The sequence below is a fragment of the Sphingobium sp. 15-1 genome (assembly GCF_013375535.1).
Taxonomy (GTDB): Bacteria; Pseudomonadota; Alphaproteobacteria; order Sphingomonadales; family Sphingomonadaceae; genus Sphingobium; species Sphingobium aromaticivastans.
Genome location: NZ_JABXJG010000001.1, coordinates 2382160 through 2437110 on the forward strand (window position 1 = coordinate 2382160; position 54951 = coordinate 2437110).

A 54951-nucleotide genomic window follows, 5' to 3' on the forward strand; every position below is an offset into this window, starting at 1 on the left:
TTGCCGTCTCGGCACTCGCCACAGTCTATTCGCTCGACGCGGACGAGGATGAGGCGAAGCTGGAACGCAGCCTGGGCGACCGGCTGAAGGACAATTGGCCGCTGCCGACCGCGCTCGCCTTCCTCGCCTGGTTCGTCTTCGCCCCGCAGTGCATCTCCACCATCGCCGTGACAAGGCGCGAAACCAACGGCTGGAAATGGCCGCTGTTCATGATCGGCTATCTGTTCGTGCTGGCCTATGTCGCGGCGGGGCTGACCTATTGGACGGCGACGGCGCTCGGCCTGGGGTAGAGCGCGGGGCGCTGAAATTTGGGGGAACGGACGGTCTGCTTGCGCCGTTTCCAAGAAACGCAACATGCTCCTGCGCAGGCAGGAGCCCAATTCCTACGGTGCAATGATCCACTGAGGGCGGGACTGGGTTCCTGCCTGCGCAGGAACACGTTGCGCTTAATGGCGGCGGGACATGGGCAATTCCCCTCATCGCAGTCTCGCAGGGCAAATTGCGCCCCGTCAAAGCGCAAGCGGGCGGGACCGGCTAGCGAGAGCATATGGCCGACCCCTTCCTCTTCACTTTCGCGATCGCCGCGCTGCTCCTGACTCCGGGGCCCAGCAACACGCTCATGGCGCTGTCCGGCGCGCAGGCGGGCCTGCGCCGGACCGTTCCGCTGATCCCGGTGGAGCTGATCGCCTATCTGATCGTCGTCGCGCCGCTGGCGATCTGGGGCCGGGAAAGCCTCGCCGGCTGGCCGCTGCTGGCCCAGGCGATCAGGATCGGCGCGGCGCTCTGGATATTCCGCCTCGCGCTCAAGCTGTGGCGCATCCCCGATTCCGGAAGCGCGCAGACCGGCGTCACCACGCAGCGCCTGTTCGTCACCACCCTGCTCAATCCCAAGGCGCTGATCGTCGGGCTGCTCCTGCTCCCGTCCGGCGCCGATCCGGCATTCCCGCTGCATATGTTGCTGTTCGCCGCCTCGGTCGCCATGGTCGCGCTGCTCTGGGCCGGACTGGGCGCCAGCATGGGCGCGGCGACCGGCCCCCGCGCGCCCTGGCTGCGGCGGATCGCGGCCTCCTGGCTCGCTTTGCTGTCGGGCGGATTGTTGCTCGGCGCCATCGCCCACTGACAGTAGCATTCCGGAAACAGCCCGCTATAAGGGCCTGCTAACGCTTCGGAGGAAACATGGCGGGTTCGGTCAACAAGGTCATTCTGGTGGGCAATCTGGGCGCGGACCCGGAAGTGAAGAGCTTTCAGAATGGCGGCAAGGTGTGCAACCTGCGGATCGCGACCTCCGAAAGCTGGAAGGACCGCATGTCGGGCGAGCGCAAGGAGCGCACCGAATGGCACAGCGTCGCGATCTTCTCCGAAGGTCTGGCCGGGGTTGCCGAACGCTTCCTGCGCAAAGGGTCGAAAGTCTATCTGGAGGGCCAGCTCCGCACCCGCAAATGGCAGGACCAGTCGGGCAATGACCGTTACACCACCGAAGTCGTGCTGCAAGGGCCGGGCGCAGTGCTGACCATGCTGGACGGCGCGCCGGGTGGTGGCGGCCAGGGTGGCGGCTTCGGCGGCGGCGGTGGCCGCTCGCAGCAGGGCGGCGGCGACTGGAGCGGCGGGTCGAGCGGCTTTGGCGGCGGCGATTATGACGATTTCGGCGGTGGCGGCAGTGGCGGCGGCTTTAGCGGCGGCAGCTCCGGCCGCTCATCCGGCGGCGGTCGCGGCAGCGCGGGCGGACCCAATTTCGACAATGATCTGGACGACGAAGTCCCGTTCTGAGGGCTTTGCCCCGGTCAAAGGAAAAAACGCCCCGCCCTTCCGGCCGGGGCGTTTTTCTTTGGCCGTCCGCTCAACTCCCCCGCATCGAACAAGGGTGACTTCCCACCCCATTTTGCCCTAGGCGCAAGCGATGGCAAAATCCCCCCGACCCGAAGACGTCCCCGGCCTTCCCGCCCGCCGCGCCGCGCTCCGCCTGCTCGATGCGGTGCTGCGCCGGGGCGATCCGCTCGAACTCGCGCTGCACGGCGCGGCCCAGGGCCTGCCCTCTGCCGACCGCGCGCTGGTCCACGCCATCGCCGCCGAAACGCTGCGCCATCTGCCCGATCTCGACGCCCTGATCGACAGCGCCACCCGCCAGCCCCTGCCCCATGACGCCAAGGCGCGCATGGTCCTGCGCATCGCGCTGATCCAGACCATCGCGCTCGGCACCGCCCCCCACGCCGCCATCGCCACCGCCCTGCCGCTGGTCGACGGCGGCCCGCGCAAGCTGGTGCACGGCGTCTTCGGCACGCTGACCCGCGCCAATCCGGCGCTGCCTTCCCCGCCGACCCTCCCGCCGGAGGTCGCCGCCCGATGGGCCGGACAATGGGGCGACGCCATGCCCCAAGCCGCGGCGCAGGCCTATGCCCAGCGCCCGCCCATCGACCTCAGCCTGCGCGACGCCAGCGAAACCGCTCGCTGGACCGAAACACTGGGCGGTCAAAGCTTCGCGCCCGGCCATGTACGCCTACCCGAAGGCGCCAATATCCCCGACCTCCCCGGCTTCAGCGAGGGCGCCTGGTGGGTGCAGGATCTCGCCGCCTCCACCCCCGCCCGCCTGCTGGGGCCGGGGGAAGGCCGCCACATGCTCGACCTGTGCGCCGCGCCCGGCGGCAAGACGATGCAGCTCGCCGCCGCCGGCTGGCGCGTCACCGCCGTCGACCAGTCGAAAAAACGCCTCGAACGGCTCAGCGAAAATCTCGCCCGCACCAGCCTCTCCGCCCAAATCGTCCAGGCCGACCTCCGCGCCTGGACGCCGGCGGAACCCGTCGACGCCATCCTGCTGGACGCCCCCTGCACCGCCACCGGCATCTACCGCCGCCACCCCGACGTGCTCCACCGCATCGGCCCGCGCCAGATCGCGGAACTGGCCGAACTCCAGGCCGAACTGCTCGCCCGCGCCGCGCAATGGCTGAAACCCGGCGGCACGCTGATCTACGCCACCTGCTCGCTCGAACAGGCCGAGGGGGAGGAACGGATCGCCCAGTTTCTGAGCGCCCATCCCGATTTCGCGCCGCGCCCCGCCGATCCCGCCGAACTGCCCGAAGCCATTGCCCCCACGCCGCAGGGCTGGGTCCGCACCTTGCCGGACACGCTCGCGGAACAGGGCGGCGCCGACGGCTTTTTCGTTGCGCGGCTCGCGCGATCCACTAAGCCTTAACCACAGCGCCCTATGGTGCGAATGTCGTCTGCACGAAAGGCCCGCCTTGCGCCCGACCGAGCCTCTTCCGCTGAACCATAGCTGGCCGCTCTACGCCCTGCGCGAGCATCTGGCGCCGGTCATGCTGGACGACCGGCTCGCCCGCGACGATGAGGCGCTGGCGGAGCGCGGCCTTGGCCTGTGGCATTGCGACCTGAGCGACAACAGCCTGAACTGGACCGACGGGGTTTACGACATTTTCGGGCTGGAACGGGGCATGCCCGTCCCCCGCCCACTCGCGGTCTCACTCTATGCGCCGGAAAGCTGTGCCGCAATGGAGCAGCTCCGCGCCTATGCCATCCGCCACCGGCGCGGCTTCACCCTGGATGTCGACATCCGTCCGGCGGACGGCGGGGAATGCGTCATGCGCCTGATCGCCGCCCCCATAGTGCAGCAAAATCAAGTGGTTGCTTTACACGGCGTTAAGCAGTTCCTGCCCAAAGGCGCAGGCCCGTCCAAGGGGCTGGACCCCACGCTGTTCGTCCTGTCCTGAAGGCCGCCTCCACGGCCGCCGGAATCCCCGTCTGCAAAAGCCTGTGGATAGCGCGAATCGGGCGTTGCCCTGGGCTTCGGCCAAGGCTAAGGCCGAAGGTCAAATGACCAGCCCGATCCTGATCTCGCCCTCCATCCTGTCCGCCGATTTCGCCCGTCTGGGCGAAGAGGTTCGCGCCATCGACGAAGCGGGCGCCGACTGGATTCACATCGACGTGATGGACGGCCATTTCGTGCCCAACATCACCATCGGCCCCGGCGTGGTGAAGGCGCTGCGCCCACACACGAAGAAGCCGTTCGACGTGCATCTGATGATCTCGCCGGTAGACCAGTATCTGAACGCCTTTGCCGAGGCGGGCGCCGACATTCTCACCGTCCATCCGGAGGCCGGGCCGCACATCCACCGCTCAGTCCAGCATATCAAGTCGCTGGGCGTGCAGGCGGGCGTGGTGCTGAACCCCGGCACCCCGGCCAAGATGCTGGATTACCTCATCGACGACGTCGACCTGATCCTGGTGATGAGCGTCAACCCCGGTTTCGGAGGCCAGAGCTTCATTTCGAACCAGCTCCGCAAGATCGAAGCCATTCGCAAGATGATCGAGAAGAGCGGCCGCGACATCCGCCTGCAAGTCGACGGCGGCATCGATTTCAAGACCGCCCCGCTCGCCATCGAGGCGGGTGCCGACGTGCTGGTGGCGGGCACCGCGACCTTCCGCGGCGGCGCGTCCGCCTATGCCGACAATATCCGGACGCTGCGCGGCGGGTGAGCGACCGCCGCCGCCTTGCCCCCCAATCCATCCCGCCTCATCCTTCCGGGAATGAGGCCGAAACCGACCGGCCGGAAGACGGAATCGAACAGGGCAAGCGGCTCATCCGCATCGCGGACGACAAGGGGCTGTCGCTGGCCCAGCGCATCGCCAACCGCTTCTATCTGCTGAGCTGGAAGACGCCGATCCACGGCCGCCGGCTGAAGGGCAAATATCCGCTCAAGCTGCTCGCCGTTCCCGACGACGAGATTCCCGGCAACGCCCATGCGGGTCAGGCGATCCGCGCCGGTTATTTCCTGTTCCGGGGGCTGAAGCAGCCGCTGGGCAAGCTGGATTTCGCCAATCCTGGCCTTACGCCCGGCTTCACCGACTATCTCCACGGCTTCCACTGGCTGCGCGACCTTGCCACCGTCGCCACCCGCGAGCAGGCCGCGCCGCTGGCCGAAGGCGTCATGCGCAAATGGCTGGACGCCCATGCCGACACGCCCAGCGAACCCGCCTGGCGCGCCGACAATGCGGGCTGGCGGCTGCTCTTCTGGTCGGCCCATGCGCCGCTGATCCTGTCGTCGAGTGACCTCGTCTACCGCTCGCTGGTGCTGAACTGCATCGCCCGCACCGCCCGCCATCTCGATCGCGGCGCGGACAAGGCGCATATCGGCCTGCCCCGGCTCGTCGCCTGGGGCGGGATCGTCGCGGCCTCCATGCTGCTGCCCGGCGGCGCGACGCGCAAGCTGTTCGGGGAAGCGGGCCTGAAACGCGCGCTCGACAGCGGTCTTCATGCCGATGGCGGCATCATCTCCCGCTCGCCGCTCGACCAGTTGGAGGCGATCATGCTGCTGACCATGGTCGCCGCCGTCTATGAGGTGCGCCGTGAACAGACGCCGCCCTTCCTGAAGGACGCGCTGGGCAAGGCGGTTCCGGCCTTGCTCGGCCTCACCCATGGCGATGGGGGCCTGGGCAACTGGCAGGGCGCGGGCGCGATCGATCCCGCGACGATCGAAGCGGTGATCCGCGCCAGCCGCGTGCGCGCGCGCCCGCTGCGCCAGGCCAATGGCTGGGGCTATCAGCGGCTGGCCGCCGGGGGCACGGTGGTCCAGGTCGACGCCGCCCCGCCGCCGGTCGCGCAACTGGCCGATGCCGGCTGTGCCTCCACGGGCGCGATCGAGATCAGCGACGGCCAGCAGCGGCTGATCATCAATTGCGGCGGCGCCGCGCTGGAGGGCGCATGGATCGGCCGCGATCTGGCGCAGGGGCTGCGCACCACCGCCGCCCACAGCACGCTGGTGCTGGACGACAGCAACTCCACTGCCCTGTTGCCCGACGGCACGCTGGGCAAGGGCGTGACGGAGGTCGAGATCAACCGTCAGGAAAGCGAAAGCGGCAGCCGCCTCGATCTTTCCCATGACGGCTATGTCCGCCGCATGGGCTATGTCCACCGCCGCTTGCTGATGATGAGCAGCGACGGCAAGGAGGTCCGGGGCGAGGACATGCTGACCCCCGCCGCCCGCAGGCGGAAGCCGGTGAAGCTGCCGGTCCAGCTCCGTTTCCATCTGGCGCCGGGCGTCGAACCCACTCCCACCGCCGACGGTATGGGCGCGCTGCTGCGCATCGACACGGGCGCCACCTGGCAATTCCGCGCCAATGCGGGGAAGCTGGCGATCGAGGAAAGCCTCTGGACCGACCCCGACGGCCGCCCCCACGCCACGCGGCAACTGGCCGTCACCACCGAAGCCCTCCCCGGCGGCTCCACCATAGGCTGGCTGTTCAAGAAAGTGGGTTGATGGCGGTTTGGGGTGGAAAGCGGACCGCCTGCTTTCCTTGAAATACACCGTGCTCCTGCGCAGGCAGGAGCCCAGTCCCGCCGTCTGTGGATCATCGCACCGTTTGAACTGGGCTCCTGCCTTCGCAGGAGCACGATGCGCTTAACGGCTGAGAATGTCCGCAACTGGCCAATTCCAGCCATCCATTTCCTGCAAGCCGCGGCCATCTCCCCATCCACCGTCGCACGAATGGGAAAACCCCGCCTTTCCGCGCTTTAGTCGTGCAGCCCATGCCACCCTAATCCCGCAGGCCCGCCGCCATGGCCCGGCGTGGCCGCTTTACGCCCTCCCGGCCGTGATTTCCGAGCCGTCGAATGTTCCATTTCACTCGAAATCGCTCTAGAGGGCCACGGCAAGCCTGAGCGGCACCCGAACAGCAGGAAGCACCTTCATGTCAGACGTCACCATCAAACGCGCCCTTCTTTCCGTGTCGGACAAGTCCGGCCTTATCGAACTGGGCCAGGCGCTGGGCAAGCATGGCGTAGAGCTGGTGTCGACCGGCGGCACGGCCAAGGCGCTGCGCGAGGCGGGCCTCGACGTGAAGGATATTTCCGACCTCACCGGCTTCCCGGAAATGATGGACGGCCGCGTCAAGACGCTGCATCCGAAGGTCCATGGCGGCCTGCTCGCCGTGCGGAACAATCCCGATCATGTCGCCTCCATGCAGTCGCACGACATCGGCGCGATCGATCTGGTGGTCGTCAACCTCTACCCCTTCGCCGCCACCGTCGCCAAGGGCGCGGAGCGCGAGGAGATCATCGAGAATATCGACATTGGCGGCCCCTCCATGGTCCGTTCCGCCGCGAAGAATCATGAGAGCGTGGCCATCGTCACCGACCCCGCCGACTATGCCCGCCTGATCGCGGAAATGGAGGAGAAGGGCGGCGCGACCAGCTACGACTTCCGCCGCATGCTCGCGGCCAAGGCCTATGCCGCCACCGCCGCTTACGACTCGATGATCGCAAGCTGGTTCGCCTTTGCCGATCAGGGCGTGCAATTCCCCGAAAGCCTCTCTGTGTCGAGCAAGCTAGGCTCCACCCTGCGCTATGGCGAAAATCCGCACCAGTCGGCGGCGCTCTACCTACCCGTCGGCCCGTCGGCCAACGGCATCGCGCAGGCAAAGCAGATCCAGGGCAAGGAACTCAGCTACAATAATTATAACGACGCCGACGCGGCGCTGGAGCTGGTCAGCGAATTCCGCGACGGCCCGCCGACCGTGGTGATCGTCAAGCACGCCAATCCCTGCGGCGTCGCCACCGGCGCCACGCTGATCGAAGCCTATGAAGCCGCGCTCGCCTGCGACAGCGTGTCTGCCTTCGGCGGCATCATCGCCGTCAACCGCCCGCTCGACGGCCCGACCGCCGAGGCGATCAGCGGCATCTTCACTGAAGTCGTCGCCGCCCCCGGCGCGGATGACGAAGCCAAGGCGATCTTCGCCAAGAAGAAGAATCTGCGCCTGCTGCTGACCGGCGAACTGCCCGATCCGGCCCGCGACGGCCTTCAGATCAAGAGCATCGCCGGCGGCCTTCTAGTGCAGGGCCGCGACAATGGCCGCATCAACCGCGACCAGCTCAAGCTCGTGACCAAGCGTGCGCCGACCGAGCAGGAACTGACCGACTGCCTGTTCGCCTGGACCGTCGCCAAGCATGTGAAGTCCAACGCCATCGTCTATGCCAAGGACAACAGCACCGCCGGCATCGGCGCGGGTCAGATGAACCGCCTCGAATCGGCCCGCATCGCCGCCTGGAAGGCCCGGGATGCGGCGGAAAAGGCGGGCTGGAGCGAAGCCCGCACCATCGGTTCGGCGGTCGCCTCCGACGCCTTCTTCCCCTTTGCCGACGGCCTGCTCGCGGCGGTCGAGGCGGGCGCAACGGCGGTGATCCAGCCGGGCGGATCGATCCGTGACGAGGAAGTCATCGCCGCCGCCGACGAAGCGGGTCTTGCCATGGTCTTCACCGGCATGCGCCACTTCCGCCATTGATCGTGAAATGATGCGGATGCGAAGGGGCGGCCAATCCTTTCGCATCCGCAAAAATAACGGTTTTCAGCCACTTTTTGCCAAGTGGCCCCTTTTCATGTGCCTGCACGAAGCCTATCTGATTCGTGACCCTTCTCCCACGTCAGGCGTTGGGCGGACCCAATAAAAAAGTTCGACAGGAGAATATAGGATGACCAGAAAGACGTTGGTGGCGCTGACCGCCGCGATCACCCTTGCCCTGCCCGCGGCAAACGCCTTCGCCGGCATCAATGACATGGATGTGGTGGTCGACGGCCGTACTGGCATGGAAACCCGCAGCATCGCCGTGTCGATGGCCGATCTCAACCTCGCCAGCACCCATGGCGCGCGCGTAGCCGATTCCCGCATCACCAAGGCCGCCAAGAAAGTGTGCGGCTGGATGAACGGATCGATCCTGCCGGAAACCCCGGATTATCGCGCCTGCTACGGTGAAGCGCTGGACGGCGCCCGGACGGACCTCAACAGCTTGATCCAGGCCCAGCGTCAGGGCTGATCCGTCTTTCGGAATAAAGAACAACGCCGACGGACATATATCCGTCGGCGTTGCCTTATCTTGCATTGTTACCGGCTATTAACTACTCCTTAGAAGATTTCCTTCACCTCATTTGGTCAAGGATTTCATCGGGGGGCCTTAGATGCCGCAGAACGACCACAATGTGGATGTCGCCATCATTGGCGCAGGTCCGGCCGGCCTTACCGCCGCCTATCTGCTGACCAAAAAGGGCTATTCGGTTCGGGTCATCGAAAAGGATCCCGTCTATGTCGGCGGCATCAGCCGGACCGTCGAGCTGAACGGCTTCCGCTTCGACATTGGCGGCCATCGCTTCTTTTCCAAGTCGAAGGAGGTCGTCGACCTCTGGAACGAGATTCTGCCCGACGACTTCATCCAGCGCCCCCGGATGAGCCGCATCTATTATGAGGGCAAATTCTACAGCTACCCGCTGCGCGCCTTCGAAGCGCTCGGGAATCTGGGCATCTGGCGCTCGACCCTCTGCATGGCGAGCTTCGCCAAGGCGAAGCTGTTTCCCAATCGCAATATCCGCTCCTTTCAGGACTGGACCGTCAACGCCTTCGGCCACAAGCTGTTCTCGATCTTCTTCAAGACCTATACGGAGAAGGTCTGGGGCATGCCTTGCGACGAGATGTCGGCGGACTGGGCGGCGCAGCGCATCAAGGGCCTGTCGCTCTGGGGTGCGGTCGTGGACGGCCTCAAGCGTTCGCTTGGCCTCAACAAGAAGCCCAATGACGGCATGGCGACCAAGACCCTGCTGGAAAGCTTCCGCTATCCGCGCCTTGGCCCCGGCATGATGTGGGAAGCGGCGCGCGATTTCGTGGTCAAGGGCGGCAATCAAGTGCTGATGGCCCACAGTCTGGATCAACTGTCGCAGGATCAGAGCAGCGGCCGCTGGCGCATGGTGGCGCAGGGCCCGGATGGCGAAGCCGTCATCAACGCCGCCCATGTCATCAGCTCCGCGCCGATGCGCGAACTGGCCGGGCGCATCCATCCGCTGCCCGCCACGCTGGGCCATGCGATGGAGCTGAAATATCGCGACTTCCTGACCGTGGCGCTGATGGTGAAGGGGGACGACATCTTCCCCGACAACTGGATCTACATCCACGACAGCAAGGTGAAGGTCGGCCGCATCCAGAATTTCCGGAGCTGGTCGCCCGAAATGGTGCCCGATCCGGACCTCGCCTGCGTGGGCCTGGAATATTTCTGCTTCGAGGGCGACGGCCTCTGGTCGTCGAGCGACGCCGATCTGATCGAGCTGGCGAAGCAGGAAATGGCGATCCTGGGCCTGTGTAATCCCGGCGACGTCGTCGGCGGCGCGGTGGTGCGGCAGGAAAAGGCCTATCCGGTCTATGACGACAGCTATGCCGACAATGTGCTGGCGATGCGGACCGAATTGCAGCGGCTTTACCCCACGCTGCATCTGGTCGGGCGCAACGGCATGCACCGCTACAATAATCAGGACCATGCGATGATGACGGCGATGCTGACCGTCCGCAATATCGAGGCGGGCGAGCAGCTTTACGACATCTGGGCGGTCAATGAAGACGCCGAATATCATGAGGCGGGCGAAGAAGGGCAGGACGCCGCTGGAGAGCGCGCCGCGCTGGCGAGCGAACGGCTGGTGCCCAACCGATTGAAGGCAGCCTGACCGCCATGACCCGTTGGGTGCGCAGCATGGCCGGGCCGGTGAACGCCATCGTCGGCCGCTTCACCTTCACGCGCTATCTGTTGGCCAGCATCTGCGCCCTGTCGGGTGACTTCGCGCTGTTCATGATGCTGAACCATATGGGCCTGCCCCCCGCCCTCGCCGCGCTTGGCGGCTATTCGGGCGGGCTTGTGCTGCATTGGCTGATCAGCGTTCGTTTCGTCTTCGAAATGCAGCAGCCGGCCACCCATGCACAGCGCATCGCCTTCATCGCCAGCGCCCTCATCGGCATGGCGATCACCATGGCGGTCGTGGGCGGCCTGAGCGGTCTGGGCATCGCCCCCGCCCTGGCCAAATTGATGGCGGTTCCGGTCAGCTTCCTGTCCGTCTATGCGATCCGGAAATATGGCATCTTCGCCCGCGCCTGAGTCCCTCTCCCTTGCCGCCAGACCCCTGATCGCCCGCTGGTGGACCGGCGCGGGAGCTTTGCTGGCGTGGCTGCTGTGCTGCGGCATCATGCTCTGGCTGTTCCGCAGCGGCCTGACGACGCTTCAATTCCGCGATCCGGACGACGCCATGCGGTTGCAGCAGGTCCGCGACTGGCTGCACGGACAGGGTTTCTGGGACGTCAGCCAGCATCGCGTCAATCCGCCGGCAGGCGGGCCCATGCATTGGTCGCGCATCGTCGACATGCCGATCGCCGCGCTGATCGTCCTGCTGCGCCCGCTGCTGGGCGCCGCGCAGGCCGAAATCGCCGCCTGCGTGCTGGCGCCCCTGCTGCTGCTGGGCGGCCTGACCGCCGCATTGTTCCAAGCGGCCAGGCGCGCCACCGATAGCGGCATCGTCGCGCTGCTGGCGGTGGCCTTGCTCCTGACGACGCCCACCATATTGGTCCAATTCACGCCGTTCCGGATCGACCATCATGGGTGGCAGATCTGGATGGCCGCCATCGCCTTGTGCGGCGCGCTGGACGCGCATCGCCGCCGGGGCGGCCTGATGGCGGGACTGGCGCTGGCGATCTGGCTCCAGATTTCCAGCGAGGCTTTGCCCTATGCCGCGCTGTTCGCCGGAACCTTCGCCATGCGGAGCTGGTTCGACCGGCGGGAAGCCGCCCGCCTGAGCGCCTTTGCCGTCACGCTGGGTTGCGGCGCGTTCGCCCTGCTGCTGTTGCTGCGCGGTGCGCAGGCCCCGCTGATCCGGCAATGCGACAGCCTTTCGGCAGCCTATATCTGGCCCCTGCTGGCCTTTGCGCTGGCGACGCCCCTGGCCTTGCGCCTGCTCGGCACGGCCTCCATCCAGCGGCGGTTCGCGGCGACGGCGACCGGTGGCGTCTCGGCTATCGGCCTGTTCCTGCTGACCGGCGGCGCATGCCTTTCGGGCGATCCGTTCAAGGCGCTTGGCCCGCTCGCCTACCGCCTCTGGTATCTGCAGGTGAAGGAGGGGCGCCCGGTCTGGGAACAGAGTTTGATGATGTCCGGCATCATCCTGCTGCCTGCGGTGATGGGCCTTGTCAGCACAATCGCCGCGGCCAGGGCCGCCAAGGAGCCGGAGGCGCGGGAACGCTGGATGGTCATCGCGCTGCTGCTGGCGGGCGCGGTGGCGGTCTCCATCCTGGTGCTGCGGGCCATGTCGGTGGCGCATGTCTTCGCGCTGCCGGGCATTGCCTGGCTGCTGTTGACGATATTCCGGCATATCCAGACCTGGACCAGAGCGGCGGCGCGGGTTCTGGTGACGGCGGCCGTCGCCATGATGCTGACCCCGGCGGGCATTTGCGGCGCCTGGATCATGCTTACGAGCCGCACGTCGAAGGAGCAGCCGGAGACCGTCAATTGCCGCGCGTCGGCCATGTTGACGCCGTTGCATGCCCTGCCCAAAGCGACCTTGTTCGCGCCGCTCGATCTGGGTCCGGACATTCTCGTGCGGACCGACCATAGCGTGATCGGCACGGCGCACCACCGCAATGCCGCCGGCATCACCGCGGTCATAGAGGGCTTCACCGCCCCGCCCGACAAGGCCCGGGAGATCATCATGGGGCTGAACGGCGGCAAGGGCGCGGATTATGTCGTGACCTGCCCGCAAATGAACGAGGTCAAGCATTATCGCGCCGATTTCCCGCAGAGCCTGGCCGCCGTGCTGGAACGCAACAAGCCGCCGCATTGGTTGCAGCCGGTCCCGGTCAAGGGACCGCTCCGCATCTACAAGGTCGTCGCTCAGCCCGGCGTGAAAGTCAGCGCGACGCCGTTCATGCAATAACGCTTGCCGGTGGGCTTCGGCCCATCGTCGAAGACATGGCCCAAATGCCCGCCACAACGGCTGCAATGCACCTCGGTCCGGGGATAGCCCAGCTCGAAATCCCGCGACGTGCCTACAGCCCGCGGCAAGGGCGCCCAGAAGCTGGGCCAGCCGGTGCCGCTGTCGAACTTGGTCTTCGAACTGAACAGCGATTGGGCGCAACCGGCGCAGGCGAAGGTGCCCGGACGATGCTCCTTGTTGAGCGGGCTGGTGAAGGGATATTCGGTCGAGCGCTTGCGCAGCACCTGATAGGCGAGCGGGCTCAGCCGCTTGCGCCATTCGGCATCGCTGAGCGCGAAGGGATAGGCCGCGTCCGCCCTCCCCAGCCCGACCCGCCAGAGGATGAGCATCGTGGCGGCGCCGCCGCCCAGTCCCAGGAATCGCCGCCGGTTCATGGACGCGATCATAGCGGCTTCAGCCTGTCGCGCTTCTGAATAGCTGCTTCCACCAGCCGCCGCCCGATTTCAGCACATGGCGGCGGAACAGCAGCACGCCGACGCGGATGATGAGGGCGACCCAGATCATCTGCCAGCCGATCGCCAGCAGATGCGGCCAGATCGAATCCACCTGCGCCGCCCGCGCGATCATGGCGAAGGGGGAGGAGAAGGGCAGGATGACGGCGGCGATTTCCGGTGGCGATCCCATTTTGTCGACCGCATAGGTGGCGAAGAAGAAGATCAGCATCTGCCCCATGGTGACGGGCATGTTCAGCGTCTGCACCTCGCGCACCGTCGCCGCCTGCGCGCCGATCCCCAGGAACAGGGAGCCGAGCAGCGTATAGGCCATGGCGAAATAGACGATGGCGAGCATCAGGAAGACCGGCCAGCCGATGGCGGGAACCGGCAGGCTGACGCCCGGCGTCTTTAGCGCCAGGAACACGCAGAAGGCCGTGCCGCCCCAGAAGAGGATGCCGACGAAGCTCATCGCCAGCATCGCCATCAGCTTGCCCAGGAAAATCGCGTCGACCGGCACCGCCGCGGCCAATATCTCGATGATCTTGTTCGTCTTTTCCTCGACCAGATTGGACAGGATCATGCCCGCGAGCAGGATCGTCAGGAAGAAAACGACGATCTGGGCGATCCGGCCGATCGCCAGTCGGCCCTGGGTCTGCGCGCCGACGCTGGTCGCGACCTTCTGCGCCTCGACATGCACCATATGCAGGGACTTTTCGGCCAGAGCGGCGCTGGCGAGCAGGCTGATGTCGCCTTCCAGCCGTTTGATGTCCTGCGGCTGGCCGGTCATCACCGGCTGGGCGGGGGAACCGGACACGATCACCATGACATCGGCATTGGCCTTCGCCAGTTGAACGCCGGGCGCGGGCGACAGCGGGACGCGGCGCAGCACCGGCAGCCCCTGCGGTCCCATCCGCTCAGCCAGCCGGGCATGGGCGCGCAACATCCGCGCCGTGTCGGCGGGCGACATGGCGATGCCGACGACCGGGCGGAGGTCGGTGGTGGAGATCCGGTCGCCCAGCCCGCCGAACGCCATGCCGATGACGATCGGGAACAGCGGCCCCAGCAGGAAGAAGATGAAGGTGCGGGACAGCACGACGGCGGTGAAATCCCGCCGGGCGATGACGAAGGCGGCGCGCATCATTTCGGTCATGCCGCTTCCTCCCGCGCCTGATCGTCCTGCATCTGCCGGGCCGCCGCTTCCCCGGCGATGGCGACGAAGGCGTCGTGCAGGCCGGGCCGTTCGATCGACAGGCTTTCGATCCCGGCATTGCCGTCAAGCAGGGCGCGCAGCAGCGGTTCGATGCCGTCCTGCGGCAGAGCGAAATGCCATGCCCCATCCTCCGCCATGGTTTCGGCGGGCAAAGCGCGCCGCCAGCCGCCGTCGCTGGCGCGGGTGCGCAGTCGGACCTGGGGGCGCAGACGGTTGCGGGCAGCGTCCACCGTGCCTTCGAAGCGGATGCGGCCGCCCGCGACGATGGCGACGCGCTCGCACAGCCGTTCGGCATGGGCGATGACATGGGTGGAGAACAGCACCGTCACGCCGCGCCTTGCCTGGTCGCGGATCAGCGCCTCCAGCTTGCCCTGGTTAAAGGCGTCGAGGCCGGAAAAGGGCTCGTCCAGCACGATCAGGCGCGGTTCGTGGATGATCGTGCCGAAAAGCTGGACGGTCTGGGCCATGCCCTTCGACAATTGGCGGATCGGCTTTTCGGCCGAGGCGCCCATGCCGTAATCCGCCAGCATGGCGCGGGCGCGTTCCCGCCCGGTCTTGAGCGGCAGGCCGCGCAGCGCGCCCATGAAGGCGACCGCTTCGAACGCCTTCATCGAGGGGTAGAGGCCGCGTTCCTCCGGCAGATAGCCGACATTGCGCGCCTGGCGCAGCGGGGCGGGATCGCCCAGCAGGCTGCGATGGCCCTCATCGGGGTCGATGATGCCCAGCAGGGTGCGCAGCAGCGTCGTCTTGCCCGCGCCATTGGGGCCCAGAATGCCGTAGATCGACCCGGCGGGCACCGCGATGTCGATGCCGTCGACCGCCCGGAAATTGCCGAATGTCTTGACAAGACCATGGCCTTCAACGGCATAGGTCGGTTGAGGAGCCCCGATCATCGACCTCTGATAGTCGCATCGCATGCCAACGCAAAACGAAACCTTGGAACAGCGGCTGAAGGCCGAAGCGTTGCGGCTGGGCTTTGCCGCCTGCGCCATCGCGCCCGCCGACGCCGCGCCGCTGGCGGGGGAACGGCTGCGGCAATGGCTGGATGCCGGGCATCATGGCGGGATGCTGTGGATGGAGGAACGCGCCGGGCAGCGCGGATCGCCGCAAGGGCTGTGGCCGGATGTACGCAGCGTCATCATGCTGGGGATGAGCTATGCGCCGGGGCGCGATCCGCTGGCCCTGGCGGATGTGGGGGACCGGGGGCGGATTTCGGTCTATGCGCAGGGGCGCGACTATCATGATGTCGTCAAGAAGGGGCTGAAGGCGCTCGCCCGCTGGCTGGTCGAGCAGCAGCCGGGGGCGCTCAAGGTCTTTGTCGACACCGCCCCGGTGATGGAGAAGCCGCTGGCGGAGGCGGCGGGCCTCGGCTGGCAGGGGAAGCACAGCAATCTCGTCAGCCGGACGCATGGAAGCTGGCTGTTCCTGGGCGCGGTCTACAGCGAGATCGCGCTGGTCCCGGATGCGGCGGAAAAGGACCATTGCGGCAGTTGTTCCGCCTGCCAGGTCGCCTGTCCGACCGACGCCTTTCCCGCGCCCTATGTGGTCGATGCGCGGCGCTGCATTTCCTATCTGACCATCGAGCATAAGGGGCCGATTCCGGAGGAGTTCCGGGCGCCGATCGGCAACCGCATCTATGGCTGCGACGATTGTCTGGCGGTTTGTCCGTGGAATAAATTTGCCGACAGCGCGGCGGCGAACAAGGCCTTTGTCGGGCGGGCGGAGCTGGCCGCGCCGGAGCTGGGCGATCTGCTGGCGCTGGACGATGCGGGCTTTCGCGAGATTTTCTCCGGCTCTCCGATCAAGCGGATCGGGCGGAACCGGATGGTGCGCAATGCCGCCATCGCGGCGGGGAACAGCGGCGATGTGCGACTGATTGGGCGGTTGCAAGCGCTGGTGACGGACGACGATCCGGTGGTGGCGGAGGCGGCCTGCTGGGCTTTGGCGCGGTTGGTTTAAAGTTTGAGAGAACGTGTTCCTGCGAAGGCAGGAACCCAGTCCCGCCGTCTGAACTGGGCTCCTGCCTTCGCAGGAGCACGGTGCGCTTCATCCCGCACTCATCACTTCGCCTGCAACGCCGCTGAGCAGCTCGCCGGGTCGACATCCGTGCCCGTCGGCGTGCGGGCGTCGACATGGGTGACGAGCGGTTCCTTCCCCTGCGGCGGGACATAGAGATAGGCGTCCAGCACGCAGCGGCCATTGGCGAATTGCAGCTTGCGCATGCTGTTTTCGCGGATGTCGAGCCGGGGCTGGCCGAACATCTGGATGAGGTGCCGGGCGTCGGTTCCGATCAGCGGGCCGGGGCGGGTGAAGGCGCTGGCCGGCGGACCGGCGGGCGGGCGGGAAATCTGGGTCGCGGGCGGCGGCACCACGCCTCCGCAAGCGGCGAGGGTCGAGCATAGGGCTGCGGCAAGCGCCAGTGGGAGGCGGTTCATGGCATTTTCCTTCGGGCACCGTGCAGCATGTGGACAGCCATAGCCGCGCTCCAGATCGGCGCAAGCAGGTTGAGGACCGGCACGAGGAACAGAAGCGCCGAGACGAGGCCCATGAGCCACCGGCTGCCGCGCGGGATCGGCGGCAGGCCGGGATGGCGCGGCTCGACCATGTCGGCCAGGTCGCGGCCAAGCAGAACGGCGTTGAGGATCAGGAACAGGCCGATGGTGCCGATGCCCGTCACCAGCAGCAACAGATAGGCGGGCAGAGCGAGCAGGTTCCAGCCGATGGTCCGCAGCAGGGAGCGCAGCGCGAAGCGCAGGCTGCGCGCCCAACCGACCGGGCGGGCGCAGGTCGCGGCCTGCGGATAGCTGTCGCGCTCGACGGCGACGACGATGTCGTCCGCGAACAGGTTCATGATCGCCATGGCGGTGGCGCGGAACAGCAGCCAGGCGGCAGCGATCATGGCAAGGGCGGTGGCCGTCGCCTCCGCCAGACCGCCCCCGGCCCAGCCGAAATGCAGGCGGGCGGCGTGGATGCCGCTCCACAGCGCGGCGGCGAGCAGCGCGAAGGCAAGCAGGGTCAACAGCAGCGTCTTCATCATCAGCCGCAGCGCGGCGCCGTGGAAGATCGAGGGGAAGGCCCGGAAGGCGGCGGTCAGGATCATGGCGCCAGCTATTCCCGGCTCGGGCCGATGCGTCAATCAGCGGCGTTGCGCGCCGCGGCGCGGATCGGTAGAGACGGCGGGATTTTCCCCCTCATTCACGAAGGATTTCGCGTGACCGCTGCTGCCCCCACGCTTGATGTTGTCGCCATCGGCAACGCCATTGTCGACGTGCTCGCCCGAAGCGACGACGCTTTTCTGGCCGAGCATGCGCTGACCAAGGGCGGCATGCAGCTCATCGACGCGGAAACGGCCGAGAGTCTTTATGCCGATATGGGCGCAGGCAAGGAGATCAGCGGCGGATCGGCGGCGAACACGCTGGCCGGGCTGGCGGCGCTGGGCAAGAAATGCGGCTTCATCGGACAGGTCAATGACGATCAGTTGGGCGCGGTGTTCGCGCATGACGTGCGGGCGCTGGGGATCAAATATGACACGCCGGTGATGCAAGGCGACGTGCCGACGGCGCGCTGCCTGATCCTGGTGACGCCCGACGCACAGCGGACGATGAACACTTTCCTGGGCGCGTCGCAATTCCTGCCGCAAGCGGCGCTGGACCTGGACCTGATCCGGTCGGCCTCGATCCTCTATCTCGAAGGCTATCTCTGGGATCCGGAGCAGCCACGAGCGGCGATGCGCGCGGCGATCGAGGCGGCGCGGGGCGCAGGACGGAAGGTCGCCTTCACCCTGTCCGACAATTTCGTGATCGACCGGCATCGGGCGGACTTCATCGACCTGATTGATCAGGGGATGATCGACATCCTCTTTTCCAATGAGGGGGAAATCCAGTCGCTGGCGCAGGTCGACGATTTCGAGAAGGCGGTGTCCGCCATCGCGGCGAAGGTGCCGGTGCTGGTGTCGACCCGCAGCGAAAAGGGCGCGATCGCGGTGGTCGACGGCGTGCGGTATGAGGCGCTGGCGGCGGCTGTCGAGGAAGTGATCGACACGACCGGGGCGGGCGATCTGTTCGCGGCGGGATTCCTGGCCGCGCATCTGGAGGGGCTGGAGATCGACAAATGCCTGAAGCTGGGCGCGGCGGCGGCGGCCGAGGTGATCTCCCACTGGGGCGCGCGGCCGGAAGAGGATTTGCAGGCGATCCGGGCGAAGACGCTGGGGTGAGCTAGGGCGCGACGTGCTCCTGCGCAGGCAGGAGCCCAGCCCAAGCGTCGCATTGTTTCTCTGACGGCAGAACTGGGCTCCTGCCTGCGCAGGAGCACGTCGCGCTTCAATTCAGGCGGGTTTCTGCTTCCTGAATAGGGCACGGTCATCTGGGCCAAAACCCCAGCGCCAGATGACGATGCCGTAGACGCCCAGGATCGTGAAGACGCCGAAGACCAGCTCCACCCATTCGAACCGGGGCGGCAGCGCGACGAAGGCGGCGCCGACAAGGCAGGCCACCCCGGAAGCGCTGAGCAGCGGCCAGCGCCAGGCGTTGACCTTGGCGCCGAGCAGGCGGGAGAGCAGCCGCGCCTTGATCAGCGCACTGACGCCAAGCGCGATGCTGAGGGCCAGGGCGGGGGCCGCGGCGACGGCCATGTCGTGGAAGCCAAGGCGCTTGGCGACGAAGATCAGGGCGAAGCTCAAAGCGGCCTGCAAACCGATCATCAGCAACGAGATCATCAGATTGCGGTGGCGGGCGATATAGACCAGCGCGGATTCGCTGACCACGGCGGTGGCGGCGACGACTTCGGCCAGCAGCAGGAAGGCAAGCGCGCCGGTGCCGCCGACGAAATGGGGACCGACAAGGCCCATCACCGCCTCGCCGGGGATGCCCAGGGCTAGGGCTATGCCTGCCTGCGCCGCGATGATCCAGAAGCCGACCTGGCTGACCTGGCGGGCGATGGCGTTGAGATTGCCCTCCGCCAGATTGCGAGTGATGACCGGCCCCAGGATCGGGTCGAAGCTGGTCTTCAGCTTCTGGGGCAGGGAGGCGACCTGCTGGGCGACATAATAGATGCCGACCACCGCCGGACTGACGAACAGGCCCAGAATCGCCATGTCGAGGCGGCGGGAGCCCCATTCAACGCCGTCCGCCGCCGCGAGAGGCAGGTTGCGGCGCGCCAGTCGCCACAGCCGGCCGAAATCGGGACGCCAGCCATAGGGGATGCCGTAATGGCGGGTCATGGGAATGATCGAGGCGACCATCGCGGCGATCATCGAGACGACATAGGAGAGGATCAGCCCGTCGCGGGTCGAATAGAAGGCGAAGGCGAAGGCGCCGATGCTGATCGCCCAGGGCTCTATGATGGAGCGGGCGCGGACGGTCGCGCCGATGTCGAAGCGATAGGCGCAGGCCGCGAGCGCCACGTCGGACCCGGCCACCGCGATCACGATCAGGGCGAGCAGGCGGTCGAGGCCGTTGATGCCGCTGTTCGGGAACATGGCTTGCGGGAAGGCCACCAGAAGCGCGCTGCCGATCAGGGAGGCGATCAGCGTCACCAGCATGGCGTCGGTCACGACATGGCTGTGCGGGCGCTCGGTTTGCGCAAGCGCCCCGGCAAGGCCGCGTTTCAGGCCCAAAGTCGCGAGCTGGGCGATGAACTCCACCACCAGCACGGCATAGGCGAAGCGGCCGAGCGCGTCGGCGCCATACCAGCGGCCGGCGATGAACAGGAAGGGCAGGCGCGCAGCGAGACGGAGCAGGAAGCCGAACACATTGGTCCGTCCACCCTTGGCAAGCGCCGCAATGTCATCCTGCTGCGCGGGAGAGGCCCCTTCAACCGGCAACGAACTATGGTCCCCCTGTGAGATCAATACTGGACATCAATGCTGTGGCGTCATTTTGTGGAGCCGGACTGTAGCAATATCTGGAAAGAGCGCGAGTTTTTATTCGGCGCGCAGCGGACGGGCGAGCAGCGCATCCATCACTTGCGCCAGCGGCGCAGCGTCTTCCAGCAGGGCGCAGACGGCTTCGACCACCGGCATTTCAACCTTCGCCGCGCGAGCGGCTTCGCGCAGGACGGGGGCGGTGAAGGCGCCTTCCGCTACGGTACGGCGGTTGGACAGCAGGTCTTTTGCGGACTGGCCCTCGCCCAGCCCCTTGCCCAGCGAGAAATTGCGGCTGTTGGTCGAGGAGCAGGTGAGGACGAGGTCGCCCAGACCCGAAAGGCCCGCAAGGGTTTCGGACCGCGCACCTCTGGCCAGGCCGAAGCGGGTCATTTCGGCAAAACCCCGGCTGATCAGCGAGGCGCGGGCGTTGAGGCCGAGGCCCGCCCCCTCCGCGACGCCGCAGGCAATGGCGAGGACATTCTTCACCGCGCCACCAATCTCCGCGCCGACCACATCGTCGGAGAGATAGGGGCGGAAAGCGGGGCGGGCGATGCGGGCGGCGATCTTCGCGGCGAGACCGGCATCCGCACAGGCGAGCGTGATCGCGGTGGGCAGGCCCTTGGCCACCTCATGGGCGAAGGTCGGGCCGGAAAGGACGGCGATGGGCGAAGTCGGTTGCGCTTCCGCCGCGACTTCGGACATGAGCAGGCTGGTGCCCGCCTCTATGCCCTTGGAGCAGAGGATGAGCGGGGTGCCTGCCGGGGCCTGCGCGACGACCTTGCGCAGATGTTGGGCCGGGCTGACGATCAGCAGCATGTCGCGGTCGGCCATGGCGGCGATATCGCCAGTGGCTTCGATCGAGGGGCTGAGCGGGATGTTGGGGAGGTAGAGGGGGTTCTGCCGGTCCTTGTTGACCGCTTCCACCACCTCCGGTTCCAGCGCCCAAAGACGGACCTGCTGGCCGTCCGCCGCCAGGGTCTGGGCGAGCGCGGTGCCCCAGGCGCCTGCTCCGATGACGCCTGCTTTCATGCTTTCACTCCTGCTCCGCGCGCTTTTTCCGCGCTGGGGTCGAGCGGCCAGCGCGGGCGGGCCGGGACGGTTAGATCGTCGATCAGGCCCGCCGCATAGCGCTCTGCCCCGGCCCATGCGATCATCGCGGCGTTGTCCGTGCAGAGCCAGAGCGGCGGCGCGACGAAGGGATGGTCGTGCTTTGCCGCCAGCGCTTCGAGCGCGGCGCGGATCGACTGATTGGCCGCGACGCCCCCGGCGACGACAAGGGCGGTGATGTCCTGAAGGCCGGCCAGTTGCCGCTCGGTGCGGTCGATGAGGCAATCGATGACGGCCTGCTGGAAGCTGGCGGCGATGTCCTCGGTCGAATAGCGGCCGGACTGGGCGGCGCGCATGACCGCGCTTTTCAGGCCCGCGAAGGAGAAATGGGGTTCGACGGTGCCGACCAGTGGGCGCGGCAGGGGGACAGCCTTGGCATTGCCGAGAGCGGCGGCTTTCTCCACCGCCGGACCGCCGGGATAGCCGAGGCCCAACAGCTTCGCCGTCTTGTCGAAGGCTTCGCCGCTGGCGTCGTCTATGGTGGTGGCAAGGCGGGCATAGTCGCCCGGGCCGCGCACATGGAGCAACTGGCAATGGCCGCCCGACACCAGCAGCAGCAGGTAGGGGAATTGCAGCGTCGGGTCCGCCAGGCGCGGCGACAGGGCGTGGCCTTCGAGATGATTGACCGCGATCAGCGGCTTGTTGGCCGCATGGGCGAGCGCCTTGCCGGTGACGAGGCCGACCATCACGCCGCCGATCAGGCCGGGGCCTGCGGTAGCGGCGATCACGTCGACATCGTTCAGGTTAAGGTCCGCATCCTTGAGCGCCGCTTCGATCAAGGGCGCGAGCGCCTCGACATGGGCGCGGGCGGCGATTTCGGGAACGACGCCGCCATAGGGGCGATGCGCCTCCTCCTGCGTGGCGAGGCGGTGGGCCAGGATCTTGCCCTCCGCCGTCACCAGCGCCGCCGCGGTTTCGTCGCAGCTTGATTCCAGGCCAAGGATGATCGTCATTGCCGCTTCCATCTAATGTCCGCGACCATTAGAGCAAGCGGGATCATGCAAAAGCCCCACAGCCCCCCACAGACTCCCCTCCGCCTTGGCACCCGTGGCTCCCCGCTTGCACTGGCGCAAGCGCATATGACGATGGCGGCCTTGCGCGCGCGCCATGGCTGGGAGGAGGGCGCGGTCGAGATCGTCGTCGTGCAGACCAGCGGGGACAGGATACAGGACCGGGCGCTGGCGGAGATCGGCGGCAAGGCGCTGTGGACCAAGGAACTGGACCGGGCGCTGCTGGCCGGGGAGATCGATTTCGCGGTGCATTCGATGAAGGATGTGGAGACGATCCGGCCCCTTGAGATTCGCATCGCCGCCATGCTGCCCCGCGCCGACGTGCGGGACCGGCTGGTGGGCGCGGCGAGTTTTGAGGCGTTGCCGGAAAAGCCGGTGGTGGGGACGAGTTCGCCCCGCCGGGCGGCGCAGGTGAAGCGCTTGCGGCCCGATGCCGAAGTCGTGCTGTTCCGCGGCAATGTGGCGACGCGGCTTGCCAAGCTGGAAAAGGGGGAGGCGCATGCGACCCTGCTGGCGGCGGCGGGGCTGGACCGGCTGGGCCAGGGCGATGTGGGCGCGGCGATTCCGGTCGAGGTCATGCTGCCCGCGCCGTCTCAGGGGGCCGTGGGCATTGAGACGCTGAGCGGCAACGACGCGATGCTGGAGCTGCTGGCGACGATCAGCGACGCCGACACCTTCGACTGCGTGATGGCGGAGCGGGCGGTGCTCGCGGGGCTGGGGGGCACCTGTCATTCGCCCATCGCGGCGCTGGGGCGGCTGGAGGAGGGGCGGATTCATCTGCGCGCCGAGATCATCAGCCCCGACGGGCAGGAGACGATTGGCGATTCGCTGCGGATCGGGCGGGGCGACCTCGCCGCCGCCGAGGCGATGGGGCGCGGCTTGCTGGAGCGGGCGAGCCCGGCATTGCGCGCCCTGTTCGAGCCGTGAGGCCAGTCGTCATCCTGCGGCCCCAGCCGGGCGCGAGCAAGACGGCGGAGCGAGCGGCGGAACTGGGATTGCAGACACAGGTCATGCCGCTGTTCGCGCCCCAGGCGCTGGCGTGGGATGCCCCTGCCCCGGATCGCTTCGACGCCCTGTTGCTGACCAGCGCCAATGCGGCCCGGCTGGCGGGGGAGCGGCTGGCCGATTATCGGGGCCTGCCCGCTTATGCGGTGGGGCGGGCGACGGCGAAGGCGCTAGCGGAGGCGGGATTCGGGCAGGTCGTCGCCGGGGATGGCGACGGCACCGCCATTGCGCGGCGGATCGCGGCGGAAGGGCATGGCCATGTGCTGCATCTGGCCGGACGGACGGTGGCGCCGATCGATGCGGGCGCGCTGCGGATCGAGCGGATCGCCGTTTACGCGATGCTGCGGACCGGCGAGAGCGGACTGGCGGAACGGCTGGCGGCGGGCAGCGTGCTGTTGGTGCATTCGCCCCGTGCCGGGGACGTGCTGGCGCAGCTTGTGGGGCGGGAGCAACGCCAATCCCTGCACCTGATCGCGATCAGCCCCGCCGCGCTGGCGGCCTGCGGCGCCGGCTGGGCCAGCGCCCAGGCGCCCGATAGACCCGATGATGAGAGGATGCTGGCCCTTGCCGTCCGATTATGCGAATGATTCGCCTCCTATGGAAGAAAGACCCCTGATGAGCGACACGGACGGCGCGGCGAACGGCGTTACGGCGCCGCCCCCCGCGCAGCGGCGTGGGCCCTGGCTGCTGGTGCTGCTGGTCCTGCTCGCCTTTGCGGTCGGGGTCGTGCTGACCGTTCTGGCCCTGCCGAAAATCCAGCGGTGGAACGCGCCGCAGCGGCAGGCGGCGATGACCGATCCGCTGCTCAGCGCCGCGGGATCGGGCGCGCCGCTGCGTCCGCTGTCGGCCGATGCCGGGCAGATGCTGGATGCCCGGGTCGTGCAACTGGAGGAACGGCTCAACCGCATCGCCGTGGAGGCGCAGGCGGCGTCGGGCAACGCGGCGCGGGCCGAAGGCCTGCTGGTCGCCTTTGCGGCGCGCCGGGCGCTCGATAGCGGGGCGCCGCTTGGCTATATCGAGGGGCAGTTGCGGCTGCGCTTCGGCCAGGCGCAGCCGCGTGCCGTCGCGACCATCATCAATGCGGCGCGGGAACCGGTGACGCTGGCCGACCTGCGCGCCGGGCTGACGGCGGTGGCCGATCAGGTGACGGTGCCGCCCGCCGATGCAAGCTGGTGGGAAGCGCTGGAGCATGAAGCGCGGGAGATCATCACCATCCACAAGGCGTCCACCCCCTCCCCCCGGCCGCAGGCGGCGCTGGACCGGGCGGTCCGCTATCTGGACGGGTCGCGGGTCGGCGCGGCGCTGGCGGAAGTGGAGCAGATGCCGGGGCGGGCGGCGGCGGACCGCTGGATGCAATTCGCCCGGCGCTATCTGGAGGCGCGGCGGGCACTCGATCTGATCGAGACGGCGGCGATCCTGGAACCGCGCCAGTTGCGCTCGGCGGATGGCGGAGCGGTGGCGCAGACGTCTCCGCTCGCGCCCTGACCAGGCCTTAAACCGCTGTAACAAACGACGAACCGTTGGCTCCGATGGATGAATGTCCATGGACTCGGGGCGCATTGTCATGAGAATGTCATTTTTCCCCCTGGAAAGAGGAAAGACATTTTCGTGCCGCCTTATGCCGACGTCATCAGCAGCTTCTGGAAGGGCCGTCTAGCCAACGGCCCCCGCGCGGCCGAGCGGCCGTCGCTCCAGCATCTGCTGGGCAATGCGTCGGTGCCGTTCGACCTGTTGCGGACCCGGGCGCAGGCGGCCAGCCTGGCGCAAGCGATGGCCGGCGACGGGCGGCAGGTGCTGCTGATCCCCGGCCTGATGGCAGGCGAGCAGCGGATGGAACCGTTGCGCGCCGTGCTGAATGCGGCGGGTTATGAGGCGCATGGCTGGGGCATGGGCCGCAATTTCGGGCCCAAGCCCGACAGTCTGGAGCAGATAGACCGCCGGGTCGACGCCCTCCGCCGCAGGACCGGCGCCAAGGTGACGCTGGTCGGCTGGAGCCTGGGCGGGTTGTTTGCGCGGGAATATGCGAAATATGCCACCGCCAAGGTGGGCGGGGTCGTGACGATGGGCACGCCCTTTTCCGGCGATCCGCGCGCCAATCATGCCTGGCGTCTCTATCAGTTGGTGTCCGGCTTCCCGGTCGATCGCCCGCCCTTTACCTGCTATCGGGAAGAAAAGCCGCCCGTGCCGACCGTGGCCCTGTGGTCCCAGCGCGATGGGGTGATCCTGCCCCGATGCGCCAAGGGCCGCGCCGGGGAGCGCGACCGGGCGATCGAGGTGGATTGCACGCATATGGGCTTTGCCGCGTCGCCGGAGGGGATTTTGGCCGTGGGGAAAGCGCTGGAGGCCATGCGGGGCTGAAGCGGGGCTGTTTTGGGTGGAGGGCGGTTGGTCTACTTGCGCCGTTTTCCTAGAACGCAGCGTGCTCCTGCGCAGGCAGGAGCACGGGGCGCTTAAGGGCAGCTATTGCCCAAATGCAGACACTCTTCTCCCCTCCCCTGAACGAAAGCGGACGACCGGCGCCTCATTCCTTGATCGGGCCGCCGATCGACCAGATGTGGCCGTAGGGATCGGTGAGCTGGCCATAGCGTTCGCCCCAAAACTGGTTCTCGATGGGCACGCGGACGCTGGCGCCTGCCTCGATCGCGCGCTTCCACCAGGCATCGGCATCGTCGACCGCCAGGTGCAGGGTTACGCCCCTGGGCACATCGGCCGGAGCGCCGCCGCACATTTCGGGGAAATGGTCGTTGAGCATCAGCGAACCGCTATTGATGCGCAGTTGGGCGTGCATGATGCGCTGGCGGCCCTCCGCGACATGGCGCATCAGTTCGGCCGCGCCGAAAGCGCGGGAGTAGAAGGCGATGGCTTCGGCCGCCTTGTCATTGGCGATGGTGAGGTGTGGAACGACACCTGCTGCGAGGCTCGTGTGCGCTTCGTTCATCTGTCCTCTCCCTGAAGAAGACGGGACGATAGGCGCTTTGCAGGCGGATCAGAAGATGCCCAGGAATTTCTTGTCCTGACTTTTTTTCTCTTTTTGGCTGCCCTTGCCCGCTTCGTCCTTGGCGGTGGTGCCCCGGCCGACATCGTCGCGGGGCTTGCCGCCCTTGGTGCGCTGGGCGGCGGCGGTGGCGCCGGCGAGGACGGGGCCGCAAGCGGCGCTCTTCGCATCGCCTATGTCGACGAAGGCGAGGACGGCGGCGAGCGGGCTGGCGGCGATGCCCAGCGCCGCCGCCGCGCCGCCCCGGGCGATCAGTTCGGGGCTGACGACGTCGATGCCGGGCCGGGCGAAATACCCGTTGATGCCGACCGGGGACTGGCCGGAGAAGAGGCTGAACTTCTTGCCGTCCGCCCGGAAGGCAAGGTCGAGGCTTTCATTCCTGAAGGAAAAGCCACCCCGGCCGAGCATGACATTCTTCCTGGTGTCGATGATGATCGGGTCCGCCGCCGCCACGCCGTTGCGGACGGTGAAGGCGATGAGGCCGCAATTGATCTGCACCGGTTCCTTCAGCTTCTTCTCGAACATCTTGGTGATGAAGGTGCCGACGTCGAGTTCCGACAATTGCACGTTGCGCGCCCACATCGATCCGGCGGGCAGGATCACGGCGATGCGGCCGTTCGAGGTGGCGAGCGAATCGTGGAGCGTGTCGCCCAGGCCGGTCATCTGCACGCGGGCCTTGATCGTGCCGGTCGTGCCCGATTCCTCGACCCCCCAGCGGCCGAGCAGCTTGCCCATGGGGGTGGGCGACAGGCGGACGTCATATTGGGTGCGCACCGGACGGCCGCGCGCGTTGATGGCGATGTCGGAACTCAGATGACCGCCCGACATGTCGAAGGTCAGTGGCGACAGGGTAAGCAGGCTGTGGTCGAGCGCCAGGGTGAGGCCGATATTGGAGATTGGCACATGCTCCGCCCGGATGCGGCGGACGTCATATTGGAGCCGGGCATCGAAATTGCGCAGCGCTTCGACGCGGAGCGGGGCGTCGAGCAGGATGCGCGGCGCGCCGTTGACGGTGGCGATCGCGCCGTCCGCGCCCTGCGCCTCCAGCCTTTGCGGGTCATAGCCGATGAAGGGGCCAATATCGAGGATGTCGAGCGTCTGGGTGGTCAGCGCGGCCTTCAGCAGCAGGCGGTTGTCGGGAAGGGAGACAGTCAGCCGCCCGGCAAGGTCGCTGTCCCCGAAACGGCCCTTGAGGTGCGTGAAGCGCCATTCGCCGCCCTGCCTGGTGAGGGCGGACGTCAGGCGATAGGTGCGCGTTTCGGGAATGGCGACGCCCAGAAAGTCGAACAGCCGGGCAAGATTGGGGCCATGGGTGGTGAGGCGCAGGTCGGCGCCCTCCATCTCGGTCGCGCCGGGAAGGGTGCCGCTGACTTCAAGGACGGTGGCCCCCGCCTCGGCATGGAGGGCCAGGCTGTTCTTGCCGCCGGTCACCGTCTCATTGGGCGAGAGCAGCCCGCCGCGCAAAGTGAAGGGGCGGTCGCGCATCGTCCCGGCGCCAGAGAAGCGTATGTCGCTGGCGAAGCGGGTGTCCTGCGCCCTCACCGTCTCGAAACCAATGTCGGTGGCGAGCTGCATGCGCGGGTCGCGGTAGCGCAGCGTCGTGCCCGCCAGCAGCGCGCGGCGGATCAGCGGCAGGTTGAGCGGCTCGCCCTTCCTGTCGGGATTGCCGAAGGTCCATGTGTTGCTCTTGCCGTCGCGGGACCATTCCAGGTCGGCGGCGGCGTTGCGCAGGTTCAGCCAGCGGATCTTATATTTGGGGCCAAAGAGCAGGCTGAGCGGCGCGATGCGGCTGTCGATCAGGTCGGCGCGGAAGAAGTGCGGGCGGCTGGCCCAGCGGGTGTTGGCGATGGTCATCCGTTCGGCGCGGAACTTGATGGTGATGGGATCGAAATAGAGCTGGAAATCGCCGCCGACCTGGACCGGACGTTCGAGGCGACTGGTCAGGAAGCGCTCGAACGGATGTTTCAGGAAACGCCCCTTGGTGATGAACAGGATCAGCCAGAGCGCGAAGACGATGCCGACGATCCAGAGCAGGATGCGGACCGGCAACGGGAGTTTGCGCCAATGTTCGCGGGCGCGGTGCAGGTGATGGCGGGCGCCGCCGGGATGCGGCACCGCTTGCGCCGGACTGTCCGGCCGGAGGGGATCTGCGTCGGCCATGGCGGCTCAACGCCGGGCGCGGATTTTGGGTCCGAATCGCTTGCCTTTCGGTGCGCATCCGACTATGCGCGCCCCTTCGCGATATTCGGAAGGACCGCCCGGCTAACTAGGGCTGCCGTGGCTGTCCGTAATCGTCGCGCTGAAAAAGGAGACGAAAATGCCCAAGCTCAAGACCAAGAGCGGTGTGAAGAAGCGCTTCAAGTTCACCGCTTCCGGCAAGGTCAAGCACGGCGTCGCTGGCAAGCGTCACCGCCTGATCAGCCACAACGCCAAGTATATCCGCCAGAACCGCGGCACTTCGGTCATGTCCGACGCCGACGTCGCTCACGTGCGCCTCTGGGCGCCCTATGGCCTCAAGTAAGGAGTAGGGACACATGGCACGCGTAAAACGTGGTACGACCACCAAGGCGAAGCATAAGAGGATTTTGGATCAGGCGAAGGGCTATTATGGCCGTCGCAAGAATACGATCCGTATCGCCCGCCAGGCTGTCGAAAAGGCCGGCCAGTACGCTTATCGCGACCGCAAGGTCAAGAAGCGGACCTTCCGTGGCCTGTGGATTCAGCGCATCAACGCCGGCGTCCGCGCCGAAGGCCTGACCTATTCGCAGTTCATGCACGGCCTAAAGCTGGCCGGCGTGGAGCTGGACCGCAAGGTTCTGGCCGACATTGCAATGCACGAAGGCGAGGCGTTCAGCGCCATCATCGCCCAGGCGAAGGCTGCGCTGCCCGCGGCTTAAGCCGGATCGGTCGCAAGATCGTCCAAAGGGGCGCCGGGGCAGATGCTTCCGGTGCCCTTTTTCGTTTTTACCCAACATCCGTTCGTCCTGAGTAGCCGCTGAGCTTGCCGAAGCGGCGTATCGAAGGGCTGCGTCGCGAGAGGCCCTTCGATACGGGCCTTCGGCTTCGCTCAGTCCCTACTCAGGGCGAACGGCGTTGAGATGAAGGGACAAACCCATGTCGCTGCATGTCTGGTGGTTGTACGTCACGGCGGTTTTCCTGATCTCGGCCACGCCGGGACCGAACATGCTGCATGTGATGACGCAGAGCATTCACCATGGCCCGCGCCGGGCGATCGCCACCATGGCGGGGCTGATGAGCGCGATCCTGCTGTGCCTGATCGCTTCGGCGCTGGGCCTTGGGGCGTTGCTCAAGGCCTCGCCGCGCCTGTTCGACATTCTGCGCTATGCGGGGGTCGCTTATCTGATCTGGCTGGGCATCAAGGCGTGGCGCGCGCCGGTGGGCGATGGGGGTGAAGTGGGCGCGACGCGGGCGCGCTCGCTGCGGGCGCTTTACGGCACTGGACTGCTGACGGGATTGTCCAACCCCAAGCTGATCATCTTTGCCGCCGCGCTGTTTCCGCAGTTCATCGATACGGACCGGCCCTTTGTCGTGCAGTTGGCGATTCTGGTCGTCAGCTTCGTCGCCATCGAATTCGGCTGGCAGTGCGTCTATGCGCTGGGCGGCGTGAAGCTCGCCCGCTGGCTGGCGCCCGCGAACCGGCAGCGGCTGTTCAACCGGGGGACGGGGCTGATGTTCATCGGGTTCGGCGGGGCGTTACTGGGGGCGCGGGCTTAAGCGCCTCTCCCCACCCTTCGTCATTCCCGCGAAAGCGGGAACCCATCTCCTGAGGCATCCATGAAGCGCGAGATCAGCCCAACGGTCTATATGCTGGCCAACCGTAAGAACGGAACGCTCTATACCGGGGTCACGTCTGACCTCACAAAGCGCGTCTATCAACACCGAAACGGCTTGATCGATGGCTTCACCAGCGACTACGGCGTCAAGCGCCTTGTCTGGTTCGAACCGCATGACAGCATGGATGGCGCGATCGTGCGGGAGAAGCGCATCAAGAAGTGGATCAGGCAATGGAAGATCGAACTGATTGAAGCCGGCAATCCCGATTGGGACGATCTGGCACTGGGTTTCGGCTTTGAGCCTTTACCTCCTCTGCGTTGCGACTGATCGAAAGATCAGGAGATGGGTTCCCGCTTTCGCGGGAATGACGAGTTAGTGAGACAGTAGATGACTGAGATTGCCAATCTGAAAGCCGGCCTGATTGCCGACATCGCCGCCGCCGACACGCTGGAGGCGCTGGAAGGCCTGCGGGTCGGCGCGCTGGGCAAGAATGGGGTGGTGACGGGGCTGCTCAAGACGCTGGGGCCGATGAGCCCGGAGGAGCGGCTGGAGAAAGGCCCGCCGATCCAGGATCTGCGCGAAAGCGTGACCGCCGCGCTGGCCGACAAGAAGGCGGCGCTGGAGCAGGCGGCGCTTGATGCGAAGCTGGCGGCCGAGAAGATCGACATGACCCTGCCCGCCGAGATCGGCCCGCAGGGCTCGGTGCATCCGGTGAGCCAGGTGATGGACGAGCTGGCGGAGATTTTCGCGGACCTGGGTTTCTCCGTCGCGACGGGGCCGGAAATCGAGGACGACTGGCATAATTTCACCGCGCTCAACATCCCGGAGACGCATCCGGCGCGGGCGATGCACGACACCTTCTATTTCCCATACAAGCAACGCAAGGACGAGGACCGCCCGGAGGCGCTTCTCAACAAGCTTGCGAGCAATGAAAATCCGGCTCCCATGCTGCTCCGCACCCATACCTCGCCAGTCCAGATCCGGACCATGAAGGCGGTGTCGGAGCGAACCGGCGGCAAGGGCGAGCCGATCCGCATCATCGCGCCCGGCCGGGTCTATCGCTCGGACAGCGACGCCACCCATACGCCGATGTTCCACCAGATCGAGGGGCTGGTGATCGACAAGGGCATCACCCTTGGCCACCTCAAATGGACGCTGGAGACCTTCCTCAAGGCTTTCTTCGAGCGGGAAGACATCGTGCTGCGCCTGCGGCCGAGCTATTTCCCCTTCACCGAACCGTCGGTCGAGGTCGATGTCGGCTACACCCTCACCAACGGCCAGCGGGTGATCGGCGGCGACGGCGATGCGCCGGGCGGCGGCTGGCTGGAGGTGCTGGGCAGCGGCATGGTCAATCGCCGGGTGATCGAGGCGTGCGAACTGGACCCGGATGAATGGCAGGGTTTCGCTTTCGGCACCGGCGTCGACCGGCTGGCGATGTTGAAATATGGGATGAACGACTTGCGCGCTTTCTTCGACGGCGATCTGCGCTGGCTGAAACATTATGGCTTCTCGGCGCTGGATGTGCCGACGCTGAGCGGGGGAGTGGGCGCATGAAGTTCACGCTGAGCTGGCTCAAGACGCATCTTGCGACCGATGCCGATCTGCCGACGATCCTCAAGGGGCTGACGAACATCGGCCTGGAGGTCGAGGGCGTGGAGAATCCGGCGGAGAAGCTGGCCCCCTTCCGCATCGCCCGCGTGCTGACCGCAGAGCCCCACCCGCAGGCGGACAAGTTGCAGGTGCTGACCGTGGATGCGGGCGACGGCGCGTTGCAGGTCGTGTGCGGTGCCCCCAATGCGCGGGCCGGTCTGGTCGGCGTGTTCGGGACCGAGGGCGCGGTGGTGCCGGTCAACGGCATGGTGCTCAAGAAGACCGCCATACGCGGGGTCGAATCCAACGGCATGATGTGCTCGTTCCGGGAACTGGAGCTGGGCGAGGATCATGACGGGATCATCGAGCTGAACCCGGATGCGCCAGTCGGACAGGTCTATGCGCAATGGGCCGGGCTGGACGATCCGGTCATCGACGTGTCGATCACGCCGAACCGGCAGGACTGCATGGGCGTGCGCGGCATCGCCCGCGATCTGGCGGCGGCGGGTCTCGGCACGCTGAACGCCATCGTCGTGCCGGCCGTCGAGGGCGTCGGGCCGGGACCGGACGTGCGGACCGAGGATGTCGATGGTTGCCCCGCTTTCTTCGCGCGGACCGTGCGCGGCGTGAAGAACGGCGCGTCGCCCGAATGGATGGCGAAGCGGCTGAAGGCCATCGGGCAGAAGCCGATCAGCACCCTGGTCGACATCACCAACTATATCATGATCGACCTCGGCCGGCCGCTGCATGTCTATGACATGGCGGCGCTCAAAGGGCCGCTGGTGGCGCGCAAGGGTCGCCCCGGCGAGCAGGTGCTGGCGCTGAACGGCAAGACCTATACCGTCGACGAGACGATGACCGTGATCGCGGACGATGAGGCGGTGCACGACATTGGCGGCATCATGGGCGGCGAGCATTCGGGCGCGCAGGACGCCACGACCGACGTGCTGATCGAATGCGCCTATTTCACGCCGGAGCGGATCGCGGTGACGGGCCAGAAGCTGGCCCTGACCTCCGACGCGCGCGGGCGGTTCGAGCGTGGGGTGGACCCGGCTTTCCTGGACGACGGGCTGTCGATCGCGACCTATCTGGTGACGGAGCTGTGCGGCGGCACGCCCAGCGCAGCGACCTATGCGGGCGCGCCGCCGGTCGCGGTCAAGACCGTGACCTATGAGCCGAGCCAGTGTCTGGCGCTGGCCGGGGTCGATGTGGCCGAGGGCGAGCAGAAGCGCATCCTCGAAAGCCTGGGCTTCGGCGTTCAGGGCAATGACTCCACCTTCGAATATCAGGATGGCGTGCCGGTGACGACGCCTGCCAACTGGACGGTGAGCGTGCCGAGCTGGCGGCGCGACATCGACGGCTGGCCCGACATTGTCGAAGAAGTGGTGCGCATCGTCGGGCTGGACCAGGTGCCCTCCACCCCCCTGCCCCGCGCGCCGGGCGTCGCCAGGCCGACGGCCACGAGCGAACAGCTTATCGAGCGGCGGGTGCGGCGCACGGCGGCGGCGCGAGGACTGGCCGAGGCGATCAACTGGTCCTTCATTTCGGAGAAGGAAGCGGCCTCCGTCGGGGGCGGCGACTGGGCGCTGGCCAATCCGATTTCCGAAGACCTGAAGGTCATGCGGCCTTCGCTGCTGCCCGGCCTGCTGTCGGCCACGCGGCGGAACATGGATCGCGGCGCGGCTTCGGTGCGGCTGTTCGAACTGGGACGGCGCTATTTCACGGACAAGGAGCGGGCGACGGTCGGCTTCGTGCTGGCGGGCGAGAAAACGCCACGCGGCTGGCAGACGGGCAAGGCGCAGGCCTTCTCCGCCTTCGACGCCAAGGGCGAGGTGATCGCCCTGCTGGCGGCGGCGGGCGCGCCGGTCGGCAATCTGCAAAGCTATGGGGAGGCTTCGGCCGCCTATCATCCGGGCCAGTCGGGCACGGTGCGGCTGGGGCCGAAACTGGTGCTTGCCGAATTCGGCGTGCTGCACCCCAGCCTCGCCAAGCAGTTCGGCTTGACCGGCACCGTCGTCGCGGGCGAGATCTTCCTCGACGCCATTCCGCCCAAGCGCGCCAGCGGCTTCATGCGCGCGCCCTATGCGCCGCCGGCCTTGCAGGCGGTGAAGCGCGACTTCGCCTTCGTCATCGATCAGGCGGTCGACGCCGATGCGCTGGTCCGCGCCGTCCGGAATGCGGACAAGAAGGCAATCGTCGATGCGCGGCTGTTCGACCTGTTCGTCGGCCCCGGCGTGGAAGAAGGCAAGAAGAGCCTGGCCGTCGAGATCACCCTGCAACCGGGCGAGAAAAGCTTCTCCCAGGAAGAGCTGGACGCGATCAGCGCGGCGGTGGTGAAGGCCGCCGAAAAGCTGGGCGGCACGCTCCGGGCTTGAGAGGGCGCGCATGAAGCTGTTCGCCGGGGTTGAAGGGCAGGCGCGGCTCGCCGGGCTTTTCACCCTTGGCGCAATGGGCGCGCGCGTTTTTGGCGATGCGGTGGTGCGGGCGGCCTTGGTCGTGCCGGGCAATGGGCGCGAGACGGCGCGCAATATCGCTGACTATCCCTGGCTCTATCGGGTCGGGGAAGCCGCCGATGTCGCGATGTTGTGCGCGATGATCGTGGCCACCGCGCTGCTCTACGCGCTGTTTGCGCCCGTGGCGCGCAATCTGGCGCGGGTGGCGGCGCTGATGTCGCTGAGCGGGATCACCACGCTGGCGGCAAGCGGCCTCATGACCATGGCGCCGCTGGTCCTGCTCGACGGCGCGCCGCATCCGGGGATCGGCACGGCGGAGGCGCATTCGCTGGTGCAGCTTGCCCTTGCGCTGGGCCAGGCGGTTCAGGGGGTCGGGCGCATCTTCATCGGGCTTTATCTGCTGCTGGCCGGGCTGCTCGCCTTTCGCTCCGGCCGGCTGCCCAGGGCGGTCGGCATCGGGCTGGCGCTGGGCGGGCTGATCCAGGTGACGGTGCGATCGGCCGCGCTGATCGCGCCGGACCTGGCCGATGCGACCGTGATTCAGGCGGACATAGTGGCGCTGCTGGCGGAAGCGGCGTTTGCGCTGACGCTGCTTATTTCGGGGGCGCGTCCCCGGCCTTTTCCTGCGCGGTCGGCGGCGGACTCATGATCTTGCAGCCCCTCTCCGACGCGATCCCGCGCAGATAGCCGCGCCGGGCGATGCCGGCGGTGACGGCGGCTTCCAGGCGGCGTTCGGCGGGAGCGGCGCCGCTGATCTCCCGCACCAGACCGCGAAAGGGGATGATCGAGTTGACGATCGTCTTGCCGACCGCCTCCGCGATCTTGCCCGTGCGGTTCTCATTGGCCTGCCTGCCCGTGGTGAAGTCAGCGCCCAGGACGCCGTTCAGTTCGTCCAGCGACGCCTTCAGCGCCGTGCAGGTGCGCGGCGCGGGGCGCTTATAGGGGTCTTCGACCGCCTTTTGCAGCACCTCGGGAATCTTGTCCTTGTCGATGCCCACGTCGCGCGCGGGTTGGGTGGCGATGCTGCCGGCCTTTTTGAGAGTGTCGTCCTTCTTCTCCTGTTCCTGCGCCAGAGCGGCGGTCGAGAAGAGCAGCGGCGCGGCCGCGAATATCCATTTCATCCCTTTTCCTCCCGGACTTCCAACCATTTGACATAGGACGTGGTTCCCGGCCCGCTTCGCCGCTATGCCGGTGCGTGGCAATGGGAGATTCTCGACGCATGGCGGACGAATATATCGGCATCGGCTCGGACGGCCTGAGCGCCAGCATCCATCCCCTGGGCGCGGAGCTATGGTCGCTCAAGGACGGGCAGGGGCGCGAATTGATGACGGATGCCGATCCGCGCTGGTGGGCGGGGCATGCGCCTTTGCTCTTTCCCTTTGTCGGGCGGTCGCGGGGCGACGCCTATCGTTTCGAAGGACGGGATTATCCGATGCCGCAGCACGGCTTCGCCCGGCTGAGGCATTTCGCGGCCGTGGAACGAAGCGCCGACGCAGTGACCTTCCGGCTGGAGGCGGACGCGGAGACGCGGGCGGTCTATCCCTTCGATTTCCGGCTGGACATGCGCTTTGCGGTCGAGGGGACGACGCTGCGGATGACGGCGACCGTCGGCAATTTAGGCGCATCCGACATGCCCTTTTCCTTCGGCTATCATCCGGCCTTTGCCTGGCCGCTGCCCTATGGCGGGGCGGTGGAGGACCATCGGGTGCTGTTCGAGAAGGCGGAGCCCGCGCCGATCCGCAAGGTGGGGGAAGAGCCGGGCCTGATCGCGCTGGAAAGCGTGGCGACCCCGGTCGAGGGGCATGTATTGACGCCGACTTATGCGATGTTCGAAGGCGACGCGCTGATCTGGGACCGGCTGGAAAGCCGCAGCCTGTTCTGGGGCGTGCCGGGCGGCAAGGGGCTGAGGATCGATTTTCCCGATACGCCCTGGCTGGGGCTGTGGCAAAGGCCGGGCGCGCATTATCTCTGCGTCGAGCCCTGGGCGGGGATGGCCGATCCGGTCGGCTTCGAAGGCGATATTTGGGAGAAGCAGGGGATCATGCGGCTGACGCCGGGGGAGGAACGGCGGTTCCGGATGGACGTGACGGTGGTGGTGGGCTGATGCCTCTGTTCTTTTCCGTCATTCCCGCGTAGGCGGGAATCCATCTCCCGGCCTTGCTGCTTGTTGCCGACGCAGGAGATGGATCCCCGCCTTCGCGGGGATGACGAATTTCTAGATAGAATGAAGTTTCATGAGCATTCCTTCCCGCCGTACCTTCGCCATCATCTCCCACCCCGACGCGGGCAAGACCACGCTGACCGAAAAGCTGCTGCTGGAAGGCGGCGCGATCCATCTGGCCGGGGAGGTCAAGGCGCGCGGGGCGAACCGGCGCGCGCGGTCGGACTGGATGAAGATCGAGCAGCAGCGCGGCATTTCCGTGACCAGCTCGGTCATGACCTTCGAGCGGGACGGGGTTACGTTCAACCTGCTCGACACGCCGGGGCACGAGGATTTTTCCGAGGACACCTATCGCACGCTGACGGCTGTGGACTCGGCGGTGATGGTGATCGACGCCGCCAAGGGCATCGAGCCACAGACGCGCAAGCTGTTCGAGGTGTGCCGGTTGCGCAATGTCCCCATCATCACCTTCGTCAACAAGGTCGACCGCGAGGGGCGCGACGGCTTCGCCCTGCTGGACGAGGTGGCGGACGCGCTGGCGCTGGACGTGTGCCCGATGAGCTGGCCTGTGGGCATGGGCGCCGATTTCGAGGGGATTTACGATTTCGCGAAGAACCGGCTGCGCCAGCCCTCGGGCGCGAGCAAGGAGTTTGAGGGGAAGGAAGCCTTTTTCTCCGGCATCGACGACGACGCGCTGGCGGACTCGCTTTCGGAGCGGGGATTGGCGCGGCTGCGCGAAGAGGCGGAACTGGCCGTGGGCGGCTATGCCGATTTCGATCTGACCGCCTATCGCCATGGCGATCTGACGCCGGTCTATTTCGGGTCGGCGCTCAAGCTGTTCGGCGTGACCGAGCTGATCGACGCGCTCGCCGCCCATGCGCCGCCGCCCCGCGCCCAGCCCGCCGAACCCGCGCCGATCGAGCCGGAGAATAGCGAAGTCACCGGCTTCATCTTCAAGGTGCAGGCCAATATGGACCCGCAGCATCGCGACCGGATCGCGTTCATGCGGCTCTGTTCGGGCAAGTTCCGGCGGGGCATGAAGCTGACGCCGAGCGGCAGCGGCAAGCCGATCGCGGTGCATTCCCCCATCCTCTTCTTCGCGCAGGATCGCGAGATTGCGGATGAGGCCTTTCCGGGCGACATCATCGGCATTCCCAACCACGGGACGCTGCGGGTCGGAGATACGCTGTCGGAAAAGGCGGCGGTGCGGTTCACCGGCCTGCCCAACTTCGCGCCGGAAATATTGCGGCGCGTGGCGCTGAAGGACCCGACCAAGACCAAGCAGTTGAGGAAAGCGCTGGACGACCTGTCCGAAGAGGGCGTGATCCAGGTCTTCTATCCGGAGATCGGCAGCAACTGGATCGTGGGCGTGGTCGGGCAGTTGCAGTTGGACGTGCTGATTTCGCGGCTGGAGGCGGAGTATAAGGTCGCCGCGGGGCTGGAAGCCTCCCCCTTCGACACGGCGCGGTGGATTTCCGGGGAGGATGCCGCGATCAAGGATCTGGTGTCGTTCAACGGCGCCAACATGGCCAAGGATCGCGACGGCAATCTGGTCTTCATGGCGAAAAGCGCCTGGGACATCGGTTACCAGCAGGAGCGCCACCCCAAGGTCAAGTTCAGCGCCACCAAGGAGCGTTGAGCGCGGTACAACCGAATTTGGCCAATTCCTGCCATTAAGCGCGCCGTGCTCCTGCGCAGGCAGGAGCCCAGTCCTGCCTTCAGTGTGTCATCGCAACACCTAAACTGGGCTCCTGCCTGCGCAGGAGCACGGTGTACTTCAAGGAAAGCGGACGGTCCGCTTTCCACCCCTCCCGCTCACCACCGCAGCAGGAACACCGCATGTTCCGCGAACAGATTGGCGTTCGCATGGGTGGTTTCCCGGTCGCCCTTCAGGAACCATTGCCCATCGATGGTCCAGCCGCGTTCCTTCACCAGCGCGCGGAAATCGTCGACCGTGACATGGTGGATGTTGAGCGTGTCATACCATGTGTCGGGCAGCAGCCGCGTCACCGGCATCCTCCCGCCCCAGAACAGCGACAGCCGCCCGCGCCAATGGGCGAAATTGGGAAAGGAGACGAAGGCCTGCCTGCCGATGCGCAGCAATTCCTCCACCACGCGGTCGGGCCGGCGGGTGGTCTGGAGCGTCTGGCTCAATATCGCATAGTCGAAGCTGGCTTCGGGATAATAAGCAAGGTCGGTGTCGGCGTCGCCCTGCACCACCGACAGGCCCCGGCCCACGGCGGCGGCGACATTGCGCGGATCGATTTCCAGGCCACGGGCATCCACCTGCTTGGCGTCGCGCAACGCCGCCATCAGCGCGCCGTCGCCGCAGCCGACATCGAGGATGCGGGCGCCGGGGGTGACGGTGCGGGCGATCAGGGCAAGGTCCGGGCGCAGGCTCATGCCCGGCCGCCCTTCAGGAAGCCGTCGACCACGCGGTTGAGTTCCGGGCATTCCAGCAGAAAGGCGTCATGGCCGAAGGGGCTGGACAGTTCGACGAAGCTCGCCTGCGCGCCGCTGGCGTTGAGGGCGTGGACGATCAGACGGGATTCCGCCGTGGGATAGAGCCAGTCCGTGTCGAAGCTGACGAGGCAGAAGCGCGCCCGGGAGGCTGCGAAGGCTTTGGCAAGGCTGCCGCCATGATCCTCCGCAATGTCATAATAGTCCATGGCGCGGGTGATGTAGAGATAGGAGTTGGCGTCGAACCGCTCGACGAAGCTGAGACCCTGATGGCGCAGATAGGATTCCACCTGGAAATCGGCGTCAAAGCCGAAGGTCTTGGCGTCTCTCCCCTGCAACCGCCGCCCGAATTTCTCGGTCAGGCCCGCTTCGGACAGATAGGTGATGTGCGCCGCCATGCGCGCCACCGCCAGCCCCGCGCTGGGGATCGCGCCGTCGGCATAATAATCGCCGCCGCGCCAGTTGGGATCGGCCATGATCGCCTGCCGCCCAACTTCGTGGAAGGCGATATTCTGGGCGCTGTGGCGGGCGGTGGACGCGATGACGATGCAGCTTTCGACGCGATCGGGATAGAGGGTCGGCCAGCTAAGCGCCTGCATGCCGCCCATCGAGCCGCCGATGACCGCATGGAGCCGGTCCACACCCAGATGATCGAGCAGCATCGCCTGCGCCCGCACCATGTCCGCGATGGTGATCACCGGGAAACGCATCGCATGGGGTTCGCCAGTCGCGGGATCGAGGCTGGCGGGGCCGCTGGAGCCCATGCAACTGCCGATGACATTGGCGCAGACGATGAAATGACGAGCGGGGTCGACCGGCTTGCCCTCCCCCACCAGCCGCCACCACCAGCCCGGCTTGCCGGTGACGGGATGGTCCGACGCGACATATTGGTCGCCGGTCAGCGCATGGCAGATCAGGATGACGTTGGACCGGTCCGCATTCATCCGCCCATAGCTTTCATAGGCGATGTCGACCGGCCCCAACGCCGCGCCGCTGTCCAGCCGCAGCGGACCGTCGAGGCGGGCCTGGCGGCGCAGGCCGAAACGGATGTCATCGGAAAAGGATGCGCTGGCCATAGGCTTCCGGGCTAGGACCGGCGCCGAAGTCTGTCAATCGGCCGTCCTTTGACCTACAGCCGGGCCATGACCGATCATGCCGCCATCCCCATCGTCACCTATGGCCCGCTCTATCCCTATCTGGACGAGGCGCTGGCCCGGCGCTTCGCCGTTCATGCGGTGGCGGCGGACGCCGATCCGGATACGCTGCCGCCGGCCGTGCGGGAGGCGCGGGCGCTGGTCTCCTTCGGGTCGGTGGGCGCCTCCGCCGCGATCATGGACGCCTTGCCGAAGCTGGAGATGATCGGGCTGTTCTCGGTGGGTTATGACAAGGTCGATGTCGATCATGCGCGGTCCAGGGGCATCCGCGTCACCAACACGCCCGATGTGCTGACCGATGACGTGGCCGATCTGGCGGTGGGGCTGCTTTTCGCAACAGTGCGCAATATCGCGGCCAATGACCGGATGGTGCGCGCCGGGGAATGGGTGCGGGGGGTGAAGCCCGCGCTTTCTGGGCGGGTGACGGGACGGCGGATCGGCATTTTGGGCTTGGGCCGGATCGGCCAGGCCATCGCCCGGCGGCTGGAGCCGGTGGCGGGGGAAATCCTCTATCACAACCGGCGAGCGGTGGCGGATAGCGCCTATCGCTATGTGGCCGATCCGCTGGACTTTGCGCGGGAGAGCGATGTGATCATCGTGGCGACATCGGGCGGGCCGGAGGCGCGCAGGCTGGTCGACGCGGCGATGTTGGAGGCGCTGGGGCCGGAGGGGGTGATCGTCAACATCAGCCGGGGCAGCGTGATCGATGAGGAGGCGCTGGTGGCGGCGCTGGCGGAAAAGCGCATCGCAGGCGCGGGCCTCGACGTGTTCGTGGACGAGCCGCATGTGCCCGAAGCCTTGTTCGCCATGGATCATGTGGTGCTGCAACCCCATCAGGGCAGCGCGACGGTCGAGACGCGCAAGGCGATGGCTGATCTGGTGCTGGCCAATCTGGATGCCTGGGCGGCGGGTGAGCCTTTGCTGACGCCGGTGGTGTGAGGGAGAGTTAATAGAAAATATGCTCCTGCGAAGGCACTCGAACGAGACAAGTGGTTCGTGAGAGTCCAGTCCCGCCCTCTGAACTGGGTTCCTGCCTTCGCAGGAACACGGCGACATCATTCGGCACCCTGTTGCCGCTCCAAGCGCTTTGCGTTTCGCTTCGATGACGCTAAAGCGCGGCGCATGACAAAGCCTGCTCCCAAAGACTGGATTCTCGGTATTTCGCCCTATGTACCGGGCAAGTCGGCCGCCGATGACGGCCGCCTGCTGGTGAAGCTGTCCGCCAATGAAAATCCACTGGGCACTGGGGAAGCGGCGCGGGCCGCTCTGGTGGCGGCGACGGCGGATCTGGCGACCTATCCCGATCCGAGCGCGGCCAAGCTGCGCGAGGCGATCGCAGCGGCGCATGGGCTGGACCCGGCGCGGGTGATCTATGGCACCGGGTCGGACGAATTGCTGCATATCGCGGCGAGCGCCTATGCCGGGCCGGGGGACGAGGTACTCTACGTCCGCTACGGCTTTTCGGTCTACGACATCGCGGCGCGGCGCGTGGGGGCGACGCCAGTCATCGCGCCGGACGCCGATTATGCGACCGATGTGGATGCGCTGCTCGCGGCGGTGACGGAGAAGACCAAGGTCGTCTTCCTCGCCAATCCCAACAACCCGACCGGCACCATGACGTCGCGGGAAGAGATTGCGCGGCTGCATGCCGGTCTGCGGCCCGACATATTGTTCGTGCTGGATCAGGCCTATGCCGAATATCTGGACGGTGACGAGGATGATGGCGGGCTGGAACTGGCGAAGAATGCCGCCAATGTGTTCGTGACCCGGACATTTTCGAAGATTTACGGGCTTGCTGCCGAGCGGATCGGCTGGGGCTATGCCAGCGCCGAGGTGATCGACGTGCTGCACCGCATCCGCGCGCCATTCAATGTGACGACGGCGGGGCAGGCTGCGGCGGTGGCGGCGGTCAACGACAGCGCCTGGGTCGAGGCGAGCCGGGTGCATAACCGGCAATGGCGCGAATGGCTGGCGGCTGAGGTGGCGTCGCTGTCCAACCATGGGCTGCACGCCGTGCCGAGCAAGGCGAATTTCATCCTCATCCTGTTCGACGGCAGGCTGACCGCCGAGGCGGCGATGAAGGGGCTGTGGGACGAAGGCTTCGCCACCCGCTGGTTGCCGGGGCAAGGGCTGCCCAACGGGCTGCGGATCACCATCGGCACCGAAGATCAGGTGCGCAAGGTCGCGGCCAAGCTGCGCGCCATGGCGGAAGCGGCCTGATGCTGCCCTTTTCCCGCGTCACGATCATCGGGCTGGGGCTGATCGGCTCGTCGCTGGCGCGGGCGATCCGCGAAGCCATGCCGACGGTGCGGGTGACGGGCTATGATGCCGATGCGGGCGTGCGGGAGATAGCGCGGGCGATCGACCTGTGCGACGACGTCACCGATACGGCGGGCGCGAGCGTGACCGATGCCGATCTGGTCATACTGTGCGTGCCGGTGCGGGCCATGGGCGCGGCGGCGGCGGAGATTGCCGACGACCTTCCGGCCGAGGCGATCGTCAGCGACGTGGGTTCCTGCAAGGCCGATGTGCTGGCGCAGTTGAGCGCGGCGCTGCCGGGGCGCACCGTCATTCCGGCGCATCCCGTCGCGGGAACCGAGAATAGCGGGCCGGAGGCGGGCTTCGCCTCGCTGTTCCGGGGCCGGTGGTGCATCGTGACGCCGCCCGCCGACGCCGATCCGGCGGCGGTGGAGCGCGTGTCCGAACTGTGGCGGCGCGTGGGCGCGGATGTCGAGACGATGGACCCCGCGCATCACGATCTGGTGCTGGCGGTGACGAGCCATCTGCCGCACCTCATCGCCTATACCATCGTCGGCACCGCCAGCGACCTGGAGGATGTGACCCAGTCGGAGGTGATCAAATATTCCGCCGGCGGCTTCCGCGACTTCACCCGCATCGCGGCGTCCGATCCGACCATGTGGCGCGACGTGTTCCTGGCGAACAAGGATGCGGTGCTGGAGATGCTCCAGCGCTTTTCCGAGGATTTATCGGCCTTGCAGCGGGCGATCCGCTGGAATGACGGGGATGCGCTGTTCAACCTGTTCACCCGGACGCGGGCGATCCGGCGCTCGATCATCGAACAGGGACAGGACGATCCCAAGCCGGATTTCGGGCGGAGTCATTAAAGTGCAGCGGCGTGTTCCTGCGAAGGCAGGAACCCAGTCCCGCCCGCGCTGATTCACGCAACCTCTGAACTGGGTTCTCACGAGCCACTTGTCTCGTTCGAGTGCCTTCGCAGGAGCACGGCAGTTTATAAAGGCCCGTTCAGCGCATTGATCGCCGCATGCACGCGGGCTTCCGCCTCGCGACGGTCGAGGCCGGGCGGGACGATCTCGCCCACCTTGTAGGTGATGGTGCCGCTGCGCTTCATGAACTTGCCGCGCGGGGAAACGCGGCCGCTGTCGATCGCGATCGGCACCACCGGCAGGCCCAGCAGCGCATAGAGCCCCGCGAAACCGGCGCGCAAGGGCGGGCTTTCGCCATGGGGAACGCGGGTGCCCTCCGGGAAAAGGCAGACGGCGCGGCCCTGCGCCGTCGTCGCTCTGGCGGCGGCGCGCAGGGCGCGCAGGGCGCTGGCCCCGGCGGTGCGCTCGATCGGGATCAGGCCGTAGCGGCGGGCGATGCCGCCCCAGAACGGAATGTCGAACAACTCCCGCTTCGCCGCAATCGCCGGGCGATCCAGCAGGCAGAGCAGATCGATCGTCTCGAACATCGATTCATGCTTGAGGATATAGAGATACGGGCCTTCCGGCAGCGCCCCTTCCACCTTGACCTTCTGCCCCAGCAGCCAGCGGGCGCAGGCGCGGTGGAAGCGGCTCCATGCCGTGGCGATGGCCGGGATCGATCGGGGCGCGACCAGATTGCTCGCCATCGCCGCCAGCACGAACAGCGCCGATCCGACGTAGAAAGCCAGCATGAAGGCCAGGGATCGCAGGGCGGTGAGCATCGCAGAAACCGTCAGATACCGATCAGCGCCGCGGCCCGGCGCAGCAGATATTTATTATATTCCCGCACCAGGATCATCAGACTGGGGCGGCTGGGCACGGCGTCGTAGACCAGCGTGACCCGGCCCGGCAAGGCCTGCCGCAACTCCAACGCGGATCGGCGCATATGCCAGTCGGTGGTGATCAGCCGCACCGTCTTGAAGTCGCGCCGCTCCAGCCAATGGGCGGTCTCTATGGCGTTGGAGCGGGTGTCGATGGCTTCGCGGCCGAGCGTGATGCAGCAGGTGAAGAGCCGTTCGGGCGCCTTATATTGCGCGGCCAGTTCGGACGGACGGACCGATCGGTCGACGCCGGAGATCAGCATCCGCTTGGCCGCGCCGTCTTGAAGCAGGGACAGGCCCCGGTCGATCCGCCCCGCGCCGCCGGTCAGCACGACGATGGCGTCTGTCTGGCGCCCGTCCAGCGGCTGCGGCAGAAAGATCGCGAACCACGCGAAGCCGAGCATCCACCCCAGCAGCGTCACAGCGATGAAGCGGACGATCATAGCAGCCGCCCCAATGACCGCAGCACGGTCCAGCGCGCCGCCAGCGTCGCCAGCAGCACGCCACCGACAGGCAGCGCGGCCAGGATCGCCCAGTTTGTCCACGGCAGATGGATGGCGCTCAGCAATTCCGATCCGGTCGCCAGCAGCCGCGCCCCCAGCAGCAGGATCACCAGCAGCGCCACGGTGAAGCCCAGCGCGCCGCCGAACAGCGCGTCCAGGCCGATGCGGCGCTGGAACAGCCGGGCGATCTGCACATCGGTCGCGCCCATCAGATGCAGCACGTCGATGGTGCCGCGATGGCTGTCATGCGCGGCGCGGGCGGCCAGCACCACCACCGCGCCGGTCGCCAGCGTCATCAGCAGCACGATCCCCGCCGCCAGCCAGCCGAGCGCGGACAACAGGCCCGCGAGCGGCGCGAGGAAGGCGGCATGGGGCTCGATCCGGATTTTGGGCGAGACGGCGCCGAGCCGGCGGCGAAGACGCTCGATCTTCGCATCAGTCTGACCGGGGGTGAGCTCGATGTCGATCAGCGCCGGGATCGGCAGGTCGCCGCTCGCCGCGTCCTGCCCCAGCCAGGGGCGGATCTGATCGGCCAGGGTCGACGCCGCGACGGGATTGACGGCGCGGACAGTGGCGACCTTGCGCAATGCGCCCGACACGCTGGCGCTCAGCCGGTCGCGCTGCTGCGCATCGGCTTCGACGATCTGCACCGTGGCGCGTCCGGCAAGGTCCGCGCCCATCGCCTTCACCGCCGCGCCCAGGCCCAGCCCAGTGGCGGCGGAAAGCACCGTCAGGAACATCATGATCGCGATGATCCACGGCATCGGCCCGGCCACCCGCCCCTCCGGCAGCAGGCGATGGCGCGCGGCTGCGGCGGCGCGGCGATCCGAACCCGCCATCAGCCGGCCACCTGCGGCCGGGGCGGATAACGCAGCGATCCGGTGGGGTCCGACAGGCGGCCCTTGTCCAGCTTCATCATCTGCGCGGCGGACACCTGCGCCATCAGCGGCAGGTCGTGGGTGGCGACGACGATGGTGGTGCCCAGCCGATTGAGCGCCTCGAACAGAGTGAGCAGGCGGCGAGCCATGTCCGCGTCGACGTTGCCGGTCGGTTCGTCCGCCACCAATATTTCCGGGCGGCCGATGACGGCACGGGCGATGGCGACGCGCTGCTGCTCCCCGCCCGACAGGGTGGCGGGGCGCGCCTGACCGCGGTCGCCCAGGCCGACCCAGTTCAGCATCTCGCTGACGGGGGCGTCGATCTCGCCTTCCGCCAAGCCCGCGACCCGCAGCGGCAGGGCGATATTGTCATAGACCGACAGATGCGGAACCAGCCGGAAATCCTGGAACACCACGCCGATGCGGCGGCGGAAGCCGGGCAGGCGCTTGCGGGGCAGCGTCACCACATCCTCCCCGAACAGGCGGATGACGCCCCGGCTGGGCCGCTGGGCGAGATAGAGCAGCTTCAGCAGCGAGGTCTTGCCCGCGCCCGACGCGCCGGTCAGGAAATAAAAGCCGCCGCTGGCCAGGGAAAAGCTGACGTCGGACAGCGTCTCGCTATCCAGACCATAGCGCAGGCCGACATTTTCGAACTGGACGATGGCCGACATGCGTCAATTTCAGCGCCTGCGCGCTCCCTGCTTCCCCGATGGCTTAGCCATGGCACAGCGGACGGGCGGACGTAAAGCCCATCCGGCCTGACTCCGCGAGTCGCGCCCGGATGGACCGGCATGTTGAAGCCGCTTGCCCTCGAATCCAACTCATGCCTATGAAGCGTCATGATCCTGGTGTGTCCCAATTGCGCCACGCGCTATATCGTGCCGGACAGCGCCGTCGGCCCGAACGGCCGCCAGGTTCGCTGCGCCGCCTGCAAACATAGCTGGTTCCAGGAAGGGGCCGCGCTCGCCCCGCGCGAGGAAGCGCTGGTGACGGCGGGCGCGCCCGAAGCGGTCGCGCCGCCGCCACCTCCGGCACCACCACCTCCCCCGCCGCCCTCACCACCTCCCCCGCCGCCGGTGGAGGAAACCGTGGCGCCCCCGGTCGAGCAGGAAGAAGCGGAGCCTGTCGCCTCGCAGACGGACGCGCCGGTTGCGGCCAAGCGCGATTACCGGTTCGACGATATTTACGGCCGCGCCCAAGCGGAGGCGCAGGACGATGAGGCGGAAGCCGAACCCGCCCCGGTCAGGCCGCGCCGCAACCGGCTGAAGATTTGGACCTATGCCGCGCTGGCCTTCTGCCTTGCGGTGGGGGCCGCGGGCGGCGCGCTCTGGTATTTCGGCACGCCAAGCTGGGCGGTCAATCTGGGGCTGGTGCCCGAGGAAGGCGATCCGGACCTGCTCTTCTATCTCTCCAAGCCCGCCGAGCGGCGCAAGCTGCCGACCGGGGAGGAATATTTCGCCTTCGGCGCGCGGATCGTGAACAGCGGGAAGCAGACGCTGCCGGTGCCGCCGGTGCTGGTGCAGCTCCGCGACCGGCAGAACCGGCTGGTGTTCAGTTGGACGACCAAGGCGGATCGCATCAGCCTGAAGCCGGGCGAAGAAGCGTCGATCAACGAGAGCCGGATCGACATTCCGAAAAATGCCGAGAATCTGTCGCTGACCTTCGTGCAGTGATTCGATCGTCGTTCCCGCGGAGGCGGGAACCCATCTCCTGAACGCGCCGCTTGGGACGACTTATGGGAGATGGATCCCCGCCTTCGCGGGGATGACGGTCTGAAAATCAGGGATAGCTGATCGTCTTCGGCCGTCCCTGCGGAATCGGAATGAATTCCTGATCGTCGCCGGGGATCAACGGAAAGCGCATGGCTTCCCAATCCTCGCGGGCCTGCATGAGACGATCCGTCGTGGAGGACACGAAATTCCACCAGACATGGCGGGGCGTGCGGAACGCTTCGCCGCCGCACAATATGACCCGGCCGCCATCCACGCTCATCAACGTCGCTTTGATGCCGGGCCGCAGGACGTAGAGCGTCTGCGGCTGGAGCATCGCGCCGTCCAGCGCCGCATCGCCGCCCGAGACATAGATCGCCCGTTCCTCCGCATCCGCATCGATGGGGACGGAACCGCCGGGGGAAAGCTGGATGTCGGCATAGATGGTGTTCGCATAGGTGGTGACAGGCGACGTCTGGCCCCAGAGATTGCCCATGATCACCCGCGCCCTAGCCTGGCCGCAATCGACGATGGGCAGGCCGCCTTCGCTGACATGCTCGAAGGCCGGGTCCATCTCCTCCTGGCTGTCGGGAAGCGCCAGCCAGGTCTGGATGGCGGAGAGTTTCGAAAGCTTCACGCGCTCCGCATCCGGCGAGCGTTCGCTGTGGACGATGCCCTTGCCCGCCGTCATCAGGTTCACCGCGCCCGGCTCGATCAACTGCTCCGTGCCCAGAGAGTCGCGGTGGAGGAAGCTGCCCTCATACATGTAAGTGACGGTGGCGAGGTTGATGTGCGGGTGGGGACGCACGTCGATCCCTTGCCCCGGCTCTATGCGGGCGGGCCCGGCCTGGTCGAAGAAAATGAAGGGGCCGACCATGGTGCGTTCCTTCGCCGGCAGCGAGCGATGGACCCGGAAATCGCCCAGATTATGGCTGGTCGGCGTGATGGTCTGGATGATCGGGTCGGTCAGGGTCATGCTGCGTCCAGTTCGGGATAATGGCGGAATATGTCTTCGTTGGTGAAGGGCAGGCGCCGGTCACTCGCCAGATAGTCCTGCAATTCGGGCAGCGCCGCAACCCGGTCATGCAGATCGGACAGGCGCGGGAAGGAGGGCGTCAGCGTCGCCATGCGCAGCGGAAAGGCATAGCGCAACCCCGCGATCAGGTGGAAGAGCGAGAGATCGGCATAGCTCCAGCTTCGGCCCGCCAGCCAGTCGCCCGTCTCCGCGCTCAGCGCATGTTCGAAATAGGTCAGGAATTTGGGGATGCGGCCGGCGCGAAAGCCTTGGGCGATGCGCAGCGCTTCGGCCTTCTGATCCTCATAATAGAGATGGGCGCCGACCGGATGATGGACGTCATGCGCTTCAACCACCATGTCCATGATGGTGAGCTGAACCTGCGCCAGCCAATAGCGGGACTTCAGGCCGGTCGGGCCGCATTCATGGCGTTCAGCGAGATAGAGCAGGATATTGGCGGTCTGCGCCACGGTGCGGCCGTCCGTCACCAGATAGGGCGGGGCGAAGGCGGGACCGGCGTCGTGGCGCTCCATGTCCGCCATCAGCGCTTCGTCGCCGTCAGTGCGGGCGCGGTCGCGATAGGCGATGCCGCACGCCTCCAGCGTCAGCCGGACGAACTCCCCGCGGCCGGGGATGGTGGACCAGTACCAGAAATCATAGGCCATGGGTTGCGCCTCCTTCGACGGCGGCACAACGCTCGAAGCGGCGCTATGGTGTCATGCCTCGCCGGGAGCGCGGGCCTTGATCGCGAGGGCGTGGACCTTGTCGCGCAGCAGGTCGGAAAGGGCGGCGTTGACCAGCCGCTGGCGGGCGACCCGGTTCTGGCCGGTGAAGCGGTCCGACACGATGTCCACGGTGAAGTGGCTTTCGCCCGATCCGTCATGCCCGGCATGGCCGCGATGCTTCTCGCTGTCGTCGATCACGGCGAGCCGTTCGGGGGCAAGGGCGGCGCGCAGCCGGGCTTCGATTTCGGTGGCCACGGGGCCTTTAACAATCTCGGTCATGGCGCCTATATAGGCCCTTTGCCCGCAGTTGCATCAGGACAATCTTGACCAGCGATCCCTTCTCGACCCGGCGTTTCAACCGTTTCCATGGCCGCGTGGAAAGCGACCGCCCCTGCGCGGTGCCCGGCTGCCCGGAACCCGGCGAGTTTCGCGCGCCGCCGCTGGAAGGGAGCGGGGCGAACCGGGAGGGACCAAATTGGCGCTGGCTGTGCTTGGACCATGTCCGGGAATTCAACCAGGGCTATAATTTCTTCACCGGCATGAGTCCGGATGAGATCGCCGCCGCCCAGCGCCCCTATGCGGGGTGGGAGCGGGAGACGCGGGCCTTTTCCTCCAACGCCGCCAGCCCGCCGCCCAAATGGTCCGATTTTCAGGACCCGCTGGACGCCATCGGCGCCAAGTTCAAGGAACGGGTAGCAAAGGCGCGAGCCGACAGCCAAATGCGGCAGGACGGGAAATTCCTGTCGCGGGACGACCGGCGGGCGCTGGAGGTGATGGGGTTGCCGATCGACGCGGACCGCAAGGCGCTGCGACAGCGCTATACCGAATTGCTGCGGCGCTTTCATCCCGATCATAATGGCGGCGACCGGAGTCATGAGGCTTTGTTGCAGGGGGTGATCGAGGCTTATCAATTGTTGAGGAAGGCAGAGGCTTTCGCTTGAACTCAACATCGTCGTTCCCGCGCAGGCGGGAACCCATCTCCCAAGCGTTCCGCGTTATGCAACGTCAGGAGATGGATTCCCGCCTGCGCGGGAATGACTTGTGATTGGTTCATTGCGCTGCCATAGGCGCCGACCCTTCCTTCCCCGGAGATTTCCATGACAACCCGCGCCCTGGGCCTCGATTTCGGCACGACCAACAGTGTGGCCGCGCTCGCCGGCGAGGGCGGATCGGACCTGGTGGAATTTGCCGGCAAGGAAGCGGCCGGCGCGGTGTTCCGCTCGGCGCTCTGCTTCTGGCATGACAGCGCCGTGAAGGGCGGCATGGCCCATGAAGCCGGACCCTGGGCCATCGCGGAATATCTGGAATTCCCCGAGGACAGCCGCTTCCTGCAAAGCTTCAAGTCAGTCGCCGCCAGCCCCATCTTCGAAAGCGCCAGCGTGTTCGAGAAGCGCTTCCGCTTCGAGGAACTGGGGCAGATGTTCCTCTCCCGCATGGTCGGCCATGCGGGCGGCGCGCTGGACCGGCGGCCGGAGCGGATCGTGGTCGGGCGGCCGGTGGAATATGCCGGATCGCGGCCCGACGAAGCCCTCGCCCGGCGGCGCTATGACGCCATGTTCGCGGGCTTCGGGGACGAGATTCATTATGTCTACGAGCCTTTGGGCGCCGCGTTCAGCTATGCCAGCCGGCTGACCGAGGCGGCGACGATCCTCGTCGCGGACTTTGGCGGGGGCACCAGCGACTTTTCCATCGTGCGGGTCGAGGCGCCGGGGGCGGCGCGGCGTTGCGTGCCGCTCGGATCGGCGGGCATCGGCCTTGCCGGGGATCGCTTCGACTATCGGATCGTCGATCATCTGGTGCTACCGATGCTGGGCAAGGGCGGAAGCTACCAGAGCTTCGGCAAGGAGCTGGAGATTCCGCGCAGCTATTTTGCCGATTTTGCCGACTGGTCGCGGCTGGCGCTGATGCGCAACCGGCGGACCATGGACGAGCTGGCGCGCTTGCAGAAGGCCGCCCATGATCCCGACGCCATCGGGCGGATGATCACGGTGATCGAGAAGGAATTGGGCTATCCCCTCTACGATGCGGTGGGATCGCTCAAGCGGCGATTGTCGGAGGCGGAGAGCGCGACCTTCCGCTTCGAAGGCGGCGGACTCGCCATCGAAAAGGAGGTGACGCGCGCCGATTTCGAAGGCTGGATCGCGCCCGACATCGCCCGGATCGAGGCGACGGTGGACAAGGCGCTCGCCAAGGCAGGCGTGACGGCCGATGCCATCGACCGGGTGTTCCTGACGGGCGGGACTTCGCTGATCCCGGCGATCCGGCACATTTTCGACCGGCGCTTCGGGAAAGACCGTATTGCGACGGGCGGCGAACTGACCTCTATCGCCCATGGACTGGCGCTGATCGGGCAGGAGGCCAATTTGGCCGAATGGGCTGCTTGATCCCGGCGGCTTAAGGCTCCACTCTATCGACATGCCTGTCCCTGATGGTTAGGGCAGTGCCGACCAGACCGTTCAAAGAGACAAGACAAATGACCGACATCCCGAACGTCCAACCCGATACCCGCGCCGAAACGCTGTTGGCCTCGCCCGACCGCGAAGTCGATGCGCGCGACGTGTTCGGCATCGATGTCGACATGAAGATCCCGGCCTTTTCGGAAGCCGATGAGCGGGTTCCCGACCTTGACCCCGCCTATGTGTTCGATCCGGACACCACGCTCGCGATCCTGGCGGGCTTTGCCTATAACCGCCGTGTGATGGTGCAGGGCTATCACGGCACCGGCAAGTCGAGCCATATCGAACAGGTCGCGGCGCGCCTGCGCTGGCCGTGCATCCGCATCAACCTGGACGCGCATATCAGCCGTATCGATCTGGTCGGCCGCGACGCCATCGTCCTGAAGGACGGGCAGCAGGTGACGGAATTCCGCGAAGGCCTGCTCCCCTGGGCGTTGCAGCGGCCGGTCGCTTTGGTGTTCGACGAATATGATGCGGGCCGCCCGGACGTGATGTTCGTGATCCAGCGCGTGCTGGAAACAGACGGCAAGATGACTTTGCTCGACCAGAATCGGGTGATCCGGCCCAATCCCTGGTTCCGTCTGTTCGCGACCGCCAATACCGTGGGTTTGGGCGACACGACCGGCCTTTATCACGGCACGCAGCAGATCAACCAGGGCCAGATGGACCGCTGGAACCTGGTGGTGGCGCTGAACTATCTGCCCGCCGCGACCGAGGCGCAGGTGGTGCTCGCCAAGTCCGGCGAGTACGACCATGAAGGCGGCCGCAAGGAAGTCGAGAATATGATCAAGGTGGCGGAACTCACCCGCCAGGGCTTCATCAACGGCGACATCTCGACCGTCATGAGCCCACGCACCGTGATAAGCTGGGCGCAGAATGCGCTGATCTTCAAGAATATCGGCTTCGCCTTCCGCCTGAGCTTCCTCAACAAATGCGATGAGGCGGAGCGGCCGCTGGTGGCCGAATATTATCAGCGCGTCTTCGGCAAGGACCTGCCCGAAAGCGTCGCGCACCGGGCGGCCTGAGCGCCGCAGGGAGGAAAAAGCCATGATCGTCGTCGAACGGATCGATCCGGAGGGTGGCACCGCCCACCGGATCAGCATTCGCGGGCATGAACTGATCGCGGACATGACAGCGCCGGACGGTCATGATGCCGGGCCGGACCCGCATGATCTTTACGATTCGGCCTTGGGCGCGTGCAAGGCGATGACCATGCTCTGGTATGCGCAGCGCAACGGCATTCCGGTGGAGGGCATCCATGTCGGCGTGGTGCGCGATGCGAGCCAGGAGCGGCAGGGCATCTACAAGCTGACCACGCGCATCGCCCTGTCCGGCCCGTTGAGCGCGGAGCAGCATGACAAACTCATCGCCGTCGCCGCGAAATGCCCGGTACACAAGCTGATGAGCGAGGTCGAGACGCAGATCGACACCATCGCCGTGCCCGCTGTCGGGGAGGGTGAGCGGCCGTGAGCGAGACTGTCGCCCTGACGCCGGAGGAAGGCCGCCTGCCGCTGGAGAGCGCGTTCAACCTGCGCGACTTCGGCGGCTATGCGACCGCCGACGGGCGTTGCGTGAAGCGCGGCATGCTCTACCGGTCGGGCACGATGGCGCTGCTGACGGACGGGGATGCGGACCATCTCCGCTCGCTCGGCATCAAGGCGATCTGCGATTTCCGCCGGGGCAACGAACGGACCGCCGAACCCACGCTCTGGCATGGGAGCGAGGTCGATTATTTCTGCCGCGATTATACGGAAAGCAGCGGCCTGCTGGGCGAGATGCTGAAGCGCGACGGCGCGACGGCGGACGATATGCGACAGACGATGATCGCCCTTTATCGCGTCATCCCGGTCGACCATGCCGAATCCTACCGCGCCATGTTCGCGCGGATCGCGGATGGACGCGTGCCGTTGCTGATCAACTGTTCGGCGGGCAAGGACCGGACCGGCGTGGGCGCGGCGCTGATCCTGGCGGCGCTGGGCGTGCCGCGCCCCACCATCGTTCAGGATTATCTGGCGACCAACGCCCATGCCGATTGGGACTGGCTGCTGGCGCAGCGCGACACGCTGGTGGCGCGGATGCGGATGACCAGGACCGATATGCTCGAACCGCTGCTGAAGGCGGAATCCGTCTATCTGGATACGTTGTTCGCGACGCTGGATGAAAGCCATGGCGGCGTGGACGGCTATCTGAACGATGTGCTGGGCGTGGACGCCGCGGCGCGCGATGCCATGCGTGGGATGCTGCTCGACTGATGGCCGACCGTTCGCCCCTCGACGCCTTCAAGGATGTGCTGTCCGGCGCGGCGCGGTCGATCGCACGCGACGCGGAGGTGGAGGTGAGCTTCACCGCCGACACGCCGCATATGGCGGGCAAGGCGATCAAGGTGCCGACGCCCGGACGCAATCTGCCCGCCGATCAGGTGGCGCTGGCGCGGGGTTTCGCGGACGCCAATGCGCTGCGGCTGCGGCACCATAATGCCCGGATTCACAACGCCGCCGCGCCCGCCGACGCGACGGCGCGGGCCGTCTATGACGCGGTGGAGCAAGCGCGGGTCGAGGCGATCGGTTCGCGGGCGATGGAGGGGGTAAGGGCGAACCTCAACCATGCGCTCGACCTGAAATTGAAGTCCGATCCGATCCGCCGGGCGCGTTCCGCCGATGAGGTGCCCTTGTCGACCGCGCTGGCGCTCAAGGTGCGCGAACGGCTGACCGGGCAGGCCGCGCCCAAGGATGTGCGGGCGGGCCTCGCCATGGTCGACCAGTGGATCGAGGACAAGGCGGGCGCCGATCTCGACGCGCTGGCCATGGCCATCGACGACCAGCGCGCTTTTCAGAAGCTGACCTCGGCCATGCTGGAGCATCTCCAGTTGATCGACGCCGACGTGCCGCCCGAAACCGACGATTCCGAACCGCAGGAAGAGGGCGAGGACGAGGAGCAGAGCCAAGAAGAGGGCGACAGCGGCGAGGATCAGGCGGGCGACAGCGACGCCTTTGCCGAAGCGCGCGCCGAGGACCAGGGCGGCGACACCGAGGACGGCGAGACCGAATATAGCGACGAGTTCGACGCCGACAGCGAAGAAGGCGCGGAGGATATGGGGGAGGAGGGCATGATGCCCGTCCGCCCGAACCGGCCGATGGGCGACCTGCCGCCGGGCTTCGACTACAAGCCCTATACGCAGCTTCATGATGAGGTCGTGACCGCCGAGGATCTGTGCGACGAGGATGAATTGCTGCGCCTGCGCGGCTTCCTCGACCAGCAATTGGTGAGCTTGCAGGGCGCGGTGACGAAGCTCGCCAACCGGCTCCAGCGGCGATTGATGGCGCAGCAGTCGCGGAGCTGGGACTTCGATCAGGAAGAGGGGCTGCTCGACGCGGCGCGCTTGGCGCGGATCGTGATCGATCCGACGCGCTCGCTCTCCTACAAGATCGAGCGGGACACCGAGTTCCGGGATACCGTGGTCACGCTGCTGATCGACAATTCGGGGTCGATGCGTGGGCGACCGATCTCCATCGCGGCGATCAGCGCCGACATCATGGCGCGCACGCTGGAGCGTTGCGGGGTCAAGACAGAGATTTTGGGCTTCACCACC

Annotated in this window: 57 protein-coding genes (2 of these 57 cut by a window edge); 37 read left to right on the plus strand and 20 right to left on the minus strand. The window is 66.7% G+C overall.

Annotation, left to right across the window (positions count from 1 at the left end; translation table 11 throughout):
* The 12 genes from HUK72_RS11325 to HUK72_RS11380 all read left to right on the plus strand — a co-directional run.
* Positions 1 to 290, plus strand: the end of a protein-coding gene (locus tag HUK72_RS11325; protein ID WP_176596857.1) for a ferrous iron transporter B. Its footprint begins 1573 nt before the window's first position; only the last 290 of its 1863 coding nucleotides appear in the window; the start codon falls outside the window, past its left edge; its stop codon occupies positions 288 to 290.
* Positions 291 to 547: 257 nt separating this feature from the next.
* Positions 548 to 1120 (plus strand): LysE family translocator, encoded by a 573-nt coding sequence (locus HUK72_RS11330; protein ID WP_176596858.1) that lies wholly within the window; start codon positions 548 to 550, stop codon positions 1118 to 1120.
* Positions 1121 to 1176: 56 nt separating this feature from the next.
* On the plus strand, positions 1177 to 1767 hold the full coding sequence (gene ssb, locus HUK72_RS11335; protein WP_176596859.1) for a single-stranded DNA-binding protein: 591 nt from the start codon (positions 1177 to 1179) through the stop codon (positions 1765 to 1767).
* A gap of 130 nt (positions 1768 to 1897) precedes the next feature.
* Entirely contained in the window at positions 1898 to 3187 is a 1290-nt protein-coding gene (locus tag HUK72_RS11340; protein WP_176596860.1) for an RsmB/NOP family class I SAM-dependent RNA methyltransferase, read from the plus strand.
* A gap of 46 nt (positions 3188 to 3233) precedes the next feature.
* A complete protein-coding gene (locus tag HUK72_RS11345; protein ID WP_176596861.1) occupies positions 3234 to 3719 on the plus strand; it encodes a diguanylate cyclase in 486 nt (161 codons plus the stop codon).
* 103 nt (positions 3720 to 3822) lie between these two features.
* Positions 3823 to 4485, plus strand: coding sequence for a ribulose-phosphate 3-epimerase (rpe, locus tag HUK72_RS11350; RefSeq protein WP_176596862.1), 663 nt, complete (start codon positions 3823 to 3825; stop codon positions 4483 to 4485).
* Positions 4482 to 6266 carry a heparinase II/III family protein gene (locus HUK72_RS11355; protein ID WP_176596863.1) on the plus strand — a complete coding sequence of 595 codons (1785 nt, stop codon included), beginning with the start codon at positions 4482 to 4484 and terminating at the stop codon, positions 6264 to 6266. Before rpe ends, HUK72_RS11355 begins: the two co-directional genes overlap by 4 nt.
* 430 nt (positions 6267 to 6696) lie before the next feature.
* On the plus strand, positions 6697 to 8286 hold the full coding sequence (gene purH / locus HUK72_RS11360) for a bifunctional phosphoribosylaminoimidazolecarboxamide formyltransferase/IMP cyclohydrolase (protein WP_176596864.1): 1590 nt from the start codon (positions 6697 to 6699) through the stop codon (positions 8284 to 8286).
* Between the two features lie 187 nt (positions 8287 to 8473).
* Positions 8474 to 8815 (plus strand): UrcA family protein, encoded by a 342-nt coding sequence (locus HUK72_RS11365; RefSeq protein WP_176596865.1) that lies wholly within the window; start codon positions 8474 to 8476, stop codon positions 8813 to 8815.
* Between the two features lie 142 nt (positions 8816 to 8957).
* Entirely contained in the window at positions 8958 to 10484 is a 1527-nt protein-coding gene (locus HUK72_RS11370) for an NAD(P)/FAD-dependent oxidoreductase (protein WP_176596866.1), read from the plus strand.
* A 5-nt stretch (positions 10485 to 10489) separates the two neighbouring features.
* On the plus strand, positions 10490 to 10909 hold the full coding sequence (locus tag HUK72_RS11375) for a GtrA family protein (protein WP_176596867.1): 420 nt from the start codon (positions 10490 to 10492) through the stop codon (positions 10907 to 10909).
* Complete coding sequence (locus HUK72_RS11380) at positions 10887 to 12734, plus strand: hypothetical protein (RefSeq protein WP_176596868.1); 1848 nt, start codon at positions 10887 to 10889, stop codon at positions 12732 to 12734. The genes HUK72_RS11375 and HUK72_RS11380 overlap by 23 nt, the downstream gene beginning before the upstream one ends.
* Here HUK72_RS11380 and msrB read toward each other — a convergent pair.
* The 3 genes from msrB to HUK72_RS11395 are packed head-to-tail and all read right to left on the minus strand — an operon-like array spanning position 12692 to position 15331.
* On the minus strand, positions 12692 to 13180 hold the full coding sequence (gene msrB / locus HUK72_RS11385) for a peptide-methionine (R)-S-oxide reductase MsrB (RefSeq protein WP_176596869.1): 489 nt from the start codon (positions 13178 to 13180) through the stop codon (positions 12692 to 12694). The two genes, HUK72_RS11380 and msrB, sit on opposite strands and share 43 nt — an antisense overlap.
* A 7-nt stretch (positions 13181 to 13187) precedes the next feature.
* The gene (locus HUK72_RS11390; RefSeq protein ID WP_176596870.1) at positions 13188 to 14378 is read right to left on the minus strand and encodes an ABC transporter permease; all 1191 of its coding nucleotides are present in this window, start codon (positions 14376 to 14378) and stop codon (positions 13188 to 13190) included.
* Positions 14375 to 15331 carry an ABC transporter ATP-binding protein gene (locus HUK72_RS11395; RefSeq protein WP_176596871.1) on the minus strand — a complete coding sequence of 319 codons (957 nt, stop codon included), beginning with the start codon at positions 15329 to 15331 and terminating at the stop codon, positions 14375 to 14377. The genes HUK72_RS11390 and HUK72_RS11395 overlap by 4 nt, the downstream gene beginning before the upstream one ends.
* A 22-nt stretch (positions 15332 to 15353) precedes the next feature.
* On the opposite strand from HUK72_RS11395, the gene queG reads away from it, so the two are divergent.
* Entirely contained in the window at positions 15354 to 16397 is a 1044-nt protein-coding gene (queG, locus tag HUK72_RS11400) for a tRNA epoxyqueuosine(34) reductase QueG (protein ID WP_176596872.1), read from the plus strand.
* A 101-nt stretch (positions 16398 to 16498) separates the two neighbouring features.
* Here the strand turns inward: queG and HUK72_RS11405 are convergent, their stop codons facing one another.
* On the minus strand, positions 16499 to 16873 hold the full coding sequence (locus HUK72_RS11405; RefSeq protein WP_176596873.1) for a hypothetical protein: 375 nt from the start codon (positions 16871 to 16873) through the stop codon (positions 16499 to 16501).
* The gene (locus HUK72_RS11410; protein WP_176596874.1) at positions 16870 to 17538 is read right to left on the minus strand and encodes an EI24 domain-containing protein; all 669 of its coding nucleotides are present in this window, start codon (positions 17536 to 17538) and stop codon (positions 16870 to 16872) included. The genes HUK72_RS11405 and HUK72_RS11410 overlap by 4 nt, the downstream gene beginning before the upstream one ends.
* Positions 17539 to 17649: 111 nt before the next feature.
* On the opposite strand from HUK72_RS11410, the gene HUK72_RS11415 reads away from it, so the two are divergent.
* The gene (locus HUK72_RS11415) at positions 17650 to 18651 is read left to right on the plus strand and encodes an adenosine kinase (protein ID WP_176596875.1); all 1002 of its coding nucleotides are present in this window, start codon (positions 17650 to 17652) and stop codon (positions 18649 to 18651) included.
* Positions 18652 to 18762: 111 nt separating this feature from the next.
* Here the strand turns inward: HUK72_RS11415 and HUK72_RS11420 are convergent, their stop codons facing one another.
* The 3 genes from HUK72_RS11420 to tsaD form a co-directional block, all read right to left on the minus strand.
* A complete protein-coding gene (locus HUK72_RS11420) occupies positions 18763 to 20259 on the minus strand; it encodes a lipopolysaccharide biosynthesis protein (RefSeq protein WP_176596876.1) in 1497 nt (498 codons plus the stop codon).
* 99 nt (positions 20260 to 20358) lie between these two features.
* The gene (locus tag HUK72_RS11425) at positions 20359 to 21330 is read right to left on the minus strand and encodes an NAD(P)H-dependent glycerol-3-phosphate dehydrogenase (protein ID WP_176596877.1); all 972 of its coding nucleotides are present in this window, start codon (positions 21328 to 21330) and stop codon (positions 20359 to 20361) included.
* The gene (tsaD, locus tag HUK72_RS11430; RefSeq protein WP_176596878.1) at positions 21327 to 22361 is read right to left on the minus strand and encodes a tRNA (adenosine(37)-N6)-threonylcarbamoyltransferase complex transferase subunit TsaD; all 1035 of its coding nucleotides are present in this window, start codon (positions 22359 to 22361) and stop codon (positions 21327 to 21329) included. Before tsaD ends, HUK72_RS11425 begins: the two co-directional genes overlap by 4 nt.
* Positions 22362 to 22406: 45 nt before the next feature.
* Between tsaD and hemC the strand changes: the two genes are divergently transcribed.
* The 4 genes from hemC (at position 22407) to HUK72_RS11450 (ending at position 25781) form a co-directional block, all read left to right on the plus strand.
* Positions 22407 to 23345 (plus strand): hydroxymethylbilane synthase, encoded by a 939-nt coding sequence (gene hemC, locus HUK72_RS11435; RefSeq protein WP_176596879.1) that lies wholly within the window; start codon positions 22407 to 22409, stop codon positions 23343 to 23345.
* Positions 23342 to 24010: a uroporphyrinogen-III synthase gene (locus HUK72_RS11440; RefSeq protein WP_176596880.1), complete on the plus strand. Its 669-nt coding sequence runs from the start codon at positions 23342 to 23344 to the stop codon at positions 24008 to 24010. Before hemC ends, HUK72_RS11440 begins: the two co-directional genes overlap by 4 nt.
* Before the next feature lie 10 nt (positions 24011 to 24020).
* A complete protein-coding gene (locus tag HUK72_RS11445; RefSeq protein ID WP_176596881.1) occupies positions 24021 to 24908 on the plus strand; it encodes a hypothetical protein in 888 nt (295 codons plus the stop codon).
* A gap of 123 nt (positions 24909 to 25031) precedes the next feature.
* The gene (locus tag HUK72_RS11450; protein ID WP_176596882.1) at positions 25032 to 25781 is read left to right on the plus strand and encodes an alpha/beta fold hydrolase; all 750 of its coding nucleotides are present in this window, start codon (positions 25032 to 25034) and stop codon (positions 25779 to 25781) included.
* Positions 25782 to 25944: 163 nt separating this feature from the next.
* On the opposite strand, the gene HUK72_RS11455 is transcribed toward HUK72_RS11450, so the two are convergent.
* Both HUK72_RS11455 and HUK72_RS11460 read right to left on the minus strand, forming a co-directional pair.
* Complete coding sequence (locus tag HUK72_RS11455; protein ID WP_176596883.1) at positions 25945 to 26361, minus strand: glyoxalase/bleomycin resistance/extradiol dioxygenase family protein; 417 nt, start codon at positions 26359 to 26361, stop codon at positions 25945 to 25947.
* Positions 26362 to 26409: 48 nt separating this feature from the next.
* Positions 26410 to 28578: an AsmA family protein gene (locus HUK72_RS11460; RefSeq protein ID WP_176596884.1), complete on the minus strand. Its 2169-nt coding sequence runs from the start codon at positions 28576 to 28578 to the stop codon at positions 26410 to 26412.
* Between the two features lie 157 nt (positions 28579 to 28735).
* On the opposite strand from HUK72_RS11460, the gene rpmI reads away from it, so the two are divergent.
* From rpmI to HUK72_RS11495, 7 genes are all read left to right on the plus strand, one after another.
* A complete protein-coding gene (gene rpmI, locus HUK72_RS11465; protein ID WP_007689506.1) occupies positions 28736 to 28939 on the plus strand; it encodes a 50S ribosomal protein L35 in 204 nt (67 codons plus the stop codon).
* A 13-nt stretch (positions 28940 to 28952) separates the two neighbouring features.
* Positions 28953 to 29315: a 50S ribosomal protein L20 gene (rplT, locus tag HUK72_RS11470; RefSeq protein WP_007689504.1), complete on the plus strand. Its 363-nt coding sequence runs from the start codon at positions 28953 to 28955 to the stop codon at positions 29313 to 29315.
* Positions 29316 to 29532: 217 nt separating this feature from the next.
* Positions 29533 to 30153 carry a LysE family translocator gene (locus HUK72_RS11475; RefSeq protein WP_176596885.1) on the plus strand — a complete coding sequence of 207 codons (621 nt, stop codon included), beginning with the start codon at positions 29533 to 29535 and terminating at the stop codon, positions 30151 to 30153.
* A gap of 60 nt (positions 30154 to 30213) precedes the next feature.
* Positions 30214 to 30540, plus strand: a complete 327-nt coding sequence (locus HUK72_RS11480; protein ID WP_176596886.1) for a GIY-YIG nuclease family protein — start codon at positions 30214 to 30216, stop codon at positions 30538 to 30540.
* Positions 30541 to 30600: 60 nt separating this feature from the next.
* A complete protein-coding gene (gene pheS / locus HUK72_RS11485; protein ID WP_176596887.1) occupies positions 30601 to 31767 on the plus strand; it encodes a phenylalanine--tRNA ligase subunit alpha in 1167 nt (388 codons plus the stop codon).
* Positions 31764 to 34178, plus strand: a complete 2415-nt coding sequence (gene pheT, locus HUK72_RS11490) for a phenylalanine--tRNA ligase subunit beta (RefSeq protein ID WP_176596888.1) — start codon at positions 31764 to 31766, stop codon at positions 34176 to 34178. The genes pheS and pheT overlap by 4 nt, the downstream gene beginning before the upstream one ends.
* Positions 34179 to 34188: 10 nt before the next feature.
* Positions 34189 to 34905 (plus strand): DUF4386 domain-containing protein, encoded by a 717-nt coding sequence (locus HUK72_RS11495; protein WP_176596889.1) that lies wholly within the window; start codon positions 34189 to 34191, stop codon positions 34903 to 34905.
* Here HUK72_RS11495 and HUK72_RS11500 read toward each other — a convergent pair.
* A complete protein-coding gene (locus HUK72_RS11500) occupies positions 34850 to 35377 on the minus strand; it encodes a hypothetical protein (RefSeq protein ID WP_176596890.1) in 528 nt (175 codons plus the stop codon). The two genes, HUK72_RS11495 and HUK72_RS11500, sit on opposite strands and share 56 nt — an antisense overlap.
* A 98-nt stretch (positions 35378 to 35475) precedes the next feature.
* On the opposite strand from HUK72_RS11500, the gene HUK72_RS11505 reads away from it, so the two are divergent.
* The gene (locus HUK72_RS11505; protein WP_176596891.1) at positions 35476 to 36360 is read left to right on the plus strand and encodes an aldose 1-epimerase family protein; all 885 of its coding nucleotides are present in this window, start codon (positions 35476 to 35478) and stop codon (positions 36358 to 36360) included.
* Positions 36361 to 36490: 130 nt separating this feature from the next.
* The gene (locus HUK72_RS11510; RefSeq protein ID WP_176596892.1) at positions 36491 to 38056 is read left to right on the plus strand and encodes a peptide chain release factor 3; all 1566 of its coding nucleotides are present in this window, start codon (positions 36491 to 36493) and stop codon (positions 38054 to 38056) included.
* 176 nt (positions 38057 to 38232) lie between these two features.
* Here the strand turns inward: HUK72_RS11510 and metW are convergent, their stop codons facing one another.
* Positions 38233 to 38820, minus strand: coding sequence for a methionine biosynthesis protein MetW (gene metW, locus HUK72_RS11515; protein ID WP_176596893.1), 588 nt, complete (start codon positions 38818 to 38820; stop codon positions 38233 to 38235).
* Positions 38817 to 39953, minus strand: a complete 1137-nt coding sequence (locus tag HUK72_RS11520) for a homoserine O-acetyltransferase (protein WP_176596894.1) — start codon at positions 39951 to 39953, stop codon at positions 38817 to 38819. Before HUK72_RS11520 ends, metW begins: the two co-directional genes overlap by 4 nt.
* A gap of 66 nt (positions 39954 to 40019) precedes the next feature.
* Here HUK72_RS11520 and HUK72_RS11525 point away from each other — a divergent pair, with 66 nt between their 5' ends.
* The 3 genes from HUK72_RS11525 to HUK72_RS11535 all read left to right on the plus strand — a co-directional run bounded on the left by HUK72_RS11525 (position 40020) and on the right by HUK72_RS11535 (position 43156).
* Positions 40020 to 40970 carry a 2-hydroxyacid dehydrogenase gene (locus tag HUK72_RS11525; RefSeq protein WP_176596895.1) on the plus strand — a complete coding sequence of 317 codons (951 nt, stop codon included), beginning with the start codon at positions 40020 to 40022 and terminating at the stop codon, positions 40968 to 40970.
* A 183-nt stretch (positions 40971 to 41153) separates the two neighbouring features.
* Positions 41154 to 42251, plus strand: coding sequence for a histidinol-phosphate transaminase (gene hisC / locus HUK72_RS11530; RefSeq protein WP_176596896.1), 1098 nt, complete (start codon positions 41154 to 41156; stop codon positions 42249 to 42251).
* Positions 42251 to 43156: a prephenate/arogenate dehydrogenase family protein gene (locus tag HUK72_RS11535; protein WP_176596897.1), complete on the plus strand. Its 906-nt coding sequence runs from the start codon at positions 42251 to 42253 to the stop codon at positions 43154 to 43156. Before hisC ends, HUK72_RS11535 begins: the two co-directional genes overlap by 1 nt.
* Before the next feature lie 125 nt (positions 43157 to 43281).
* Here HUK72_RS11535 and HUK72_RS11540 read toward each other — a convergent pair whose 3' ends face one another.
* The 4 genes from HUK72_RS11540 to ftsE are packed head-to-tail and all read right to left on the minus strand — an operon-like array spanning position 43282 to position 46128.
* Positions 43282 to 43977 (minus strand): 1-acyl-sn-glycerol-3-phosphate acyltransferase, encoded by a 696-nt coding sequence (locus HUK72_RS11540; RefSeq protein ID WP_176596898.1) that lies wholly within the window; start codon positions 43975 to 43977, stop codon positions 43282 to 43284.
* Between the two features lie 11 nt (positions 43978 to 43988).
* Positions 43989 to 44519, minus strand: coding sequence for a YdcF family protein (locus HUK72_RS11545; RefSeq protein ID WP_176596899.1), 531 nt, complete (start codon positions 44517 to 44519; stop codon positions 43989 to 43991).
* Complete coding sequence (locus HUK72_RS11550; protein ID WP_176596900.1) at positions 44516 to 45418, minus strand: ABC transporter permease; 903 nt, start codon at positions 45416 to 45418, stop codon at positions 44516 to 44518. Before HUK72_RS11550 ends, HUK72_RS11545 begins: the two co-directional genes overlap by 4 nt.
* Positions 45418 to 46128 carry a cell division ATP-binding protein FtsE gene (gene ftsE, locus HUK72_RS11555; RefSeq protein ID WP_176596901.1) on the minus strand — a complete coding sequence of 237 codons (711 nt, stop codon included), beginning with the start codon at positions 46126 to 46128 and terminating at the stop codon, positions 45418 to 45420. The genes HUK72_RS11550 and ftsE overlap by 1 nt, the downstream gene beginning before the upstream one ends.
* Before the next feature lie 168 nt (positions 46129 to 46296).
* Here ftsE and HUK72_RS11560 point away from each other — a divergent pair, with 168 nt between their 5' ends.
* Positions 46297 to 47130, plus strand: coding sequence for an MJ0042-type zinc finger domain-containing protein (locus HUK72_RS11560; RefSeq protein ID WP_176596902.1), 834 nt, complete (start codon positions 46297 to 46299; stop codon positions 47128 to 47130).
* Positions 47131 to 47236: 106 nt separating this feature from the next.
* Here the strand turns inward: HUK72_RS11560 and HUK72_RS11565 are convergent, their stop codons facing one another.
* The 3 genes from HUK72_RS11565 to HUK72_RS11575 are packed head-to-tail and all read right to left on the minus strand — an operon-like array spanning position 47237 to position 49185.
* A complete protein-coding gene (locus HUK72_RS11565; RefSeq protein ID WP_176596903.1) occupies positions 47237 to 48142 on the minus strand; it encodes a pirin family protein in 906 nt (301 codons plus the stop codon).
* Positions 48139 to 48846, minus strand: coding sequence for a glutathione S-transferase (locus HUK72_RS11570; protein WP_176596904.1), 708 nt, complete (start codon positions 48844 to 48846; stop codon positions 48139 to 48141). The genes HUK72_RS11565 and HUK72_RS11570 overlap by 4 nt, the downstream gene beginning before the upstream one ends.
* 51 nt (positions 48847 to 48897) lie before the next feature.
* Complete coding sequence (locus HUK72_RS11575) at positions 48898 to 49185, minus strand: BolA family transcriptional regulator (protein ID WP_176596905.1); 288 nt, start codon at positions 49183 to 49185, stop codon at positions 48898 to 48900.
* Between the two features lie 44 nt (positions 49186 to 49229).
* On the opposite strand from HUK72_RS11575, the gene HUK72_RS11580 reads away from it, so the two are divergent.
* The 6 genes from HUK72_RS11580 to cobT form a co-directional block, all read left to right on the plus strand.
* Positions 49230 to 49847 carry a J domain-containing protein gene (locus HUK72_RS11580; RefSeq protein ID WP_176596906.1) on the plus strand — a complete coding sequence of 206 codons (618 nt, stop codon included), beginning with the start codon at positions 49230 to 49232 and terminating at the stop codon, positions 49845 to 49847.
* A gap of 156 nt (positions 49848 to 50003) precedes the next feature.
* Positions 50004 to 51290, plus strand: a complete 1287-nt coding sequence (locus tag HUK72_RS11585; RefSeq protein WP_176596907.1) for an Hsp70 family protein — start codon at positions 50004 to 50006, stop codon at positions 51288 to 51290.
* An 89-nt stretch (positions 51291 to 51379) separates the two neighbouring features.
* The gene (cobS, locus tag HUK72_RS11590) at positions 51380 to 52387 is read left to right on the plus strand and encodes a cobaltochelatase subunit CobS (RefSeq protein WP_066552930.1); all 1008 of its coding nucleotides are present in this window, start codon (positions 51380 to 51382) and stop codon (positions 52385 to 52387) included.
* A gap of 22 nt (positions 52388 to 52409) precedes the next feature.
* Positions 52410 to 52832 carry an OsmC family protein gene (locus HUK72_RS11595; protein ID WP_176596908.1) on the plus strand — a complete coding sequence of 141 codons (423 nt, stop codon included), beginning with the start codon at positions 52410 to 52412 and terminating at the stop codon, positions 52830 to 52832.
* Positions 52829 to 53614, plus strand: a complete 786-nt coding sequence (locus HUK72_RS11600) for a tyrosine-protein phosphatase (RefSeq protein ID WP_176596909.1) — start codon at positions 52829 to 52831, stop codon at positions 53612 to 53614. Before HUK72_RS11595 ends, HUK72_RS11600 begins: the two co-directional genes overlap by 4 nt.
* Positions 53614 to 54951 carry the 5' portion of a cobaltochelatase subunit CobT gene (cobT, locus tag HUK72_RS11605; RefSeq protein WP_176596910.1) on the plus strand. The gene runs 489 nt beyond the window's last position, so 1338 of the gene's 1827 nt are visible here — the first part of the coding sequence; its start codon is at positions 53614 to 53616; its stop codon lies off the right edge, out of view. The genes HUK72_RS11600 and cobT overlap by 1 nt, the downstream gene beginning before the upstream one ends.

Bases quoted from the DNA above. Each gene is read 5' to 3' on its own strand.
- HUK72_RS11330 (WP_176596858.1), top strand. From the start codon at position 548: ATGGCCGACCCCTTCCTCTTCACTTTCGCGATCGCCGCGCTGCTCCTG.
- ssb (WP_176596859.1), top strand. From the start codon at position 1,177: ATGGCGGGTTCGGTCAACAAGGTCATTCTGGTGGGCAATCTGGGCGCG.
- HUK72_RS11340 (WP_176596860.1), top strand. From the start codon at position 1,898: ATGGCAAAATCCCCCCGACCCGAAGACGTCCCCGGCCTTCCCGCCCGC.
- rpe (WP_176596862.1), top strand. From the start codon at position 3,823: ATGACCAGCCCGATCCTGATCTCGCCCTCCATCCTGTCCGCCGATTTC.
- purH (WP_176596864.1), top strand. From the start codon at position 6,697: ATGTCAGACGTCACCATCAAACGCGCCCTTCTTTCCGTGTCGGACAAG.
- HUK72_RS11365 (WP_176596865.1), top strand. From the start codon at position 8,474: ATGACCAGAAAGACGTTGGTGGCGCTGACCGCCGCGATCACCCTTGCC.
- HUK72_RS11370 (WP_176596866.1), top strand. From the start codon at position 8,958: ATGCCGCAGAACGACCACAATGTGGATGTCGCCATCATTGGCGCAGGT.
- HUK72_RS11375 (WP_176596867.1), top strand. From the start codon at position 10,490: ATGACCCGTTGGGTGCGCAGCATGGCCGGGCCGGTGAACGCCATCGTC.
- HUK72_RS11380 (WP_176596868.1), top strand. From the start codon at position 10,887: ATGGCATCTTCGCCCGCGCCTGAGTCCCTCTCCCTTGCCGCCAGACCC.
- msrB (WP_176596869.1), bottom strand. From the start codon at position 13,180: ATGATCGCGTCCATGAACCGGCGGCGATTCCTGGGACTGGGCGGCGGC.
- HUK72_RS11390 (WP_176596870.1), bottom strand. From the start codon at position 14,378: ATGACCGAAATGATGCGCGCCGCCTTCGTCATCGCCCGGCGGGATTTC.
- HUK72_RS11395 (WP_176596871.1), bottom strand. From the start codon at position 15,331: ATGATCGGGGCTCCTCAACCGACCTATGCCGTTGAAGGCCATGGTCTT.
- queG (WP_176596872.1), top strand. From the start codon at position 15,354: ATGCCAACGCAAAACGAAACCTTGGAACAGCGGCTGAAGGCCGAAGCG.
- HUK72_RS11405 (WP_176596873.1), bottom strand. From the start codon at position 16,873: ATGAACCGCCTCCCACTGGCGCTTGCCGCAGCCCTATGCTCGACCCTC.
- HUK72_RS11410 (WP_176596874.1), bottom strand. From the start codon at position 17,538: ATGATCCTGACCGCCGCCTTCCGGGCCTTCCCCTCGATCTTCCACGGC.
- HUK72_RS11425 (WP_176596877.1), bottom strand. From the start codon at position 21,330: ATGAAAGCAGGCGTCATCGGAGCAGGCGCCTGGGGCACCGCGCTCGCC.
- tsaD (WP_176596878.1), bottom strand. From the start codon at position 22,361: ATGACGATCATCCTTGGCCTGGAATCAAGCTGCGACGAAACCGCGGCG.
- hemC (WP_176596879.1), top strand. From the start codon at position 22,407: ATGCAAAAGCCCCACAGCCCCCCACAGACTCCCCTCCGCCTTGGCACC.
- HUK72_RS11445 (WP_176596881.1), top strand. From the start codon at position 24,021: ATGGAAGAAAGACCCCTGATGAGCGACACGGACGGCGCGGCGAACGGC.
- HUK72_RS11455 (WP_176596883.1), bottom strand. From the start codon at position 26,361: ATGAACGAAGCGCACACGAGCCTCGCAGCAGGTGTCGTTCCACACCTC.
- HUK72_RS11460 (WP_176596884.1), bottom strand. From the start codon at position 28,578: ATGGCCGACGCAGATCCCCTCCGGCCGGACAGTCCGGCGCAAGCGGTG.
- rpmI (WP_007689506.1), top strand. From the start codon at position 28,736: ATGCCCAAGCTCAAGACCAAGAGCGGTGTGAAGAAGCGCTTCAAGTTC.
- rplT (WP_007689504.1), top strand. From the start codon at position 28,953: ATGGCACGCGTAAAACGTGGTACGACCACCAAGGCGAAGCATAAGAGG.
- HUK72_RS11475 (WP_176596885.1), top strand. From the start codon at position 29,533: ATGTCGCTGCATGTCTGGTGGTTGTACGTCACGGCGGTTTTCCTGATC.
- HUK72_RS11480 (WP_176596886.1), top strand. From the start codon at position 30,214: ATGAAGCGCGAGATCAGCCCAACGGTCTATATGCTGGCCAACCGTAAG.
- pheS (WP_176596887.1), top strand. From the start codon at position 30,601: ATGACTGAGATTGCCAATCTGAAAGCCGGCCTGATTGCCGACATCGCC.
- pheT (WP_176596888.1), top strand. From the start codon at position 31,764: ATGAAGTTCACGCTGAGCTGGCTCAAGACGCATCTTGCGACCGATGCC.
- HUK72_RS11495 (WP_176596889.1), top strand. From the start codon at position 34,189: ATGAAGCTGTTCGCCGGGGTTGAAGGGCAGGCGCGGCTCGCCGGGCTT.
- HUK72_RS11500 (WP_176596890.1), bottom strand. From the start codon at position 35,377: ATGAAATGGATATTCGCGGCCGCGCCGCTGCTCTTCTCGACCGCCGCT.
- HUK72_RS11505 (WP_176596891.1), top strand. From the start codon at position 35,476: ATGGCGGACGAATATATCGGCATCGGCTCGGACGGCCTGAGCGCCAGC.
- HUK72_RS11510 (WP_176596892.1), top strand. From the start codon at position 36,491: ATGAGCATTCCTTCCCGCCGTACCTTCGCCATCATCTCCCACCCCGAC.
- metW (WP_176596893.1), bottom strand. From the start codon at position 38,820: ATGAGCCTGCGCCCGGACCTTGCCCTGATCGCCCGCACCGTCACCCCC.
- HUK72_RS11520 (WP_176596894.1), bottom strand. From the start codon at position 39,953: ATGGCCAGCGCATCCTTTTCCGATGACATCCGTTTCGGCCTGCGCCGC.
- HUK72_RS11525 (WP_176596895.1), top strand. From the start codon at position 40,020: ATGACCGATCATGCCGCCATCCCCATCGTCACCTATGGCCCGCTCTAT.
- hisC (WP_176596896.1), top strand. From the start codon at position 41,154: ATGACAAAGCCTGCTCCCAAAGACTGGATTCTCGGTATTTCGCCCTAT.
- HUK72_RS11535 (WP_176596897.1), top strand. From the start codon at position 42,251: ATGCTGCCCTTTTCCCGCGTCACGATCATCGGGCTGGGGCTGATCGGC.
- HUK72_RS11540 (WP_176596898.1), bottom strand. From the start codon at position 43,977: ATGCTCACCGCCCTGCGATCCCTGGCCTTCATGCTGGCTTTCTACGTC.
- HUK72_RS11545 (WP_176596899.1), bottom strand. From the start codon at position 44,519: ATGATCGTCCGCTTCATCGCTGTGACGCTGCTGGGGTGGATGCTCGGC.
- HUK72_RS11550 (WP_176596900.1), bottom strand. From the start codon at position 45,418: ATGGCGGGTTCGGATCGCCGCGCCGCCGCAGCCGCGCGCCATCGCCTG.
- ftsE (WP_176596901.1), bottom strand. From the start codon at position 46,128: ATGTCGGCCATCGTCCAGTTCGAAAATGTCGGCCTGCGCTATGGTCTG.
- HUK72_RS11560 (WP_176596902.1), top strand. From the start codon at position 46,297: ATGATCCTGGTGTGTCCCAATTGCGCCACGCGCTATATCGTGCCGGAC.
- HUK72_RS11565 (WP_176596903.1), bottom strand. From the start codon at position 48,142: ATGACCCTGACCGACCCGATCATCCAGACCATCACGCCGACCAGCCAT.
- HUK72_RS11570 (WP_176596904.1), bottom strand. From the start codon at position 48,846: ATGGCCTATGATTTCTGGTACTGGTCCACCATCCCCGGCCGCGGGGAG.
- HUK72_RS11575 (WP_176596905.1), bottom strand. From the start codon at position 49,185: ATGACCGAGATTGTTAAAGGCCCCGTGGCCACCGAAATCGAAGCCCGG.
- HUK72_RS11585 (WP_176596907.1), top strand. From the start codon at position 50,004: ATGACAACCCGCGCCCTGGGCCTCGATTTCGGCACGACCAACAGTGTG.
- cobS (WP_066552930.1), top strand. From the start codon at position 51,380: ATGACCGACATCCCGAACGTCCAACCCGATACCCGCGCCGAAACGCTG.
- HUK72_RS11595 (WP_176596908.1), top strand. From the start codon at position 52,410: ATGATCGTCGTCGAACGGATCGATCCGGAGGGTGGCACCGCCCACCGG.